Origin of the sequence: Streptomyces sp. NBC_00386 (assembly GCF_036063235.1) — a bacterium.
Taxonomy (GTDB): Bacteria; Actinomycetota; Actinomycetes; order Streptomycetales; family Streptomycetaceae; genus Streptomyces.
Genome location: NZ_CP107950.1, coordinates 459,630 through 516,404, shown reverse-complemented (window position 1 = coordinate 516,404; position 56,775 = coordinate 459,630). Strand labels below are relative to the sequence as shown.

Here is a 56,775-nt window from a genome sequence, read left to right as displayed (position 1 = left end):
CTGGTTGCCGCGACTGTCGCTAGTGGCGGTGAACGAGCGGGACGAGGCCGTCGGGCATGTGGTCTGCACCCGCGCACACGTCGGCACCGCCCCGGTCCTGGCACTCGGTCCGCTCAGCGTGCACCCCGACCACCAGCGCCGAGGCGTCGGTCTCGCACTCGTCCACACCGTGCTCGGCGCGGCGGACGCGCTCGGGGAACCACTCGTCGCGCTGCTCGGCAGTCCCGCCTACTACAGCCGCTACGGCTTCAGGATCAGCACGCGGTACGGCATCACGCCACCGGACCCCGGCTACGGCGAGCACTTCCAGGTACGCCCTCTCTCGGCGTACGAGCCGGCCCTGCGCGGCGCCTTCACCTACGCCGCTCCCTTCAACGATCTCTGACCCGCCCGCGGGCGCAGCGCGCCCGGGGTCCTGGGTCAGGGCGCCGGCGACACGCCCGCCGGCCGCACCGACTCGGTCAGGACCCCGACCCGCCTGGTCCTGCGGGAAAGCCTGAGCGGCGAGGCAGGGCACTCCGCCGGACAGACCGCCGTCGAGAACCGCGGCAGCATGACACCTGTCATACGAAAGGGCGGACACCGGGCACTGGGGGAACGCCACGCCCCGGTCCTACCTTCTTTCCATGACGAAAACGGGTGGGACCGACCAGCGGAAGACCGACGTCAAGGTGAGCCTGATCGGCGGTCACCGACTTGAGGGCGAGACGCTGCACGAGCGCACGCTCACCGTGTCGCTCGTCGGAGGGGCCGACGTCGACCTCACCGGCATCGAGATTCCCGACGGCGCCGAACTGCGCATCACCAAACTCAGCCTGATCGGCGGCGTCAGCCTCAGGGTCCGCCCCGACGTCGTGGTGAAGGTGCACGGCATCCGCCTCGGCGGGGTCAAGGACGACGGCCCGAGCGAACCGGGCGGCCCGACGGTCCGCGTCGACGCCTGGGGCCTGCTCGGCGGAGTCACCGTCACCCGCGGGTGAGGCCGCCCCCACGCTCAGGCGCCCTGCCGCACCGGGGTCAGTCGCACAGGGCCGCCACCACCAGGCTGTCGAAGACCAGGGTGCCGTCCTGGGAGGCGGTCACCCGGATCGCCGTGTCCTCGGCCGCGTCCTGCTGAGGCAGTGGAGTCGCGGCGATGTGACACGCGAGGTCCAGTTCCACGGGGCGGTGGAAGGCGCTGCGCACCTCGATGGGCAGAACACGGTACGGGGCGCACACGGCCTGGGCGGCCTGGCGGGCGGCCTCAAGCAGCAGCATGGCGGGGACGTGGTCGACGGGATGGTCGAAGAGTGCCGGGTGGCTGGGGTCGACCCGCAACTGCCAGGTGTGACCGCCCCGGCCGGAGCGCGCGGCCGGGACGCCGAGCACCACGTCCCGTACGTCGAGGCGCCCCACGACGGGCGGCGGCAGAGCCTCGGGCAGCGGCGGCAGACCCGTCGGCGGACCGAGGCGGTCCCCGCGCAGCCCGGCGTACGCGGCGGGCGACAGGACGTCGAGGCTGATGCGGCCGGCACCGACGAACGCGTCGTCGTCGCGCAGCAGTTCGGCCTCCATGGTCATGACGGTCGTGGCACCCGCCCCCGCTTCACGTTCGGTCTCGGTTCCCACAGCGTGGACCGGTCCGCCATGACCTGCCCGGCTTCGCGGACCGACGGCGAACCCGGCAGCCTTACGGCGCAGATGGGCGCGCTCCTCGCGCGGCAGCCCACCGGCCCGTACGCGTACCGGCAGATGACGACTCGGGGGTTATGCGCATACGACGCAGGGCGCCCTGGACTTTCTCAAGGACAAGCGGCTGGTCGCCGCCAAGGACACGGTGACCGCGGTCTCCGGAAGGACCGAGAACGGTGACGTCTACCTCCTGGCCCTGCGCATCAACGGTGTCTGCCACCACCTGCGAACGGACTCCTCGTCCGCCGCGTCAGGCTTGATACCCCTGTGGGCCGCTCCGGCCGATCGGCAGAAGGCGTGTGACGTGAGCGAGCCCGTGGCAGCCACCTTGTACGGGATCGACCCGGCGAAGGCGGGGTGACAACGTCGATAGTCTCGTCACCATGATGCGTGTCTGGATCCTGCCGACGCTGCTGGTGCTCTGCGGCTCGGTCGTCGCGACCGGGCTGATCCTCAAGGGGAACCCCGGTACAGCCGCAGCACTCCTGCCGGCGTTCCTGGCGCTCGCGGCCGTGAACTCGCCCCTGATCTTCCCGACGTCGATCGGTGCGCGGGAGGCACAACGCCGCAGCGTGGTCGACGGCCGACCGGTCGTCTTCTGGCGTCCGGGCTGCACGTACTGCATACGACTGCGCATCCGACTGGGCCGCAGGGCCCGCCGGCTGCACTGGGTGAACATCTGGCAGGACCCGGCGGGCGCCGCGGCGGTCCGGGCGGCCAACGACGGCAACGAGACCGTGCCGACCGTCGTCGTGGCGGGCCGGCCACACACCAACCCCGATCCCCGATGGGTGCGCGAACAGCTCTCTCCTTCCGCGTGATTCAGACGCTCGAGATGTCAGCTTGTAGGGCCCAACCCCGTTGGTGAGGGCGGAGCCCGGGCCGGTGGCTTGATCGGTCGGCGCGTCTTGACCGCTGTCGAGCCTGCTGGAGGTTGGCCGGCATGACTGAGCTCGGATCCATGTCCCGGCCACCTGCCCCGATCAGGACCGAGAGGCTCGTGCTCCGCGCGTCCGAGTCCCGGGACCGTGCGGCGTTCATCGAGTTGAACGCCTCGCCAGAGGTGGGCACCTACATCGGTGGCCCTCGACCGCGTGATGAGCTGGAGCGCGCGTTGCCTGAGGTGCCCGGGCGGCACCCCGGCTTTTTCGTGGTTGAGCTCGACGGAGCGATGATCGGCACCATCGAGTTCAACCGGCGCGACGCGGAGCATCGGAGTCAGGTCCGTCCGAATGCCGGGGAGGCCGATCTCGGTTACCTCTTCTTGCCGGAGGCCTGGGGATGCGGGTACGCCGCCGAGGCGTGCGTGGCGGCGCTCGGCCGGTTCGCCGACGCGCTTCCCGGAGGGCCGGTGGTGCTCTGCACCCGGACTGCCAACGACCGCTCTATGCGCCTCGCGGCGAAGCTGGGGTTCGCCGAGGTGCAACGGTTTGAGGAGTGGGGCGCCGAGCAGTGGTTCGGCGTGTGGTCCTCGGTCACGCCGTCCGATTGAGCTCGTGCTCGACAGCGCGGATGCGCAACTCGACAGCATTGCCCGGACGGAGCCCCGTGGATCCGCTCTCCCCACGGCACAGTGACCAATGTGGCGACTTGGACTGCTCTCCGGTGGCGGATCCGGGAAGCCGGTGAAGGCCGGTAAGGCCGTCCGGCGGCATCACCGCAACGTGACCCGCTCGCCGATCGACCGCTCGCGGGCGGACGCGAGAACCAGGGCCGTGGCCGCGGCGTCCTGCACCGCCGTGCCGACCGACTTGTAGAGGGTGATCTGGTCCGGCGACGTGCGCCCCGGTTTGGTGCCGGCGATGAGTTCGCCCAGCTCGGCGTGTACGTGCTCGGCTGTGATGAGGCCGTCGCGGATCGGCGTGAGCAGGTCGTTGCTGCCCGCGGGGTAGGGGGCGAGCACGGCCTGGCGCGATTCGACGCACACCAGCGCCTCGGCGACCGTGGCGTCGTCGACCTCGCGTCCGGCCGGGTTGAATCCGACGGAGGTGATGTGCACGCCGGGTGTCAGCCAGGGGCGGCGGATCACGGGTTCGACGGCGTGCGTCGTCGCCGCGGCGATGTCCGCTCCGTCGAGCGCCTCGGCGTAGCCGGCCACGGCCCGGACCTCGGCCTCCAGTACGGCGGAGAGTTCCTCGGCCAGAGCGGCGGCCTTCACCGGGTCCCGGCCGGCCACCCGGATCTCCTGGATCGGGCGGACCCGGCAGATCGCACGGGCGTGGGACCTGGCCTGCACACCGGTGCCCAGTACGGCCAGCACCGTCGCGTCCTCGCGGGCCAGCAGCCGCGCCGACAGTGCGGAGCAGGCGCCGGTTCGCGCCGCGGTGATGGCCGTACCGTCCAGCAGTGCGACAGGCTCGCCGGTGTCCGGATCGAACGCCACGATCAGCGCCTGATGTGTCGGCAGCCGTACCCCGTCGTTGTGCGGGAAGAGGGACACCAGCTTGGTCATGAGCACCCCGGCCGAGGGCAGGAAGCCCGGCATGGCCGCCAGGAATCCATCGCGTTCGGGCACCAGGGCGGCGACGCGGTCGGGTACCGAGGCGCGGCCCGCACTGAAGTCCGCCATCGCCGTAGCCAGGGCATCGATCAGCGTGTCCACGCGGAGCAGTGACTCGACCTGCGAGCGGCCCAGAACAAGCATGCGCTTCAGCCTCCTGATGCCGGTCATCCGGCCGACGACCGCACCGCCCAAGCGTCGACCTCAGCCCCGCCGCCGCCCCGCTACGACACGCGGTCCTTCCTGAGCACGGACCTCCGCGATACGCGTACACGTCGCCCACCCGCGGGTGCGATACGGGGGCAGCGGCCCGGCAAGCACCGCTCCCGCACGGCCATCCACGCACGCACCGGCCCTTCACACACGGATGCCCCCTGGCCCCCGTCGCCCCGCCGCTCACCGAGCCCGGTCACACGGTCGACTCGCTCCCTTCCCGACCTGCGCGTACGCGAGGTGCGCGACGACACCGACCGCGGCACCGGCGACACTCCGCCGCGCTCCTCCCCGACCGCCACCGGTCGTCAGGCCGCCGGTCCCCGCCCCCCACGGACCAGCCGCCAGGCCTCGGTGAACAACGTGGGGAGCGTGTCCGGCAGCAGATCGAAGGCCCACACCGCATCCCCGGAGACGCTCAGCTCCGCACCGATCAGCGGCGCTTTCCAGGTCTCCATCGGTGGCAGAGGCTTCTTGGTGTGCGCCCACGGCAGTCCCGCGACGTAGAGCGGTTCTTCGGGGGGTGGCGCGGCCTCGCCGCCTGGCAGAACGGCTTCGAAGCAGAGAGTCTCGCGCGCCGCCGGCAGATGCAGGCTCAAAGAGACGCCCCGGTCGTGGTGGACGGTGAACGAGGTCGTCCCGGCGAGCCGGCCCAGGCGGAAGCGGTACGCGGGATCGGCGACGGTGTCGGCGCCCAGGTCTCCAGGGCCTTGAGCAGCGCTTCGCGACGCTCCGGCCTGGTCGAGGGGGCCGCCGTGCGCAGGGCGAGCCCACCTGGCGACCTATGAGTTCCGTCCAGCTTCCCACCGCGGGCAGAGGGACCTCCCTCTCACCAGGACCGGGCGCCCAACTGTCTTCGATGTAGCGCCCGATGGCGTCGAAGGAGCCCGAGTTCCAGGTGCCCCAGGCCCCGACGAAGCCCTGCAGGGCCCCGGTTGTGGTGAAGTCCCATGCGCGGGCGGGCGGGGGCGGAGCCGTGCCGAGGAATCAGGCGTGCTGAGGGTCGCAGTGGGCATTGCCCACTGCGACGCCGACTGCCGCAACTGGGGCTGGGGCTGGGGCTGGGGTTCGGCTGAGGCTGTCGAGGCTTGAAGCCCCCGGATTCACCCGCTTGGCTCGTGGAGGCGGACCCACGCCGTCCACTGCCCAGGGCAGGGGGCACGCATCGGTCGGTGCGGCCGGGCCGCCTTGACCGCACCAGGCAGTCGGTGGCCAAGTCATGACCGGACCGAGGCAAGGAAGTCGCGGACCGCGTCCGCGAAGCCGGCCAGATCGTTGGCGTACAAGAAGTGGTCCGTGGCCAGTTCGACGAGACGGGTGCCGGGCCGCCGGGCGGTCATCCGTGCTGCCTGCTCGGCCGACAGCACGCCGCCTGCGGTGCCGCGTATCAGCAGCGCCGGGCAGGCGGAGCCGGTCCAGTCCGCCCAGTGGTCGCCGTGGACCTGGTCCTCGGATGCGTAGATGTCCTCGGGGTGGAAGTGCAGGCCCCAGGTTCCGTCCGGCCGCTCGCGAACGGCGGATGCGAGGAAGGGGGCGAACGGGCCCAGCCGCGTCACGAACGCCTCCCGGCTGGGGCAGGTGTCCTGCGGAAGGTTCAGCACGAACGCCAGCGGGTTGCTGCCGTCCAGGCCGAGCTCCGCACAGCCCTCTCCGTTGACCAGCGAGGTCACACGCTCGGGACGGCGGGCGGCGAACTGGTAGGCGTTGATCGCGCCGAGCGAGTGGCCGAGGAGGGCCGCGCGACGCAGCCCCAGGTGGTCCATGAGGGCTTCCAGGTCGGTGAGGTAGCCCTCGCGGCTGTAGTCGGCCGCCCGATCGGAGTCGCCGTGTCCGCGCTGGTCGGGTGCTATGACCCGCCAGTCCGGGGCGAGTCGGGCGGCGAGACCGGCGTACGACATGCCCTCGGACATGTGTCCGTGCAGGGCGAGCAGCGGGCGGCCCGGTCCGCCGAAGTCCACATAGGACAGGGTGCGGCCGTCGATGGTGAGCGCGGAACGCTCGGCGTTGTCGGTGTTCATGGGTTCACCGTAGACGAATCTATACGCTCGTACAATACGTGCGTGTAATACGCTTGTATGGGAACTCGGAACCGTGCGACCCCCGCCCTGTTCACGGTCGACGCCGAGGTTCCGCCACCGTTGGGGCCGGGGTCCCGCCACCCTCATGTGCCGGATGGAGTACTCCCGGTCGCCGGGGCCGAGCCGCGGGTGAGTGTGGCTGTGGCCGCGACGGTCTGTGGAAGGCTGGAACTCCGTGCTGGCGACCGCCGCGCGGCGCGCTGAGTCAGCCTTGGTTGACATCCTCCCCCTCTTGAAAGAGGGGGATTCCGACCCGTACGGGTTGGGGTTCACGGGTGTTCGAATGGCTGGTGGCCGTTGTCACCCCTCCGGCACCGGCTGTTCGCCGGGGGCGGGGGATCCCGCCCTGTCCTGCCGCGACGTTGACTGCTGCGTTCTCATCGGCGTTGCAGGTGAAGCCGCAGAAGGAGCAGGCGAACTCGGCTTGGCTCTTGCGCGAGTTCTTGTCGATCCATCCGCAGGCGCTGCAGCGCAGACTGGTGTAGGGGGCGGGGACGTCTTCGACCCGGCCCGGGGCCTTGTGCCCGGTGCGCTGTCGGAGCAGGCCCCAGCCCTGGGCCAGGATGACCCGGTTCAGCCCGGCCTTCTGCCTGACCTGCCTGCCGGGCTGTTCGGTGGTTCCCCTGGCCGAGCGGGTCATGTTCTTGATGTTCAGCTTCTCGAACCGCACCAGGCCATAGGTGCGGGCCAACATCGTCGAGGTCTTCTCGCACCAGTCCTTGCGCCGGTCGGCCTCACGGGCCTTGAGCCTGGCCACCTTGGCGTACTCGGCGGCCTTGCGCTCACTGCCCTTCGGAGCGCGTGCGGCGCGCCGCTGGTGTTTACGGACCTGCGCTCGTTCCTTCACGGTGAGCTGCGGGCAGTTCAACTTCCGCCCGTCCGAGAGGGCGGCCGTGATGTTCACGCCCCGGTCGATACCGATGACCCCGCCCGTACTGGGCGCTTCGACCGGTGCGGGGATGACCGCGAAGGCGATGTGCCACCGGCCGTTGCGGTAGGTAATGCGGAACGTCTTCGCCTTCGGCAGTTCAGAGCCCTTGCCGTTGCGGCTGAGCCGGAAGCGGACCCAGCCGCAGCCGGGCACCTTGACCCGAGCCCACCGGCGGTTCAGTTTCTGCACCACCACCGAGCGGGCCATGACCTGCCTGCCTGTCTTCGCGTTCAGCTTCGGTGAACCGTCCGCCTCGAACTCCGGGACCCGGTCGGTCCCGATGACACGAAAGCCCTCATGCCGGTACTTCTTGCGCCAGGTCGGCTCACCGAACCCGGACGTAAAGCGGGCGTTCTTCGCCGTGGCGAAGTCCTTCAGCGCCTGCTGCTGAACGTCCGCGTTCCCGGCCGCCAGCCACTCATTGTCGCGCCGGGCCTCGGTGAGCTGACGGCACTGCTCGGCAAAACCGGGCGCCGACCTACGCCACCTGCGCCAGTGCGCATGCTGCTCGACCGCCAGGTTCCACACGTACCGGGCATGCGCACAGTGCAGCAACATCTGCCGCTCCTGCGCGCACGTGGGGTACATACGGAACTTCACCATGCCGCCACAGTAATAGCGTAATAACGCGATAACAGCGGAATGTTCAAATGCACGCCTTGCATCCCCGAAGAACTCCACGCCCGGCTCACCGCTCAGCTCAACCGGTCGCCGACCGGCGGCCCCTCGACGCCGAGATCCTGCACCCGCTCGAGATCGCTCTCGACACCGTCAAGGCGACGACGAATCGCCCTGACGGCGATTCCTCTGCCCCTGCCCTGCTCCGCAGGGGCTCGCATTCACCCCCGGCCTGAAGGCCGGGGCACCCTGCAAGGAAACGAGGTGGACCCGGTCCCATGCCTGTGTGACCTCCGTGCCGTGATTCGCCGTCGCCGTGGACCGGGCAGCACAGATCGCCACTGGAGTTGGACTGAAAAGGGCCGGTAAGGTGGCGCTCTTCGGGCCGCTCGGCTCCCGGAGTCCTAGAGGCGACTGCCATGAATCTCCGCCCCATGACTGCTCGTTCCGGTGCCGCGATACACAAGATGTGGCAGCTTCCGGCTGCCGACGCCGTGCGCGGGTATCGAGTCCTTTGGTGGAGCGTCGGGCCTGCCGGGGAGCTCGCGGTCCTGTTGGTCCACCGGCGACTCCTTCATCGCGCCCGCTACCCCATGGGGTGGATCGGGTGGGGGCCGGAAGTCCCGTTCACCGGTGAGTTGGTCACCGTCACGGGGCAGGAGGAGCGGCGCATCCTGGTGAAGGACATCCGGATTCGGCCCAGCCACTTGGCCCTGCTCCCGGATTCCCGATTCCTGCTGGTGAGCGGCCGCACCTTCCGGAACGAGACCGAAGGCTCCTGGACGTCCAACGCTGTGGTGTTCTCCCCATCGGGCACATCTGAAGCCGAGTTCTGCGTCGGCGACGACATCCCCGCCCTCGTCACGGACGTCCACGGAGCCATCTGGGCGGCGTACGGAGACGAAGGCATCTACGGCGGCCACCCCGAATCGGGTGCGGGCCTCGCGGGCTGGAACACTGAGGGCCAGGCGATCTGGGCTCCCGAAGGAAGGCTCCCCGACCACCCGCTGGAGGGCTGTACCGCCGCGACCGAGGGCGAACAGATATGGCTCGTTTGGTACCCCGGCAGCAGCAGAGGCGGCACTTACCTGACACGGATCACTCCGTCCACCGGCGTCGTGGCCAGCTACCTCAGCCCCGTCCGGCGTCCGGACGGATTCGCGGTCCGCGGCAACCGGGCAGTGCTCACCCGTCGAGACCACAACAAGCGGTCCGTGGAGCTCACACGTGCCGAGCTCGACGGCACTACCTGGGCAGTAACCAGCCGCTGTCGGCTTCGAGTGCCCGGTCGAGTCGTCATGCGTTGCGGCCAAGGCCGCGACGGCTCCCTCTGGCTCCGCACAGGCAACACCTGGCTGCGCATCGAAGCATGAACACCCGACAACATCTCAGCCGGTTCAACTTCGATGGCAGACGGACCCGGTTCGACGTCACAGAACACCGGAGGTTGGAGAACAAGGCTGGTCGAAGACGCCGAAGCCCACCGGCTGAGCCGGCCTACGAGGACGGCTCGGGGTCGTCGTCGCCAAACTCCTGTTGCCATCGCAGGAGTTCGAGGTCTCGCCATGTCACCCGGCCTCGACCTGGTCCGGGGGCAGCCCGGTCTCCTCGGTCAAATCCTCCCCGCTGATCCGGCCCTCGTAACTCCTGCAGAGCCCTGGCGATCTTCCCGGCCCAGAGTTCGGCATCGACAACGGCCGATGCTTGCACTGTTCGACCAGCTCGGCCGGATGTCCTTCGTGCACCCGACGGCCATCCGCTTGTCTCGAACTTCGCGTCGACCGCGTGGACGGCATGTGGCAGGGCGCCCCTGGCTTGCGCTTTGCCGCTGCCGCTAGTCAATGCCATCCGGAAGATCAGCGGCTGCGGTGTCAGCCACCAGTTCGCAAAGCTGGATGAAGCACTCGCTCAGAGAAAGACGCCCGTTGACGCGAACGAAGTACGACCGTTCCGAGCATCTGAACACCTCCCGCCGGACCACCTTGGTGATACCGCGGTCATAGGTGTTCACCTCTTCTCGAAGCGCGGCCATCGCCTCGTCAGCACTGCCGTCCAATTCGGCAAGAGTGCGATAGCTGGATGCTTCCGCATCAAGCAGTGAGGCAAGCACTATCCATCGAGCCATGTCTGGGCCGTCCCCTCGGTCTACTGGTCAGGAGCTGGGATGATCTTGACACTCCTGCAGCGATAAGCGGGACGGTTTGCCCATCACTCTTTGCCTATCACTCAGAGCCTGCGACATGCACCCGGACTGCCCCCTCGGCCTCGACTCACCAACGAAGCCAAGGATTGAGAAACCACTACTCAACTTGTTCTTCATGGTCCGACCTGGTCACGTTTGGCGATGGTCTCGGGCCGCCTGACTGTTTTGCCCACGTCGTAGCGGATGGCAGGGCGCTGGTTCTTCGAACCGGGCGGGCGTCCGGGGCCGGTCCGGTTGGTTTTCGGTGCACGCGTCGGGCAGGGCAAGTTCGGGCGGAGGTTCCTGAACCCCCGGCGGACTCGGGCGGGGGTGAGCCGGCCGGGCTCGGCCTCTCCCAAGGCCGACGGAGGTCCGTGGCCAGCGGGCGGGCGAGGCGGAGCCGGGTGTAGGAGGCGACGACCAGCCAGGTCCATCGGTCCGCCGTCTCGGGCGTGCGAAGTCTCGGGCGGGTCCAGCCCAGAGTCTGCTTGATCATCCGGAAGGCGTGACTCCAGATCGAATCTGCGCAAGAACGACTGCCGGTGCAAGTCGACGTCCTGGTTCCGACAGGCCGGTGGTAGACGTCCCTGGCCGGACGGGGAGCGGCTCGTGGCCGCCGGACAGGCGGTCGACTTCCAGGCGGATCAAGGTGCCTTCGATGACGGGGAGTTCGCCGGTGTGGTCGATCCAGGTGGAGCGGGTGGTCAGACAAGGATGGACGCGGTCCCAGGCCATCGAGTGCGCGGTGCCGTAGCGGGTCGGTGACCTGCACGGTCGCGGCATCGGGGCCGCCCCAGGTGTCAGGCTTGGCGAAGCGGACCCTTCGCCGTGTTTCGGCGGCCGTCCGCCCTGAGGTGGTGAGGTCCACGCTACCGGGACGGGCTTGCGCATCACGCGGTCCGTGCGCATTCGCCCGAGGACCTCCACCGGCAAAAGCATGAGGCGTTCGCGAATGCCGCGGCCGGAACAGCGCCAGGCAGCAGACTCCCCCTCACGGCCGTCGAACTGGTCAAGCACCTCTTTGGCCAGAGCGCATGATCGGGCGGAGGCCTCCCACGCATCCGCTGAACAGTGCAACCAGAGATCAAGTTCGAGTGCCGTTCGGACGCTGGTAAGCAGGTCAGGCGGCAACCAGCGAGGCGTGGATCCGGCTGACGGCACGCAGGGTCTCGTCTCGGTTCTTCGCTCGCTTGATCCATGCCGGAAGGCGGGCCACCAAGGTCATTTTCTGTCCGGTGTCGTACCAGGGAGCTCGTTCTCGCAGCGACGCTTGAACGAAACGACGGATCAGGTCGAGATGTTCGAGGTTGTACGCCCACAACCACCCATGCCGGGTCTCAACCTGGAACCACAACGGCATACCGAAGTACGGATCCGTCGCGGGTTGAGCTGTGCCACGGGAGAGCGTGACAAGACGGCCGCTCCACATCCGTGACAGTCCGCAGCCGCGGCAGACCAGACGCCGCGGCTTGAACAGCATCCGACCTCCGGGATTGGAGTCTTCGGGCGCTGGAACGACACGAGCGGCTTTCGCACAACCGGGGCATCGCACAATGATCGAGCCGATGAAGTCGTACTCGGTACTGCGCGGATCCCGAAACCGACTGGAGAGCAAGGCCATGCGCCGAGTATGCAGCTGCCCCGCAGATCGGCGCATCCCGATTCGACCACTCGCGCTCAGGCCCACCGCCCACCCTGCCAGGGCCGGACGGAGGTTATAGACCAAGCTCGGCCAGGATTGCCCGTCCCCGGCCAATCCCAGTCTGTGGCGGCAGGGCAGGCCGTGTTTCGGCCAAGGCGACCGAACTCCTGATGCATCTCGCAGAGCCCGACCCGGACTTCGCCATCGTCACCCCCTGCCCCGGGTCTCCGCCGCCGAGAACGTGCTGCGGTCGACCTGTTGATCTGATCGACCGTGTCCTTTGGCGTAGGCGCCGGCGGAAGGGCCGTACGTGTGAGGACGATCATCCGGACACGCCGCTTGCCAGCAGCATCACACCGCCCGGGAGCCGTCATCGTGGCGGCGCGACACTCGGTTCGCCCGACGCCTCGCCGTCACACCGGCTGGCCGCGGTCGATGAAGCCGGCGCCTCAACCGTGCTGTCGGCGCACCATCTCGGTGATCCAGACGGGCGCGAACGGGGAGGTGCAGCCCGGGGGAGTGGGGTAGTCCTTGAGGACTTCCAGGCGCTCACCGATGTCGATGGCACGGGCGCGGTGCTCGGTGTGCTCGATCCCGATCTGGGCCAGGCAGTGGTTCATCGCCCACTGCAGGCGGTCGGGGGCGTCCTTCATGTCCGCCTCGATGGTGTCGAGCAACCCCGGGAGGTCCAGGCCCTCGGGGTTCTTCGCCACGCGTTCGGTGGTCAGCGCCCAGCCGGCACCGGCCACCACCGGATCCGGATCGGCGGACCAGTCCAGCCGCAGCTCCTCGGCGTGCGGGCTCTTCTTCACCACGTAGTTCACGAGCCAGTCGTGTACCTTGGGTGTGCGCGCCTGGCGCAGCATGGTGTCCAGCTCCGCACGCCCGAAGGCCTTCGGGCGGCAGATCAGGATCGCCAGCAGTCTTGCCGCGCTGTCATCCGTCTCCCAGAGCCGGCAGGCGAGTTCCTGCTGTGTCTTCAGCCGCTTCGCGAGCGCACGCAGCTTGCCGAGGTTCACACCGTGATCGTCACCGTGCTTCTCGTTCACCGCGCGCGCCTTGGGGTCCTCGAGCCCGGCCAGCTCGGCCATCACCTCGGCCACCGTCGCCTCGGCCACGCTCGGCCTCCCGTCCATCACCTGAGGGTTCAGCCGACGAGTACGCCGACAACCTGGATCGTACGAGATCAGCTCGGTGTGCCGCCGGAAGGTGCTGGATCGGGGTCGCGGGCTCGTCACCGGCGTTCGGGCCCGTGACGAGCGGCGGCCGGCGGCCCGCGGAATCGTCGGGCCCCCGGCGGTGACGAGCTTCCGCCGGGACGCGGGGCGGCGGGACGGGGACCTGTCAGGCGTCCTTGATCGCGGAGATCTCGAACTCCAGCTGGATCTTCTCGCTCACCAGGACACCGCCGGTCTCCAGCGCGGCGTTCCAGATGACGCCGTAGTCCTTGCGGTTGATGGTGACCGAGCCTTCCAGGCCGACGCGAACGTTGCCGAACGGGTCGGTGGCGGTGCCCTCGTAGCTGAAGGGGATGGTCACCGGCTTGGTGACGCCCTTGATGGTGAGATCTCCGGTGACGTCGAAAGTGCTGTCGCCGCTGCGGTGTACGGCCGTGGAGACGAACGTGATCTGCGGGTACTCGTCCATGTTGAGGAAGTCGTTGCTGCGCAGGTGCTTGTCGCGATCGGCGTTGCGGGTGTCCACGCTGTTGGCCTGGATGGTCACCGTGCCGCTCGACTTCGACGGGTCGGCGCCGTCGAAGGACGCGCTGCCCTCGAACTCGCTGAACGCGCCGCGGACCTTGGTGACCATCGCGTGCCGGGCGACGAAGCCGATCCGGCTGTGCGAGGCGTCGATGGTGTAGTGCCCGGTCAGGGGGGACAGGTCGGTGGGGAACGCGGTCATCGCGGGGGCTCCTCGGGTCGGCGCGCCGTGAAAGAAGATACGTGCAGTGAAGGGAGATAACGGACATGCGCAACCTATCGGTCATGCTGCGCAAGTGCCCGCCGCCACGGCGTGGCGCGGCTGTCCGGCCGTAGACACCAGCGGGGCTCGCCGCCTCCGCCGGCAACTACCCTCACCTGCGTGACGACCGACTGGACAGTGGAAGCCCGGCGCATTGCTCGGGGGAGGCGCTTCGACGAGTTCGGCAGTCCATCCGCGAGACAGGCCGCCTCCCCGCTGCCGCTGCCGCTGTCCGAAGCGGAGATCCGCGAAGCGGAGGCGGAACTGGGCATCGCGTTCCCGGACCAGTACCGCGAGTATCTGCTCCGGCAGAGCTCCGACGGCACGGTCAACCGCCTGTGCCGATCCTCGGCAGGATGGGGCTGGCAAGGGGACTCGAGCACCAACTACGGCTTGCTCACCACCGACTTCCCTCACCCCGACTCCTACCGCCAAGACGAGGACGAGCTGGACGCGCGCGAGCCGCTGGCGCAGGACTTCCCGGACCAGAACGCCTACCAAGCGGCGTGGGAACAGTGGGACGCCGAGTACGAGGTGTTCCAGGAGCGCAAGACGTCCGGTGCCGTATTCATCCAGGACAACGGCTGTGGCTTCTCGACCCTGCTCGTCGTCACCGGTCCGCACCGGGGCTCACTGTGGTTCGACGGCCGGGCCACCTGCGACCTGATCCTTCCTCTGACCCTGGACGGCCGGCCCGTCTCGTTCACGGACTGGCTCGCTCGACGGTCCATGGACCTGGTCTGCTGGTGAGCGCGACCGGGCCGATGCCACGAACGAGACGAACCAGCCGACGTCACTCAAGGTTTGCGGATGGCAGCCGTGTCACCGGACCCGACACCAAGCGCGCCGCTCACGGCACTCGCGCGGACTCCCCGCGTCGTCGGCCTCGGTGATCGACCGACCGGATGAAGTTCTCCCCCAAGCTGTCGGCGCGGCGCCGAGCAGGGGAAACGTGCGCGGTCCGTGTTCCTACGATGCCGCAGGAGCGTCCCGGCGAGCAGGGTCCGGGCGAGTCGGGGCCGTGCGATGCGGGTTCCTCGACTCGGCTTCTTCGACTCCAGAAATGGCGGAACGCATGAGACCGATGATCTGTGGCCGGCTTCGGACCTGGGCCGGTGCCGGTGCGACACTCGCGCTTCTGGCGGGGGCGGCAGCCGCCGGCACCCCGGCGGCGGCGCACGACGACGACCTCGGGCCCGCCATCGAGGCGATCATGCACAAGCCCGGTTACGAGCACGCGCAGTGGGGCGTGCTGGAGACGGACCCGGAGACCGGCCGGGTGATCCACTCCCAGTTCCCGAACCAGTTCTTCGTCCCCGGCTCGACGGTCAAGCTGGTCACCATCTCGACCGCCTGGCACACCCTCGGCCCGAACCACCGCTTCACCACCCCCGTGATGGCGACCGGCACCCGCACCGGGTCGACGCTGCACGGGAACCTGGCACTGGTCGCCCAGGGCGACCTGACCATGGGCGGGCGCACCAAGCCCGACGGGTCGGTCGACTACACCGACATCGACCACACCGAGGCCGCAATCCCCGGCGCGACCCTCACCCCGGAGAACCCGCTCGCCGGCATCAACAAGATCGCCCGGCAGATCCGCGACGCCGGCATCACCAGGGTCGACGGCAACGTCATCATCGACCCCCGTCTTTTCACTCCTCCCGCGTTGAGCCCGCAGCCCACCCCGCTGATCCTCAACGACAACCTGATCGACCTGCTGACGACCCCGACCAGGCCGGGGCAGCCGGCAAAGCTGTTCTGGCGCCCGCAGGTCTCGCCGTACCACGTCACCTCCACGGTCCGGACGGTCTCCAGCGGGGGGACCACCTCCGTCAACGTGACCGCCTCGCCCGACGGCACTCAGATCCACCTCTCCGGCACCATCGCCGCCGGTTCACAGCCGCTGCTGCGGGTCTCCAACATCCAGGACCCCAACGCCTTCGGTCGCACCGCGCTGATCGAGGCCCTGGCCCGTGTCGGCGTCACCGTCACCGCGCCGCCCACCGGCCCCAACCCGCAGAAGGAGCTGCCCGCCTCCTACCGCAACACCCCCCGCGTCGCCGCGTACGTCTCCCCGCCCTACAGCCAGTACGCCAAGCTGATCCTCAAGGTCAGCCACAACCTCGGCGCCAACCTGGCCCTGTGCAACATGGCCGTCGCACGCGGCAGCAAGAACTGCTTCGACGCGTTCCCGATCGAGCACGACTTCCTCACCAACGTCGCGCAGATCGACCCGAAACAGTTCCAGCTCGCCGACGGGCGTGGCGGCGTGCCGGCCGAGCGGGTCACCCCGAACGGCCTCGTCGAGCTCCTCACCTACTGGCTGCACACCCCCGACGCCGAGGCCTTCCGGAGTCTGCTCCCGATCCTCGGCGTCGACGGCTCGAACGGCATCTCCTGCACCACCGACTGCCCGGCCAAGGGCAAGGTCTTCGCCAAGCCCGGCACGATCATCGGTGACGACGAGCTGAACCAGGAGCTCGCGGCCACGGCGCAGAACGAGGCGGGCTATCTGCAGACCGACGACGGCCGCCTGCTGACCTTCTTCGTCGGCGTCAACGGCGCCGCCACCCCGGACCTCCAGAGCTTCATCGGCATCTTCAACGACGTGAACCAGATCACCGCGCTCCTCCAGGAGCAGGCTTCGGCGGACGAAGCGCACCACTAGCCCACCGCCGAAACCGCCGCACGACCGCCGAGCGCACAGGGGTCCGTCCGAAAAGGAGGCGACCCCTGTGCGCTCGGTACTCTGGCACCAACCGGGTCGCCGTCACTGACACCATGAACTGCCTTATGGGAAATCCTTGCTGGTGACATTGACAGGGATACGTCAAGCCGGTTCACTGCCCCGAAAGAAGGTACGGACCAGGCTCGACCGCCGCGCACTCGGCTCGTCACAGCGCCGTCGGTCCCGGCCGTGCCCGCCGCCCCGGCATCCTCCATCGTGAAATCGAGGCGAGTTCCGGTGTCCTTGCGCAGCGCCGACATCGTTGTCGGACCACGGTTCCTCAGTTTCCTGTCGGCGGTCGTGCTCGCGTGTGCGGCTGTTCTCCCGGCCGCGACGCCCGCGGCCGCCGCCACCCAGGTGTGCGTACTGGCCTGCGACACGCTGGACCCCTCGCTGGCGCGACAGGAGGGCTTTCCGATACCGGCGAAGGCACTCAACGGCCGTCGCCTCGAACTGCACGTCTCCGACGCGGACGACATGGCGTGGGCCAGCATCGACGGAGGAGTGACGGGCGACTCGGTGTGGCTCGACCGTTCCTGGGACGGCGGTGCCACCTGGGACGGGCTGCTCGGCAAGGCAGCCATCCCGGGCACCTGGACCGGCACCAGGACGCTGATGTACAACATCACCGATCCCCGCAACCACCGACGCGGGCTGGTCCGGGCCTGCGGCGACGCCGCCGCAGTCGGCTGCACCGACTGGGCCTACCCCACCGTCTGCGACACACTCTGCGACCGCACCGACGCCGGCCGGGCGTCCGGCGACGACCAGCCGGTGCCGTCCGCCACGCTCTACGGCCGTACGATCCGGCTGCACGTCGACCAGAAGAACTCCATGGCCTGGGCGAGCATCGAATCCGGCGCCGGCGGTGACGAAGTCTGGCTGGACCGTTCCTGGGACGGCGGCTCGACCTGGCCGGACGGCTCCTCCCTCGGCCGCACCGCCGTCCCGCAGGGAGCCACCGGCACCCGTACGACGATGCACGCGACCCGCGATCCGCGCGGCCTCCTCTACGGTGGTGCGGTCCGCGCGTGCGGCCGTGAGGCCGGCCACCAGGAGGGCAGCTGCACCGTGTGGGCCAGGCCCGTGCCGACCCGGACACGCGCCGCGGCGGACGCGCTCATGTCGTCGTACGACCCCTACAACGGCTGGTGGCCCAGCAGTTGGTGGAACTCCGCCGCCACACTCACCTCGCTCGTCGACTTCGCCAGGACGACCGGCACGCACGACTACGACTGGGTCGTCGCGCGCACCTACGACCGGAACAAGGGCACCTTCGCCGCCGGTGTGCGCGGTTCGGACGCGATCGAGGGCCACTTCATCAGCCGTTCCATCGACGACTCGGGCTGGTGGGCCATCGCCTGGATCGACGCGTACGACTACACCGGCGACTCCCGCTATCTCGACGAGGCCGTCACCATCTCCGGCTACGTCCAGCAGTACTGGGACCCGGGGACCTGCGGAGGCGGCGTGTGGTGGGATCGGGAGCGCACCTACAAGAACGCGGTCACGAACGGCCAGTACCTCTGGCTGACCACCGCGCTGCACCAGCGCATCCCGGGCGACACGGTATGGCTCCAGCGAGCCAGAACCGCCGCCGCCTGGTTCAGGACGAGCGGGATGATCAACTCCTCCGGCCTGGTGAACGACGGGCTGACCTCTGCCTGCGCCAACAATGGCGGCACCGTGTGGAGTTACAACCAAGGGCTGGCCATCGGCGGTTTCACCGAGCTGTGGAAGTCGACCGGGGACGGTTCACTGCTGGCCACCGCGCGGACCCTCGCCGACGCCGCCGTCAGCAGCCCGGCGCTGACCCGCGACGGCGTGCTCACCGAGTCCTGCGACGTCGGCTCGGCGTCCTGTGACGACAACCAGAAGCAGTTCAAGGGCATCTTCGTGCGGAACCTCGCCGACCTCGCGAAGGCGACCGGTTCCAGTACTTACCAGGGCTATCTCCAGAAGCAGGCGGACACGTTGTGGGCCCGGGACCGCAGTTCCCTCAACGCCCTCGGTGAACGCTGGGCCGGCGCCCTCCCCAACCAGACCGACTGGCGCACTCAGGCCGGCGCCCTCGGAGCGCTCACGGCGTGGGCAGGACCGTAGGGCGACAGCAACGGCGAGCCAAGACAGGCAAGTCGAGGGTTACGCATGGCCCGGCGGTGCCACCGTTGGCGGAGCTCGAGGCCGTGTGGGTCAGGACCGGTGGACGGGAGCCGCAGCGATCCAGCGGTGATAGGCGTCCACGTCGACGTTGCTCCCGCACACGATGGTGACCACATGCCGGCCGGCGAACCGGTCACGGTCTTCGAGGATCGCCGCGATGCCGAGCGCGGCCGACGGTTCGACGACGAGGCCCGCGTGGTCGAGGAGCATCCGCATACCGGCGATGATCGATTCCTCCTGGACCAGAACGGCGTCGTCGGCGACCAGGAGGAGGTCGTCCAGGACGGCCGGGATGGGATACCGGCCGGCGACGCCGTCGGCGATCGTGCTGGTCGAGTCGGTGGTGACGACGCGCCGCCCGCGCCACGAGTGTGTCATCGCCGGTGCGCCCAGCGGCTGGACGCAGATCACCTCGACCTCGGGCGCCATGGCCTTCAGTACATGACCCACACCGGTGGCCAGCGCCCCGCCGCCGAGAGCGATCAGGACGGTGTCGAACGACGGCACGGTGTCCACCAGTTCCAGGCCGATGGTCGCCGCGCCCTCGCAGGTCTCGATGTCCAGGCTGTCTTCGACCAGCCGGATTCCCTCGCGGCGCGCGATGGCTGCCGCCCGCTCACGAGCCATCTCGTGATCGCCGTCGACCAGTTCCAACCCGGCGCCCAGCGCGCGGATGCGGTCAAGCTTGGCCACCGTCGCAAAGCGTGACGCCACGACCGTCACCTCGAGCCCCCGACCGCGACCGGACCACGCGAGGGCCTGGCCGAGATTTCCAGCGCTGGCACACACCACGTCGCGCGAGCCGTCCTCGGCGAGCAGGCTCGCGACCACCTCGGTGCCGCGGGCCTTGAAGCTGCGTACCGGGTTCGCCGTTTCGAGCTTGATGCTCACGGCGCATCCGAGGCCGGGCTCCAGCGCCTCGCAGCGGTACAGCGGAGTGTCGAGGAAAACCGGGTCGATGACCCGGCGGGCCGCCCGGATACGGGCAATGTCGAGGCGCGTCTTCTGCACGACGCGGAAGCGTAGCGCGAGCGACAGTTCATATCCTGCGGTTCAACGGGGCGGTTCAGGCTGCCTGAGCTTCGGGGGCACTCGACGGAACCAGGAACAGTCAGGACCTTTGACATCCTCCCCCTCTTTAAAGAGGGGGATTCCGACCCGTATGGGTTGGGGTTCACGGGTGTTCGAATGGCCGGTGGCCGTTGTCACCCCTCCGGCACCGGCTGTTCGCCGGGGGCGGGGGATCCCGCCCTGTCCTGCCGCGACGTTGGTTGCTGCGTTGGTGTCGGCGTTGCAGGTGAAGCCGCAGGAGGAGCAGACGAACTCGGCTTGGCTCTTGCGCGAGTTCTTGTCGATCCAACCGCAGGCGGAGCAACGCAGGGAGGTGTAGGGGGCGGGGACGTCTTCGACCCGGCCCGGGGCCTTGTGCCCGGTGCGCTGTCGGAGCAGGCCCCAGCCCTGGGCCAGGATCGCCCGGTTCAGTCCGGCCTTCTGCCTGACCTGCTTGCCGGGCTGTTCGGTGGTTCCCCTGGCCGAGCGGGTCATGTTCTTGATGTTCAGCTTCTCGAACCGCACCAGGCCATAGGTACGGGCCAGCATCGTCGAGGTCTTCTCGCACCAGTCCTTGCGCCGGTCGGCCTCACGCGCTTTGAGCCTGGCCACCTTGGCGTACTCGGCGGCCTTGCGCTCACTGCCCTTCGGGGCGCGAGCGGCACGCCGCTGGTGTTTACGGACCTGCGCGCGTTCCTTCACGGTGAGCTGCGGACAGTTCAACTTCCGCCCATCCGAGAGGGCCGCCGTGATGTTCACGCCCCGGTCGATACCGATGACCCCTCCGGTGCCGGGCGCTTCGACCGGTGCGGGAATGGCTGCGAAGGCGATGTGCCACCGGCCGTTGCGGTAGGTAATGCGGAACGTCTTCGCCTTCGGCAGTTCAGAGCCCTTGCCGTTGCGGCTGAGGCGGAAGCGGACCCAGCCGCAGCCGGGCACCTTGACCCGAGCCCACCGGCGGTTCAGTTTCTGTACGACGACGGAGCGGGCCATGACCTGCTTACCGGTCTTCGCGTTCAGCTTCGGTGAACCGTCCGCCTCGAACTCCGGGACGCGATCGGTGCCGATGACACGAAAGCCCTCGTGCCGGTACTTCTTGCGCCAGGTCGGCTCACCGAACCCGGACGTGAAGCGGGCGTTCTTGGCTTTGGCGAAGTCCTTCAGTGCCTGTTGCTGCACATCGGCATTGCCTGCGGCCAGCCATGCGTTGTCACGCCGGGCCTCGGTGAGCTGGCGACACTGCTCGGCAAAACCGGGCGCCGACCTACGCCACCTGCGCCAATGCGCGTGCTGCTCGACGGCAAGGTTCCAGACGTACCGGGCATGCGCGCAGTGGCCGAGCATGACGCCCGCCTGCTCGCTCGTCGGGTACATCCGAAACCGTGCCATGACCGTGAACCTAGCCAACACGTTCCCCGACCGCCCACACCATCGACCGACATCACCCGTGCGAGTGACCACCCCGGCCACCGACCCGCCCGACCACCGATTGCCAGCCACCGTCAAGCGATCACCGTCGACTTCGAGTTGCCGCACCTGCTCGAGATCCGTCTCGCCCGAGACACCGAATCGCCCTGCCGGCGATTCGGCTTCCCCCCGACCCGCTCCGCGGGAGCGGGCATTCACACCGGCCCTGAAGGACCGGGCGCCCTGCCCGAAAGCAAGGTGGAAACCATCGTCACGGACCCGCTGCGAGCGCATCCGTGGGAGTGCGTCACCGTCGGTGGTGGTCTGCGGCACTCGGACGATCAGGTCGAACTCCTTGAGCAAGTGGTCAACCTGGTTCGGCGGCACGCACCCGATGCGGTCATCGCGTTCAACAGCGGCCCAGCCACCATCTATGAGGCCGCTGCGCGGTGGATCGAGTGACGCCGACACCTACGCGGCTTGAACGTCATCTCGTCCTTGCCGGTCTGGGTGTGTCGCTGGCTGACGTGTCAGAACGCACCAGTTCGCATCATCGGGATCCCCCACGGTCAGACCCACCAGCAAGCGCCCTCTGTATCGGTAAAGGTCGAATGCGGTGTCTTGCTTCCCTATGGTCACGTCAAGTTGCTGCGTAGCACCGGATTCGTCGATCTCCCAGGTGCCGTCCCCGCCGACCTTCTGTGTGACCTTGCCGTCGAGTTCCATCTCGGTGGGGATTCCGGTTGCGGACGCCGATCCGGCCGCGCTCAAGGTCAAGGTGGTGTGGCACTTCTGGGCGCGCCAGGTGCCTATGAGCTGAGACTCGTGCACGTTCTTCGCGTGCGGATAGCCGCCCCACCCCACGCACCCGGAGACCGACAGGGCCAACGGGGCCGAAACGAGCGCCCACTTCCAAGCTCTGCTGTTCATCCCCGGCCCCTTCGTACTGGTGGCCCCATGGTGTGCCTCTGGTGATCAAGGGCGGCGTGCGGTCTGCGCCGCGACGCGGGCGGCAGTGCGGTTGTAGCGCCGGGGGTTTCCGCGCTTCACCGCATGGTCCCTGAACACAAACGCTGTGACCCCGGCGATCCAATATCTGTGGCGGCGACGTGAGAAATCGGTTCCAGGTGCGATGAGGATTTCTTGATCGGCAGGCGGAGTGAAATAGCCGACAGCGCGCAATCTACCGTTCCGTGCTACTGTCGAGATCAGTTGCAGTTGTGGTTCCCAAAAACTTGTGAGCATCCACCCTGTTCTTGCAGGGTGGTGTTCTTCTGTGTATCCGGTCATTTCCGGCGGGTTAATCATCGCGGCGACGCGGAGTCCGCACAGTGCGGATCCCGAGCACCGTCCCGAAGGAGAATTGACATGGCTACTGGCACCGTGAAGTGGTTCAACGCGGAAAAGGGCTTCGGCTTCATCGAGCAGGACGGCGGCGGCGCCGACGTCTTCGCCCACTACTCGAACATCGCCAGCTCCGGCTTCCGTGAGCTCCAGGAAGGCCAGAAGGTCTCCTTCGACATCGCGCAGGGCCAGAAGGGCCCGACGGCGGAGAACATCGTTTCCGCCTGACACCGGCACGCACGGCGAAGCTGGGGCCCGCACCTTGGGGTGCGGGCCCCAGCTCGCCGCGTTTCCGTCGCACGGTCGCGAGCGTCCCGGCAGTCAGCGGTGAGTTCGCCCCGCCGCCGCGCCTGTGAGGTCCCAGGGTCGCCACTCGAGCCCTCGCCGACCTCCCGTCGCCGCGCTTGATCCCGGTCCGCGTCCCACTCGCTTCCGATTCGCGCCCGGTCCGTTCCCGCCGCAGGCCCACCTCGGGCCCGCTGTCGACCTCATTCCAGGTCCGCGCACGAACGCTATTTCGCGTCACTCCGTATTTCTTCAGTTTTTCGGGACATCGCTGCCGATCCGGCAGGACATCCCGTGAGAATTCTTCACCGGTCCTACGATTCGGTGCCGAATTTCGGTCGGCTCGTTCTCGCGATTCTCTGCGCCGCTCATCGGCTGCGGGAATTCCTTGATACGCGCCAGGTCAAGGAAGGTTCCGCATGAACCGCACACGTACGAACGATCGTTTCGCCCGCACTCGCACCGAGGGCGGCGGCTCCAGAAGGGGCGGCAGCCGCTTCGGGGCCACTTCCGCCGGCGGCCGTTCCGGCTCCTCCGGCAGGACGAAGAGCTACGGACGTCAACCGGCCGCACCCCGGGGCGAGTTCGCGTTGCCGGAGACGATCACCCCCGCCCTGCCGGCCGTGCAGGAGTTCGCCGATCTCGCCCTGCCGGCGCCGCTGCTCGCGGCGCTCGGCCACGAAGGCGTGTCCGTCCCCTTCCCGATCCAGGGGGCGACCCTGCCGAACTCCCTCGCGGGCCGTGACGTACTCGGCCGGGGCCGCACCGGTTCCGGAAAGACCCTCGCCTTCGGCCTCGCGCTGCTGGCCCGTACCGCCGGACAGCGCGCCGAGCCCCGCCAGCCGCTGGCCCTGGTCCTCGTACCCACCCGCGAACTGGCCCAGCAGGTCACCGACGCGCTCACCCCGTACGCCCGCTCCGTGCGGCTGCGGATGGCCACCGTGGTCGGCGGGATGTCGATCGGCCGGCAGGCCGGTGCCCTGCGCGGCGGAGCGGAAGTCGTCGTCGCGACTCCGGGCAGGCTCAAGGACCTCATCGAGCGGGGCGACTGCCGGCTGAACCAGGTCGCCATCACCGTTCTCGACGAGGCCGACCAGATGGCCGACATGGGCTTCATGCCGCAGGTCACCGCACTGCTCGACCAGGTGCGTCCGGAGGGGCAGCGGATGCTCTTCTCCGCCACCTTGGACCGCAACGTCGACCTGCTGGTCCGCCGCTACCTGACCGACCCGGTGGTCCACTCGGTCGACCCGTCCGCGGGCGCGGTCACGACGATGGAGCACCACGTCCTCCACGTGCACGCGGCGGACAAGAGCCGCACGACCACCGAGATCGCGGCACGCGACGGCCGGGTGATCATGTTCCTGGACACCAAGCACGCGGTGGACCGGCTGACCGAGCACCTGCTGAACAGCGGCGTCCGCGCCGCGTCCCTGCACGGCGGCAAGTCCCAGCCGCAGCGCACCCGGACCCTGGCCCAGTTCAAGACCGGGCACGTGACGGTTCTGGTGGCGACCAACGTCGCGGCGCGCGGCATCCACGTCGACCAACTGGACCTCGTGGTCAACGTCGACCCGCCGACCGATCCCAAGGACTATCTTCACCGCGGCGGCCGTACGGCCCGTGCCGGTGAGTCCGGAAGCGTCGTGACCCTGGTGATGCCGAACCAGCGCCGCGAGATGACCCGGCTGATGGCCGCCGCGGGCATTACGCCGCAGACCAGCCAGGTGCGTTCGGGAGAGGCGGAGCTGAGCCGCATCACAGGCGCCCAGGCGCCCTCGGGCGTGCCGGTCGTCATCCGCGCGCCGGTCACGGAGCGCCCGCGCCGTGCCGCTTCCGCCTCCTCCCGGGGCAGGCGTGGCCGCTCCGGCCAGGGCCGGTCCACCGGTACCGCCGCCCCTCGCACCCCCCAGGCCTAGAGTGGAAGCCGCGGCGCCCGGACCACCGTCCGGGCGCCGCGGCGACCTCCGGCACACCGGTCCCCGGTCGCCCGTCATGGGCGACCGGAACCGACGAACGAAGCCCTGCGCCGACGAATGACGCCGACGGCTCGTTCTGAGAACGATGCCGTCGGCCGGTCGCCGCATGTCCCGCCGTACTCACCCAGCAGGAGTCACCTTTGCCGCTCGTCCGGATGCAGCTGTGTTCCGAGGGATCCATCCCCGCCGTCATCGTCCCCAGTGGTGTGATCCCCGCTGGTGTTGTCCCCGCAGATGTCCTCCCCACCGGCGTCGCGGAACACGCGGACGCCTCCGGACCGCGGGTACGGGCCGACATGACCGTCGAGGTGGCCCTGTCCGTCATGGCGGGCGCCCGTGTCGGGTATCTCCTCGTCATTGACGCGGACGACCAGTGCACGGACTCGGTCACCGAGGCCCAGCTCGCCGCCGTCCGCGACGGGGCCGCGTACTCCGACCGGCTCCGCGTACGCGATGTCATCCGCCTCCGCCGCAACCCGGACGCGCTCGCCCCGGTCTGATTCTCGACCTGGCCCCTCGAACGTTCCGCCCGTTCCCGGCGTCCACTCACGCTCGACCCCACCCGGCCCGTTCTCCCGCTACCTGTGAGGCACCATGCGCTGCGTCATCGCCCGCTTCCCGTTCGACCTCTCCAAGAGTGGAGTGCTGGCCTCGATGAAGGGGATCAAGCCCGAGCCGATCACGGGCGAGTCCGTGATCATCGGTCGCTGCCACTACCCCGTCAAGCAGGTGGGCGAGGTCATCACCCGTCAGGACCGCCGCGATTTCACGAGCGGGGAAGTGACCCGGGCCATGACCCGCCTCGGTTTCACCTGCCGCACTCCGCAGGTGGCCACGCCCCCGAGCGCTCTCAGCCCGCTCCAGAACGCCTCCGCGCTGCTCGGTGGCGAGCACCTCCCCGCTCAGGCTTGAGGGACCGTCACGAGCCCGGCCCGGGCAAGTAGCCCGGCCAACCTGTCAACCGGGCGGCTGCAGGCGGGCGTTACCTTGTCACGGCCATCCCTCCCGTCGGGTGGTTCGACCACCTGTTAGCGTGCGCGGATGGAAGATCTGGGACCCGTGGCGTGGCCGCCTGAGCCGATCACGACCGAGAGGCTCGTGCTTCGTGAGGCCGAGCCCCGGGACCGTACGGCGTTCGTCGAGTTGCTCGCCTCGCCCGAGGTACACACCTACCTCGGCGGCCCCCGGCCGCGTGACGAGCTCGAGCGCGAGATGTCCGGGGTGCCCGAGCGGTGGCCCGGGAGTTTCGTCGTTGATCTCGACGGGGCGATGATCGGTCAGATCCTGCTCAGGAGAAATGAAGCGGACCGTCGCCCGGCTGCCGCGGGGAAGGCTGATCTCGGCTACATGTTCCTGCCGCGGGCGTGGGGATCCGGGTACGCGGCCGAGGCGTGCGCGGCGGCACTCGACTGGCTCACCGGCGTGCTTCCCGGCGAGCCGGTGGTGCTCACCACCCAGACCGCCAACGTCCGCTCGATGCGTCTCGCGGCGAAGCTGGGGTTCGTCGAGGTGGAGCGGTTCGAGGCCTGGGGCGCCGAGCAGTGGCTCGGCATGCGGTCCCCGGCCACGCGGTCCGGTTGAGTTAGCGACGCAACTGCGGGTGAGCGCACGCCCATTCATGTGCGAGCGGCCCGCGACCGCGACTTGCCCGCGTGCCTGCCGGGCGTCATCTCTGGCTTCGGAGCATGCGTCGAGCCGGGTGCCCCGATCGGTGTTTCCGACCGGCCGGGACACCCGGCGGGTTGAGCGGCGGAGCGATGTGGCAGCAGAACCGTGGATCAGTCGTGGGTCAGCCCTGGATCAGGCGAAGATCAGCCCTGGATCAGCCGCGTGGCAGGACCAGTGACTGCACGTCCGGCAGGCCCCGCCAGTCGTTCGACGCGACCGTGGCATGCGCCTTGGCCAGCAGCGCGACGCGTGCCGACGCGTCGGACGCCGACGGGCTGACGTCGTCGATCGCCGGCGACACGTTCTGCGAGTCCGTCATGAACAGCAGGTAGTGGTTGGTGTCGTACCAACTCGTGTCGATGCCGTTGTTGATGTAGCCGGCCGCGTCGCCGTCGAATGCCACGAACCAGGGCCGCAGCGTCGTGTCGGAGTAACGGCTGCGCGGGTCGCCCGACGCGGAGTTGTGGACCGAGGGGAAGATGTTCGCCTGTGCGGTGGTGCCCGCGGTGTGCAGGTTGCGCAGGTAGGTCGCGTATTCCTTGTCCGTCCACAGGGTGTCGGTCGGGTTGTTCTCCTCGACCGTGCCGGGGATGATCTCCAGCAGCACCTTGCCCGCCAACTGCGCCCGGGTGGGCCAGTTTCCGGCCTTGGCGGCTTCGTCCAGGGTGGCGTACTGGCCGCCGCCGGGCTTGTTCAGCAGGTCGTTCGGCTTGTAGACCAGGCCGCCCAGGTGTGCGGTGATCGACTGGTCCAGTTTGGCCGGGCTCATTCCGAGGTTGGCCTGGAAGCCGGCTTTCATCTCCAGCTTGATGATCAGCGGCCCATGGCCGGGGTGCGCGCCGAGCCACACCCGGACGTCGTCCAGGCAGGTCTCCAGGTTCTTGTTGGCGCTGCCGGTGTACAGGTCGGCGGCCGAGGAGGCGTTGACGCAGTTGTTGCCGTTGCTGGTCAGACTGCTGTGACTGACCTTCCACTCCTGGGTGAAGAAGTCGTCCCAGACGTCCAGTTCGATCATCGAGGTGCCGGTGTCGAGCCCCTGGGCGAGGTAGGTGAACGCGCTGGGGTCGTAGGTGTTGTGGATTCCGGACGTGGTGGTGCCGGACACCTGTAAGGAGTTCGTGTCCCCGGCGAAGGCGGTGGCGCCTCCGGCGGCGCCGGACGCCAGGAACAGACTCAGCACGCCGATCAGCGCTGTACGCGGCGCGGCGAGCGGACGCAAGGAAAATCTACGGCGGTTCATCGAACCGGTCACGGCTCCTTCATCGTGAGGGTGACTCTCCGTCCGGACGGTGACGGCTGTGCATGAATCGACGGAGACATGACACGTAACGCGATCGAGAATCCTGCTGTCAGCTACGATTCCGGCCGATCTTTTCCAGACGTCGGATGCCGGTGCAGGTCGTGGGCGCGACCGAGTTCCACGGCTACGTCCCGGATCACCAGGAGTGCCTGAAGCCGGCCGGCGTCCTGCCGTCGGCTTCGGCGTCCCTGCGGCAAGCGATGGACGGGACACGGGAATGATCCCGGCTTGATGTATTCCGATATAGGAATATGATGGTTGCCATGGCACGAGCAGCGACGACGTCGGACGCGTTCAACGCGATCGCCGAGCCGCAGCGCCGGGACATCCTGGCGCTGCTGCGGGCGGGTGAGCGGCCGGTGACCGAGTTGGCCCAGGAGTTGGGGATGAGTCAGCCGGGGGCGTCCAAGCACCTGCGGGTGCTCCGGGAGGTGGGGCTGGTGCGGGTCCGCGGGGTGGGCAAGCAGCGCCTCTACGGCCTGGACGCCCGCGGGCTGCGGCCGGTCCACGAGTGGGTCGGCGGATTCGAGCGGTTCTGGAACGAGAGTTTCGACCGGCTGGACACCTACGTGCAGGACCTCAAGCAGACACGGCAGGAGGACTGACCGATGGCAGAGGCAAGGCAGGAGACACGGGCGGTGCCGGAGACGGCCGACCGGGAGATCGTGATCTCCCGGGTCATCGACGCCCCGCGGGAGCTGGTGTTCGAGGCGTTCACCGAGGTCCGGCACCTGTCGCGGTGGTGGGGGCCGGAGGGGTTCACCACCACCACGCGATCCTTCGAGTTCCGCGAGGGCGGCGAGTGGGAGTTCGTGCTGCACGGGCCGGACGGGACCGACTACTCCGAGTGGATCCGCTGGCTGCGGATCGCCCCGCCGGAGCGGATCGCGCTGCTGCACGGTGAGTTCCGCGACGACCCGGACGCCTTCGAGTCGGTCCTGACCTTCGCGCCGGACGGCGCGGCGGCCCGGATCGTGATGCGCACGGTGTTCCCCACCAAGGAACTGCGCGACGAGGCGGTCGAGAAGTACCACGCGATCGAGGGCGGCCGGCAGACCCTGAGCAACCTGGCGGCCTACGTCACCGACCTCGCGCGGAAGGGGGCGGAGGGCTGATGGCCGGGAAGGTGTTCTTCAGCGTGTCGATGTCGCTGGACGGCTTCATCGCGCCCGTGCCCGTGCCCGTCGAGGACGAGCTCTTCGCGCCCGGCAAGCAGAGCGACCCGGACGTGCAGCGCTGGATGGCGCAGTGGACGGAACTGCAGCAGTGGGTCTTCCCGCTGCGGTTCTTCCGGGAGAACCTGAAGTTCGGCGAGGGCGGCGAGGAGGGACGCGACAACGACATCGCGCAGGAGACGTTCGAGCGCACCGGCGCGAGCGTCATGGGCAAGCGCATGTTCGACCTCGGCGAGCCGTCATGGCCGGAGGAGGCGCCCTTCCACACCCCGGTCTTCGTCGTGACGCACACCAAGCGTGACCCGTGGGAGCGGCCCGGAGGCACCAAGTTCCACTTCGTCAACGACGGTATCGAGCACGCCCTCGAACAGGCCCGCGAGGCCGCCGGCGACCGCGACGTCCGCATCGCCGGCGGCGGCGCGACGATCCTGGAGCACCTGAACGCCGGCCTGGTGGACGAGTTCTCGATCGCGCTGTCACCGGTGCTCTTCGGCACCGGCACCCGTCTGTTCGACGGCGTGGACGCGTCTAGGGTCGCGCTGGAGCCGGTCCGTTCGGAGCCGTCGTCGCGAGTGACACACCTGACCTACGCCGTGCACCCACGGTAGTTGCGCCACCAGTCACCCTGGCGACCCGAGCACCCACGGCGCACACACTTGAATCAGTCGGCCGTCACGGTCGACTGCGTACAGCCGCATCCCTCGGCTGGGCGGACTCCAGGCCTGTGAGCGGACCGATCCGGGAGTAGTCGAACGAAGCGGTGGCCTTGGTCGCTACTCAGTGGCGATGTCAGTGGTGCGGCATACGATCCGGGGATGCGAGCTTCAGGAACGTTCACAGTCGCCGACTTCACCCCGGCACCGGTACCGAGTCCCGCAATCGAGACGGCGCTCCCTGTCGGTGTCGCCACGATGGAGAAGCGTTACGAAGGCGAGGTCGCCGGGCGCTCCGCCACGTTGTTCACCGCCGCGTTCGATCAGTCCAGCGGGGTGGGGACGTATGTCGCCATGGAGTCCTTCGAGGGGACGCTCCATGGGCAGGCCGGCGCCTTCAATTTTGCGCACTCCGCGACGACCCTGGGCGAAGGGCGAGAAGGCGAGTTCTTCGTCATCGTGCCGACCAGTGGAACGGGTGCGTTGGCCGGGATCACCGGGACCGGCGGCGTCGCTGTCGACGAGGACGGCACCCACCGGATCTGGTTCGACTACGAGCTCGGCCGCTAGGGCGTGTCCGCAAAGTCGCGCCGTCCGCCCGCCGGGCAGGCGCGACTTTGCGGACACGCCCTAGGCCGACACGTCATGAACGGAGCCGGCGTCGGATCGAGGCGACGGCGACGGTGCCGTGGAAGACGTAGACGCATTGCTACGCCGAGCTCGGCACCCGGACGGCGGGCCCGGCGGCCGGGCCGAACGCCTAACGAGAGCGCTATGTCCGCTGGTGCAACCACCCCACCAGCGCCCCCAGTTCGGCGGACAGCCGCCCGGGCAGTGGGTCACGAATCGATCGTGTCCGGCTCCTCGGTGGTGTCCGCAAGCAGTCGGGCCATCAAGGCCTGACCTTCCTGCCCCATCAGATCATCGGGGCCGTAGGAGCGCTTCGGCCAGTACGCCCGCCCGTCGATCCACGGGACGCCCATCGGCAATCCGTCCGTCCGGCCACGGAGTTCGAGCTCGCCGACGGGCTCCACAGGCAGGTCGGCCGGGAGCTTGCCCGCCCCCAGGAACCGACGCCACGTTTGAGGCAGAGGCCTGAGTTCCAGCACCGCATCGGGTCGGACGTCGTCGCCCCCGGCGGCCGGGAACAGCACCAGCAGGGCGATCCCACCCCAGGGCGGGTCGTACACCAGGGCATACCGCTTGGGCACGGGGCCGGGCGCGCAGGCCGCACGGGCCAAGGTCCTGGCCGTCGCCCCACCGGCTCCACGGAGTTGGTAGGCCCCGAAAAGCGCCATGCCGACCGATACCGCGAGCGGGAACCAGGCATCGGGCAGTATCGACGGGCCGCCCAGCCGGCAGATCGCCAGCAGAAGAAGCGTGAAGACCAGCGCCGTGGCCAGGGTGGACAGACCTGAGATGGTCCGCAGCGTCCGTACCCGCCACCACCGGACCTTGCGGATGTCCGCCTCGCGGCGGCTGCGTGCCGTGGGCCTGGTCAGCGCCGCCTGGCGCCGCGCCTCGGCCATCAGCATCGCGTACGTGGGTGCGCCTGATCTCGGCGTCGGGCTTGTTCCATCGTCGTGCGACATCGGGCCCCTCTTCTCCGCGGGCATCACTCCGCGCCCCAAATAGCTGTAACGGGCACCGACTTTAGGCCCTCAAAGGTTTCGCAGGCGCACCGGGCCTGGCTCGGAGGACGAGCGCCTCACGCTCTGCGGCGCGCAGTTCGCGAAGTGCCGCGCGGAAGGGCGGGCTGTAGCCGGGAGCTGTGCGGTGGGCCGTCCACTGCGTCCTACGCGTCGGCGTTGGTGGTGAGAGAGCGCGCGATGTCAGCGTCGAAATCGCTGAACTCGCCCGCGACGTAGGCTTTGGACCATGTGGAGAGAGACGGCGGCGCAGACCTTCCCCGGTGTGGGCCTGCGGGAGGCGGTTCAGGAGTCCGGCCTTGCCGTTGCGCAGGAGCGGCTCGGGCGGCCCCTGCCGGCCGAACTGCGGGCGCTGCTCCTCGAAAGCGACGGGGTGATCGGACACACCGACACGGACACCGTCTGGCCCCTGGACCGGATCGTCGAGCAGAACCTTCTCTTCTGGTCGGACGAAACGCTCGCCCGGCTGTACATGTCCTTCGACGCTTTCCTCTTCTTCGGGGACAACGGAGGCGGCGACCAATTCGCCTTCGTGCAAAGGCCCGAGCGTCCCGACATCTTCGTCTGGGAGCACGAGAGCGACAGTCGCCGCTGGGTCGCCGGCGGTCTGCGGGACTACCTCGGCCGCGCGCTGCGCACCGGCGGAGACGACTGGTACCGGTCCTGACGTCCGTCTGACGGGGGTGAGGGGAACCGTTGGGGGTCGTTACCAGCGGCGGAATCGCCCTAAGCGGTCGCCTTGTAGCCGGAGAGTGAGGGCCATCGGACTGTCAGAACCACGGACTCTTCCTCCGCGAACCAGGAGTGGTCGACGCCCCGGCCCCACAAGACGTAGTCCCCTTGCTGGGCCAAGAGAACGCTGCGTCCGGGCAGTTCCACCCGGAAGCGTCCGCTGATGAGGACCAGCAGGGCGGTGCGCTCTTCGCCCGTCACCCACTGGGCCCGCTCATCGCCCTGCGGGTGGACGCCCCATTTGATCTCCACGGCTTCGCTGTGCCGCGGGTCGGAGGCGTCCTTGAAGTGTCCCAACAGCCAGCCCCGGTCCAGTGCCGCGTCCTTGCCCGCGTTGCCCACATACACGCTGTCGTTCATGGCTCGGAAGGTAGCAGCCGACTACGTCAGCCCTCACAGGGGCGACTACAGCCACACATGGCCGGGGGCGGGTCAGGCGAGGGGCTGTCAAACGAGCGGTGTAACTGGGACAGTCGGGATTACTGACGGGCCGTTGAGAGACGGCTGTCGAAGGTGATGCCGAAGGTACACGAAGGCACCAGCCGCGCCGCCTGTCTTCACCTCGGGCGCCGCCTCGACCTCGCCGTGTTCTCACTGCTCCGCCCCCGAATGGGAAGAGCTCAGCAGCCCTCGCGCTTGGGATGCATGACAAGACAGGGAGCGGATCGGCCAGCCAGTTTCAGCCGGCAGGGGCTCCTGACCGTCGTCGGGCTAGATCCAAATTCAGGTCCGGGCCGGTCGGCCATGGTTGCCCGTGTGGTCGTCTCGGTCGAGCGGATCCAGATCCTCCTGGTCCCGACCACAGCGCCGGCCGCCGGCCTGGTCGGCGGTGACATCTCGCCCCGTCGGCGCCGGCAGGTCGACGACGCCCTCGCCGCACCCGTCTTCGAGTTCCACGACGTGGACCGCCCCACCGCGCCGGCGGTCTCGGAACTGGCGACCATGGCCGGCGTCGACCTCGTCACCGCCCACGCCGCCCCGGCTGGCCGGTGCTCACCGCCCACCCGGCCGAACCGCACAAGGTCCACCCCGGGATCGAGACCGTCGAACTCCCCTGAGGTCGGCTTCATCCGAACTCGACGGTCAGTCGGTCGCCTTGGCGGCCTGGACTATCAGGTTCTCGACGCGGCCGGGGTGGGAGAGCATGACCAGGTGGGACGCGCCGTCGACCACGACGGTGTGAGCGCCGGCCCGCCGGGCCATGAACTTCTCGGTCGCGGCCGGGATCGCCTGGTCGGCCCCGGCGACGAGGTACCAGGACGGGATCGTCTTCCAGGCCGGCACGCCGCTCGGCGCCTGGAGGGCGGCCAGGTCCACCGGGCGCTGCTGGGCGGCCAGCAGCTCGGCGTCGGATCCTCGCAAGTCGGCCGCCATGACGGTGCGGAACTTCGCCGGGTCGACGTATCCGTCCGCGCCGCCGCCGCCGGCGACCGCGTAGGGCCGGACGACGAGCGCCTCGCCGAGCTGGCTTCCGGGGTTGAGACCGACCAGCGCCAGACCGCTCTCGCCCTGGTCGGGAGCGAAGGCCGCGATGTACACCAGGGCCTTGACGTTGGCGTGCCCCACCGCGGCGTTGGTGATCACCTCACCGCCGTACGAGTGGCCGACCAGGATCACCGGCCCGGGGACGGAGTCGAGGAGGCTGCCGACATAGGCCGCGTCGGAGTCCAGGCTGCGCAGCGGGTTGGCCGCGGCGATGACCGGATAGCCGTCGTGCCGTAGCCGGGCGACGACCCCGCTCCAGCCGGAGGAGTCGGCGAAGGCGCCGTGGACCAGGACGACGGTGGGCTTGGGGGTGTGCCGGGCCTGCGCGGCCACCGCCGACGGAGCCGGTGCCGAGGAGGCCGGGGAGACGGCTGGCACGGTCAGGACGGCGACGGCCAGGGCGGCCGGGATGGCCACGCGCCGGTGGAACCAGCGGTTTCCGTGCGGCGGGACTGACGGGGTTCCGGGCATGGCGGAGTCCTTCTCTCGGTAGGGCCGCTGGCAGGTCTGCGGCAGTGCGCGGCGTACGGGATCGCACGTCGCAGGGGGGTGGTCAGGCGGTCGGCGGCGGGCCTGCGACGCTCACGCGGAAGGACTCCGCGGAGGCGAGGATGTTCCCGATGTCGAAGGCGGGGGCCACGTCGTCGAGGCGGGTGGCGGGAGTGCCGTTCGCGCTGAACCACCCCTCGACCCGTGACGGTGTGAAGGCCACGGCGAGACGTGCGGTCTCCGAGCGGACCAGGTAGCTGTGGGGCACCCCGCGCGGACCGAACGCGATCTGGCCGGGTTCGAGTTCGTGCCGCTGGTCGCCGACGAAGAACGAGACCTCTCCGTCGAGGACGATCCAGACCTCGTCCTCGTCCGCGTGGATGTGGCGCGGGGGCGCGTGGCCGACCGTGTCGAAGAACTCCATGACGCTGAGGGCTCCGCCGGTCCTGCTGCCGGGGACCAGGATCCGGGCCCGGCCGCCGAGGAACCAGAAGGGTTCGCTGCCGGCTCCGGCGAAGGTGTTGTCGGGAAAGGGCGCGATCACGACGTGCGCCCGAGGAAGGAGAGCAGGAGTGCGGTCGTCTTCACGGGGCGCTCCTCATAGATCCAGTGGCCGGAGTCGGGGACGACGACACCGGTGACCTTCTTCGCGTACCGGCGGACCTGGTCGGGTACGGCCTCGCCGAGGCTGCCCGAGGCGCCGATCGCCAGGACCGGCATGGTCAGCTTCGTCCGCCGGTTGACGGCGTTGTCCTCGACGTCCTGAGGGAAGGTCCGGAACCACTTGAAGCTCGCCGACAGATGGGCCGGGTCCTTCAGGGCCTCGGCGAACACGGCTATGTCGTCGTCGGTGACGGAGCCCTTGCGGACTTCGAGGCTGTCGACGAATCCGCCCACCCACTCCTCTTCGCGACCGGCCACGACCGTTTCGGGAAGGCCGTTGGCGAGGGAGAAGAAGCCGAAGTTCCAGGCGGCCGGGCCGGCGGCGGTCAGGGACGGGAACTTGTAGAGGCTCGCGTCCGGGATCGGGGCCTCGCTGAGGACGAGCTTCTTCACGTCGCGGGGGTGCGCGGCGGCGTAGGAGTAGGCGACCATCGAGCCGATGTCGTGGCCGACCAGCCGAATGTCGTCGGCGTGCCCGATTCCGCGGAGCGGTGTGTGGACGGCTGCGGCCATCGACTTCTTGTCGTAGCTGTCGGCCGGGGCGTCGCTCTTGCCGGCGCCGGGCAGGCTGGGCGCGATGACGGTGTAGTGCTGGGAGAGCTCCGGCAGGAGGGCGCGCCACTCGTACCACGTCTCCGGGTAGCCGTGGAGCAGGACGAGGGTCGGACCGTGGCCGCCGATCACGTAGTCGAGGCTGGCGGCCTTGTGTTCGGTGAACCCGGCCGGTACCAGGGGGGCGGCGGACGGGGTCGCGGTTGTCGCGGTCTTGGTGTGCGGGGTCGCGGCGGAGAGGGTGGCGGCGCTGAGGCCGAACGCCGCGGCGATCGCGAGCGGTGCCAGGACGCGTGGCCGAAAGAAGGCATGACGGTGCTTCACAGGTGCTCCAGTCAAGGGGAAGGCGTGGCTGTGGCGATGAGAGTGCTTGCGGCTGTGGCTGGGCCTGGGGTTACAGGGTGCTGACGAGACCGCCGTCGACGACGAAGTCGGACCCGGTGATGTTCGCGGCCCGGTCGCCGGCCAGGAACACGACGAGGTCGGCGACCTCGTCGGGGCGGGTGAACCGGCCGGTGGCGGCGTCGGCGGCGGCCCGCTCGGCCACGGCGCCGGCGGAGCCGCCGGTGGCGGCGGCGACCGTCGCGGCGACCCCGTCGCGCGCCAGCCACAGACCGGTGGTGACGGGGCCGGGGCTCACGGTGTTGACGCGGACGCCCCGCGGGCCCACCTGCTTGGACAGGGACTTGCAGAAGTTCGACAGTGCGGCTTTCGACGCGCTGTAGTCGATCACGAGCGGGTCGGGCAGGAACGCGTTGACGGAGCTGACCGTCACGATGCTCCCCGCTCCGCGCTCCAGCAGGTGGGGGAGCGCGGCCCGGGTGGTGCGTATGGGGGCCAGAAGGTTGACGGACAGCGTCGCGGCCCAGTCGTCGTCGGTCACCGCGAGGAAGCCGTCGGTGCGGGGCCGGACGGCACCCACGTTGTTCACCAGAATGTCCAGGCCGCCGTAGGCGAATGTCGCGGCGGCGACCAGCTCGGCCGGTCCTTCGGGCGCGGTCAGGTCCACCGCGACCGTGAGGACGTCGCCTTCGGCGGCCAGCGCCCGCAGCTCGGGGGTGATCTCCCGCGAACCGGTCACGACCCGGGCACCCTCACGTACGAGTGCCCCGGCCACGGCGAGTCCGATGCCGCGGCTCGCGCCGGTGACGACCGCGGTCCTGCCGGTCAGGTGCAGATCCATGCCAGGGCCCTTCGATGATGCCGGTGCTGTCGGTGGAGTGCGGTTCGGAGAAAGCGCCGTTCAACGGAGGCTTTGTTCAACGGAGTCGCCGTTCAACGGAAGCGCCGTTCAGAGGGAGTGCCGCCGCAGCCAGTCCAGTGCGGTGTCGGCGACCTCGCGCCAGCCGCCGTCGATCGTCAGCGAGTGTCCGCGGTCGGGGAAGTCGGTGATGTCGGTGACGGCGTCGGAGTGCCGGTACTGCTTGAGGGTGGCCCGGACGACGGCCTCCGGCACCGTGTGGTCCTTGCCGCCGGTCATCAGCAGCAGCGGTCCGCGCGAGCCGTTGCCGGTGTCGACCTTGGCCGGCGAGTGCGGGTTGAAGTTGGCGGCGGCGGCCTCGAACAGGGGCTTGCCCGGGGCGGGGATCGCCCATCGCTCGAACAGCTCAACCGACTCCTCCTCGGACACGGCGTTGCCGAACGCGAAGCGGAACTGGTCGGCCGTGAGGGAGACCGCGCGGTGCTTGTTGCCAGGGTTCTTGAACACAGGCAGCGTCGCGCGCAGCGCGGACAGCGGCAGCGGGAGCACTCCCTTGATCTGGGCGGCGTCGATCGCGACGGCGGCGGCCGCCAGGTTCTGCCCGAGGAGTTTCTGCGCGATCATGCCGCCGAACGAGTGCCCGATCACGATGGGCTGGGTCGGCAGCTCCCGGATGATCGCCGCGTAGTGGTTCACCACCTCGTCGATTCCGTGGTCGGCGATGCTCTCGGGGTTGGCACGGGCCTCCTCGACGGTGCCGGGGTCGCCGGGCCAGCCCGGTGCGACCGGGGCGTAACCCTCCCGCTGGAACAGGTCGAGCCAGGGGGCCCACGAGCTGGCGTGCAGCCACAGGCCGTGGATGAAGATGACGGGGACGGGGGTCGGTGACGTCATGACGACCTCTCGGTTCGGTCGGTGCGGTGGGTACAGCGATGTGATCGATACGGCGGTGCGGCCGGTACGGCCAGGTGTCCGGCGCCGGGCCAGCACACCACGGGGGCGAAGGCGTTCGTACCGGGGAAAGACCCCAGTGCGTCCGTGCCGGAATCGTGGGTGGACTCCGGAGCGGGGCTGGGGTGACGCGCCTGCTCGCGCGTCCGTTCCCACCCCACCCCCGTCCCCCGGGAGCTCCGATTACGGACGGGTGCCGAAGGGACCCAGGAGCCCGGCGTCGATCCGCAGCGATTCGAGCATGGTGGCCGCGTTGTCGAGGGTGAAGACGTCGGCCGCGGCGAGGACGCCGGTGTACTTGGCGATCACCGGACCGGCCGCCTGCTGAGCGACGGCGTCCAGGTAGGTCTTGAAGATCGCCCAGGAGTTCCCGGACGGGCCGTACTTCTGGAAGAACGGCGTCGGGTCCAGGGACATCGCGGCCTTCACGCTGTCGGTGAGGTCGGCGATGTACCGCTTCTGCACGTCGCCGTCGGCGCGCACCCCGAGCCGGCCGAGGTGTCCGCCGACCAGGGTCGTCCAGGGGTAGCTCATCGCCGTGTCCTGGGCCTTCACCCAGGCGGGGATGTCCTGCGAGACGGCCAGGTTCTTGAACGGCACCCAGCCGGGATAGAGGACGTCCACCACCATCAGCGTCGCGTGGTCGGGCGCGTAGACGAAGATGTTGTCCGGGGAGTGGTTGGGGCCGTGGTAGGCGAGCTCCAGGCGTTCCCCGCCGACGCGCAGGTCGAAGTGGTCGTCGAAGGTCACGGTCGGGAGCGGCCGGTTGGGGTCGGCCTCCAGCCGGAGCAGCCGGCGGGTCTCGCTGTGCGCGATGCGCACGACGTGCTTGCCGAAGAGGTGGGCGGAGCCGATGTGGTCGGCATGGGTGTGGGTGTAGACCAGGTGGGTGACCTTCGGCGGCCGGCCGTTGGCCCGGGTGACCTCGGCGATGGCGCGCAGCAGGTTGTTCCCGATGGTCGGCGGCGCGTCGACGAGCACCACCCCTTCGCGGGTGCTCAGGAACATCGCCTGGTAGTAGGCGTCGGTCACCCAGTACAGGTTGCCCTTGATGCGGCCGACGAAGTAGCCCTGCTCGTTGAGCGCGGGGCCGGTCGCGGCGGTGGGGACCGGGGCGAAGTCGGGAAGATCCGTCGAAGCGGTGGCGGTGGCGGCGTGTGCCGTGCCCGACAGCGCCTCGCCGACGAGGACGGCCGCGGTGGGGACCGCCAGCGCGGCCGTCGCGGTCCTGAGGAACGACCGGCGGTTCGCGGTCGTGGTGGGGCGGGGTTCCGGTGTCATGGGTCGAGGCCTTCCAGGGGGCCGGCGGAGTCGTCGTCGGCGGCGGGTGCGGCCATAGCAGGACACCACCCGCGTTTCCTGGTTCGTATCGGGGAGAACCCCCAGTCCCGGCGCGTGCCCGGACCTCGACCGGACTGGGGATGCCGTCCGCCAGTGACGGACGACAGGCTCATTTCTCGCTGGTCAGCAAGGAGTTGAGCTGTCGCCGGGAGGTGATGTCGAGTTTCCGGAAGATCTTGTTGAGGTGGTACTCGACGGTCGACTGCGTGATGAAGAGCCGGGTCGCGATCTCCGTGTTGGTGGTTCCGTGCGCGGCGAGGATGGCGATGCGCCGTTCCTGCGGAGTGAGGTCGTGCTCGGTGAGGTCGTGCGGGGAGCGGCCGGCGCGCTTGCGGGGGTGCGCGCCGGTGGCGAGGAGCTCGGTCCGGGCCCGCTCGGCGAAGGCGGCCGCCCCCATGTCGGTGAACATCCGGTACGCGTGCCCCAGTTGGGTCCGGGCGTCGGTGCGGCGTTTGCGCCGGCGGAGCCATTCACCGTAGACGAGGTGGGTGCGGGCCAGTTCGGTGCGTACCTGGGTGCGGTCGAAGAGGTTCAAGGCCTGGGCGAAGTGGGGTTCGGCCCGGTCGTGGTCGGCCGAGACCAGGGCCCGGCAGCGTTCCAGGAGTCCCAGGGCCCAGGGCGTGCCGGCCAGCAGGGCGCGTTCTTCGAGGCGGGTGAGGGCCTGTCGGGCCGTGGGCCGGTCGCCGCAGCGGGTGGAGGCCTCGATGAGATCGGGCAGGGCGCGGGGGGCGCCTCCGGCGTTGTCGGCGTCGAAGGTGACGCGCGCGTGGGCGGCGGCCTGGACGTAGTTCCCCAGGCTGAGTTCGAGGACGGTCAGGCTGTTCCGGGCCCAGTCGGCCAGACCGCCGTGCGCGTGCCGGCTGGCCAGGTCGCGTACGAGGAGGTCCGCGGCCGTGCGAGCCGCCGATTCCTGGCCGCTCCAGGCCAGAAGCTCCACACGGTAGGCCAGGCCGGGTGAGGGCTGGCCGATGACGGCGGCGAGGTCCTGCGCCTCGTCCAGGCACGCGGTGGCGGTGGCGAACCGGCCGGCTCGGAGCTCCCAGGTGGACCGGACCACCAGGGTGGAGCGCAGTGCTCCCAACGCGCCGATGGCGCGCTCGTGTGCCTCCACGAGCTGGGCTGCCTCCGCGCCGCCGGTCTCGTCCCAGACCTCCTCGGCGGCGTAGAGGGCCAGGGTCGCCGCGCGTAGGCCGTGCCCGACCACGTCGGTGTCCCGTTCCAGGGCGGCGAGTGCGGCCTGGAGGAGAGGCAGGGCGGCCTGGTAGTCGCCGTGCATCCGCAGGGCGAAGCCTTCGAGAAGGAGGTCGGCGCTGCTGGGGAGGGCGGACGGCTCAGGTGTCGGGGGCACGACCGCCGTGGTGACGGCCGGCGGGGCGGCAACTGGCGGGGCGGCGGCTCGCGGGGCGGCGAACGGTGAGGCCACGGTCAGCGTGGTCAGGGCCGAGGCCTCGGCCGACGGGGCGAAGACCGCTGGTGCCAGGGCCGCCGGCGTTGGAGCCGCCGGTACCAGGGCACGCGGGGTCACGGTCGGCGCGAACAGGGCGGGCGATGCCAGGGTTGGCGGGGTCGCGGCCGGCAGGTTCGTGGCCACGGCCGGTGGGGTCGGGACCACGACCGGCGCGGACCCGGCCGGCGCGGGCAGCGCCGGCGGGCCCGGGGCCAGCGGGCTCAGGGCGGGTGAGGTCAGGATCGTCACGCCGAGTTCCTGGCGGGTCGCCGCGTCGTGTTCACCGCACAGCACGGCCAGGAGTCCTTCCAGCAGGATGGACCGGGCCAGAGCGCGGTCCGTGTCCGCGACCACGCCGGCCGCGGCCAGCAGCGGCGATCCCAGGCCCGCGAGCCGTCCGAAGTAGATGTCGGTGGTGGCCTGGGTGAGCAGGGCACGGGCCCGCAGGACGGTGTCGCCGCCGGCCAGGAGCGGCTGGGCCTGCGCGAGGAGGGACTGGGCCGTAGCGGGATCGCCCATCACGAGATGGGCCCGGGCGGCCTCGACGAGCCGCACCGCCCGGTTGGCCTGGGAGAGCTGTGCCGCTCGGGCCAGGAGGGCGGCCCGTTCGGCATAGCCGCCGCGCCCGCGGGCCAGTTCCGCCGCCGCGACCAGTTCGTCGGCCACCTCGTCGTCGAGCCCGACGGTCGCCTCGGCGCGGTGCCAGGCCCGCCGCTCGGGGTTGCGCAGCGCATCGCTGACGGCGGCGAGCGCGGCGTGGACACGCCTGCGCTCACCGGCCGGGGCGCTGCGGTAGACGGCCGAGCGGATCAGCGGGTGCCGGAACTCCAGCAGCCGCCTGCCGGTGAGCACGCCCGCGGATACCGCCGCGTCCGCGGCCTGCGCGAAGACGCCCAGTTCCGCCGCCGCCCGCCACAGCAGCAGCGCGTCCTCGGGCGGCGCGGCCGACAGCAGTACCAGGAAGGTCCGGGTCTCCGGAGGCAGGCCCTTCACCAGACGTCCGAAGTGGTTCTCCAGCCGGGCTCCCACCGGCAGCGGTTCGAGCAGCGGGGCCGTCCCGGCCAGGTGCGCGGGGCTCAGCGCCTGGGCGCTCTCCATCAGTGCCAGGGGGTTGCCGCCGGCGTCGGCCACGATGCGCGCGGCCACCGCCGCGTCCACCCGCCCCTCCACGCTGTGCCCGAGCAGCTCGTGCGCCTGGGCGCCGGCCAGTCCGCCGACCGTCAGAGTCTCCAGCCCCTCGAACGCGCCTGGTCCGCCCGGTTCCTCGCGGCCCGCGACCACCAGGCCCAGAGCCTCCGCGCCCAGCCGCCGGGCCACGAACGCCAGCGCGTCGCGGGACTCGCGGTCCAGCCACTGCACGTCGTCGACCAGGCACAGCAGCGGCCGTGCCGAGGCGGCGTCGGCCAGCAGCGTCAGGGCGGCCATACCCACCAGGTAGCGATCGGCCCGGGGCGCGGCCAGCATCCCGAACGCGGAGGCCAGTGCCTCGTGCTGGGGGGCCGGCAGCGACTCCAGACCGTCCAGGAAGGGCCGCAGCAGACGGTGCAGGCCCGCGAATCCGAGCCGCGCCTCGGACTCCGTCCCGGCGGTGCGTACGACCCGCAGGTCGTTCGAGGTCTCAGCGAGGTGGTCCAGCAGCGTGGTCTTGCCGATACCGGCCTCGCCGACGACGACGAGCGCCGCGCTCATACCGTCACGCACGCCCGCGACCAGGTCGGACAGGGCCCGCAGTTCCTCGTGTCGACCGGTGAGCGGAACCCGGCGGGTGCGGGCTCCGGCCCGGGAGCGTCCAGTCATGCCCTCAGGAGATCACCCCGGAGGCCCCGGGCCCCTGGGGGTCGACCCTAGTGTGACCGCCGACGTGCCGCTGCCGCTGCGATGCCGTCAGGGCTGCGGGGTCCGGAGCGCCTGTGCGAGGTGGCGGCGTGAGGTGATGCCGAGCTTGGCGTAGATGTTCGACAAGTGGTACTCGACGGTCTTCTGGGTGACGTAGAGCTCCGTCGCGGCCTCCTGGTTCGTCTTTCCGCCGGCGATGAGGTGGGCGACCGACAACTCCCGCTCGGTCAGCGCGAGTACGTGCTGCCGGGCGTGGGCGGGAGCGGTGAGTCCCATGGCGGCGAGATCCGTCTCGCAGCGCTGCAGGAACGGTTCTGCCCGCAGGGCGTCGAATCGGTCGTGGGCCGACTTGAACCACCGTGCGGCCTCCCGCCGGGAGCCGGTCCTGGTCGCCACCAGGAGCCTGCCGTAACCGTGTTCCAGCATCGCGCGGAACAGCGGGGCGTCCTCGCCGGCGTCACCGACCCCGTCGGTCTCGACGGGGCTTCCGGCGGCGTCGGGCCCATCGGTGCCGTCCGTCTTCCCGCCCAGAGCCTGGGCGTAGATCGCCAGCGCCTCACGCGGCCGCCCCTGGGCTTCGGCGAGTTGGCCGCTGAGCCGGGCTCCCACGACCCGCAGATATCCACTGCCGTCGTAACCGCGCCAGAAGTCGTCGAGGGCCCAGGCGGCGGCCGCCAGCCGTCCCGTCCCGGTGAGCGCTTCGACCAGCAGGGACTGCTGCCACAACCACAGGGGCTTGAACCGCAGGCGTACCCGATCGCCCTCGTCCCCGTCCTCGGCTCCGGTTCCGGTCACCGGCTCGACCAGCGGAGCCAACGACCTCACCATGGCGGCGTGGTCACCCCGGGCCTGCGCCAGCACCGCCCCCGCCAGTCCGGCGTACACGCGTTCCGCCGGTGGATCTCCCAGCATCCGGTTGATCCGCTCCAGGGCCTCGACGGACTCCTGGGCCGCCTCCCAGTGCCCGCGCCCCGCCTGTACGCACACGGCCGCGAACCACGTGGCCGCGTCGCCGAGGACGTGGTCGTGGGCCGCGGCGATCGCGAGCGCCCGGTCCGCCGCGCTCTCACTGGCATTCCAGTCACCCGCGAGGTACTCCACCACCGCCAGCAGAGACGACGACAGATGGCTGAGCTTGGACCCCGCGCCCAGCCGGTCGCGGTGTGCCACGGTGACCAGATCGGCCCGCGCCGCGGCCAGCCGGCCCAGGAACAGGTGCATGACACCACGGGTGGCCAGCGTCGCGAGCTGGTCGTTCGGCGCATCGGCGGCCTCGACGGGAAGGTGCGCCAGGTCCAGCAGCGCCGCACCGGGCCCCTGGTCCCACATCCGGCCCGTGGCCAGCACCGCGCGGATGAAATCGGACGTGCCCGCGTCGAGGTCACCGATCGCCAGCGTCTTGCCCGCGATGTCGGCCGTCCGCGCGCCCCGGCACTGCCGGATCGTGATGACGGTCAGAAACGTACCGGCCAGGAGCGCCACCCAGCTCGCGTCCGGATCGGCGAGCGCCTCCTGCCAGGCCTCGGACAACCGAGTCTCGGCCACGGCCAGCCGGCCCGCCAGGAGGTCCATGACCCCCAGCACACAACTGCGCAGCGTTCCCTCCGCGCACTCCTCCACCTGCGCCCTCAACCGCACGGCGGCCCACGGCTGCAAGGTCAGCAGCCACTGCGCACAGGCCGTGAGCAGACGCCGCTCCCGTTCCAGGCGGTCGCCGGACAACGACGACGCCCACAGCAACCGGGTGGCGGCCAGGGCGTTGCGGCCGGCGAGGGCCTCGGCGTTCGCCGAACGCTCCAGGTCGGCCGCCAGAACAGGGTCATCGGACGTGGCCGCGGCCACACGATGAGCCCAGGCCGCCCCCGAACCCACCACCTCGGCCGCGGCGGTGTGCAGCGCGCGCCGTCGCTCGGGACCGATCCCCGCGTAGACCGCGTCCCGCTGCAACCCGTGCACCAAGGCCACCGGCCCCACGGAATCCGCCGGCCACCACCGCACCAGACCCGCCGCCAGCGCCGGTTCGAGCGCCCGCACCGCGTCGTCCACCCCGGCCACCCGCGCCACACCCACCAGGGGGAACTTGCCGTCCAGTACCGCCAGCGCCTCCACCAGGGCCACCGAATCGGCGGGAAGGCGCCCCAGTGCGGCCCCGATCCCCGCCCGCAGCGACTGGTGGACCGGCCACCGCCGTGCCGACTCGTCGCCCAGCACCTGAAGCGGTACCTCCGCCAGGACCGTGCGGACGTAGAGGGGATGGCCCTTCGTGTAGCCGTGCAGCCGTGTCACCAGCTCCGGTGTCACACGCACCGCCAACAGGCGCCGGGCCAACTGGTCGACCTCGTCCTGTCCGAGTCCGCCGACCTCGACCCGCGCCGCCCGGTCGACGGACCGCACCAGCCGTTCCAGCGCCTGCCCGCTCTGCTCGCTGTCCGTACGGGTCGCCATCAGCACCAGCACCCGGTCGGCCCAGAGCCGGCGCACCACGAATCCCAGCACCTGCGAGGACAGCGGATCGGCCCAGTGCGCGTCGTCGACGACGACCGCGACCCCGCCCCCGGACTCCTGCAGCGCGCCCAGCAGCAGCAACAACTGCCCGCCCAGGGCGTGGGGCGACACCCCCGCCGTGTCCGGCCGCGCCAGCAGCGGGAACCGGGCCGCCAGATCCCTGTCCACCCGCCTCGCCAACTGGCTCAGCACACCACCGGGCAGATCGGTCTCCGAGGGATCGCCCACCGCCCACAGCACCGTGAAGTCCTCCAGCGAGGAGACCACCCGGCGTATCAGAGCGCTCTTGCCGATCCCCGCCTCACCCTCGACGACCGCCAGCCATGCCTCACCGCCGCGCACCTTGTCCACACACGCCGCGAGCCGCTCGGACTCGGACCGCCGCCCGACGAAGACCTCACGTTCATCGTTCGCGCTCGCGTCGGACGCGCTGCCGGCCACGCTCATGTCTTGGTCTCCCGGAGAGGACGGATCGGGGCATGCGCCGCAGGTGCGAGCGAGATCATCTTATCGTCGACGCCATTGCCGGGGCGGGGAGTTGAGGAGTGATCCCACCGGTCGGACGCGTGCTCGTCCGGAGCTGACACCGTGTCCTGCATGGTCAGCTTGAGGAAGCGCTTGTAGCAGCAGATGGCGGCGGCGAGACCAAGGAAGGCCGGGGGTAGTTGCGGGGGTGGTGCTCGTAACGAGGGGACAGGCGGCGGTATCCGGTGAGCCAGGAGATCGTGCGCTCGATGACCCACCGTCGGCGGCCCAGGCGTTCGCTTGAGTCGATTCCCTTGCGTGCGATGCGGACGCCAATGTGCCGGCTGTGTAGCCATTTCCTCAGGTCAGGGAGGTCGTAGGCCTTGTCGGCGTGGAGTCGCTCGGGCTTGGAATACTCGCTGTGGGATCCGTGTCCTACGTGGAGATGGGCGACCATCGGCTTCAGCCCGAGGCTGTCGTGAGTGTTCCCTGCGGAGAGGCCGACGCGTAGAGGCAGTCCGTTCACGTCGGACAGGACACGCATCTTGGAACCGGGCTTGCCCCGGTACACGGGAGACGGACCTGCAAGTTCGCCTTCTTTTTTTGCGGGCGTCGGCGGCGTGCTGGTGAGCACGGTTGATCGTGGGGTCGACGGCGACGGTTCATTCCACCCGGCCCACGGCGTCGTCGCGGACCTGGACGTGCTCCAGCGGTTTCGCTCAGGTGCCGTCCGCCTCCCAGCGGGCGAACCGCTCGTAGACGGTCTGCCACGGCCCATAGCGCTCGGGCAGGTTGCGTCACGGAGCTCCGGTCCGCAGTCTCCGCGGCGCCCCGTTGACCACCTGTCGGTGATCACGCCACGGACGGCCACGCCTGTCCATCTGCGGCAGCAGGGGCGCTATCCGCTCCCATGCCGTGTCCGTCAACTCGCCTCGACCTGCCACAAGATCAGTCATCCGCGTGATCGTTGTCGGACTCGCATGCGGGGTCCGTCACGAACCGGCTCAGGCGATACCCCGACGGGTACTTCAGGCGGCCGCACAGCGTGTCGATCCGGATCATCGACGCGTCGACTCCCTCGTCTTGCAGGTGGCGCACGTGGACGCGCAGCTCCGCACGGTCTCCGCTCTCGAAGACCACTTCCCATCGTCCCGCGCCCGGCGCCGTGCGAGCGGCAAGCCGCTGCCTCTCCGCCTCTTGTCGCCGCTTTCTCTTCCCCTGCCCTGGCACCGGCTCAGAATCCCTGGTCGGAGCCAGAGGAGCAAGGCAATTGAAGCCGGCACAACCCGGCGGAGTGATCATTTGCCGGACACGGTCCAGCGTTGCGCCAGTGGTTCGTCGTCAGATCTGGCGGTCCCACTTCAGTGCTGCCCGCCGGGTCTGCTCCTCAGAGTCTGAGTGGACCGCACGTCAGCCGGTAGGCCTCCTGGACCCAGGGCTCCTTGGTGTGGGGGTTCACGCCGCAGGCCAGGGATGCACCTACTCCGCCGAACCAGGTGCTCACGCTGCCGTAGACGTCACCGGCTTCCACACCTGGGCCCGGGAGGCCAGCGGCATCACCGTGGAGGTGGTGCAGCGCCGCGATGGCGGGTTCCGCTCAACCTGGGCTCGGGTGGGAGAGCCGCCTCCGGCAGTGCCCACCTTCGCGGTGGTGCCGCGGCGCTGGGTGGTAGAGCGGACGTTTGCCTGGCTGGGACGGTGCCGCCGCCTGTCGAAGGACTACGAGTACCTGCGTGTGTGTTCGGAGAACGCCATCTACCTCTCCATGGCCGTGCTCCTCGTGCGCCGCCTCGCAAGACCAGCCCACTGACAGGCTTTTCAGACGCCCTCTAGCCGACACCCGCTGCACCGGCCCCGGTGAGGGCGACAAGGACGATGACGCGTTTGCCGACCGGTGTCGTCTCTACAGTGAGGGACTGGGCGAGCGCGGTGACGATCTCCAGCCCGTGCCGGCCGATGCGTTCGGGGTCCGGAGCCTCGGCGGCCGGCAGCGCGGGGTTGCTGTCCCACAGTTCGACCTGCAGCACGCTGTCGGCGACCCGCAGGCGCAGGAGAGCAGGACCCGGCGCGTACTTGCGGGCGTTGGTGACCAGTTCACTCACGATCAGCTGGACGATCTCCACCGTGGCCGTCACCACCGGGACGCCCTGCGTGTGCCTGACCTTGTCCAGGAACTCCGTGGCGAGATGGCGGGCCTGGGCGATGCGTGAGCCGTCGCTGTTGAGCGCCAGCGAGGCCTCCATCAGCGAGGGACCGCTCAGTTCCCCGCCACTTTCGTCAGCTGATTGATCCATCTTTGCCCGCTTCCCTGTCCCCGCCAGGTACCCCACCCGGCACCGCTCACGCACCGACCAGGACGTTACCCACGCACTGACCGGGACGCGTTACCTGTGGCACAGCCACACGGACGCGGCACCCGTAGGATGCCGTTCTTGACAGCCCTTCAGCCCGAAGCGATGACCTGGTACGACGAGGAATACAGAAGGGCACGTGGCAGATATTCACGACACCGCCGGGCAGCCCGCCCGACTGTCCATCACCCAGACCGTCACCGCAGGCATCCGTGTCCTGTCCCTGACCGGTGAAGTCGACGCCGACAACGTCGACACGCTGCGCCAGGCCCTGCGCATGGAGGAAGACAGCGGGCCGTTGACCGTGCTCGACCTCGGGGCGGTCACCTTCATGGACTCCAGCGCCATCAGCGTCCTGGCCGGCGCCCACCGAGACGCCGACGCGGCGGGCGGCTGGATCCGGATGGCGGCCCTGACCCAACCGGTCCAACGGGTCGTCGAAATCGTCGGCCTCGACACGGTTATCGCCTGTTACCCCACCCTCGCCCAGGCCCTCAAGCCCTGACCGGCTGACACCGGGGTCGGGGCGGCCTGGTACCTCGGGGGGAGGATGTACCGGGCCGCCACACCCCCAACCTGCCCTTGAACGCCGGCTGCCGCCACGCCGCACGGGGGAGCAGCCCCCAGGACAAGAGACCGGTCGCGCCAGGCGTTCCGGGACCGGGTACAGCCGAGAAGCCTGAGCCGGCCAGCTCCGGTACGACGGAGTCGCTGCCCCACTGCTCAGCTTGTACCAGCGGGCGAGGTTCCGGCGGCCGCTGACAGACGACGTGGCGGTCGTCATGGGTTCCGGGCTGATGCGCGTGTGTTCAGTCGGTGGTGAGCATGCCTGTGCGGAGTTTGGTGATGGTGCGGTTGAGGAGGCGGGAGACGTGCATCTGGGAGACGCCGAGGTGTTCGCCGATCTGGGCCTGGGTGAGTTCGTCGACGAAGCGCATGTGGATGATGCGCCGTTCGCGGTCGTCGAGTTCGGCGATGAGAGGGGCGAGGGCGTTGAAGTCCTCGACGAGTTGGAGGGCCTGGTCGTCGGTGCCGATGAAGTCGGCCAGTGCGGCTTCGCCGTCGGTGCCGGAGCTGATGGTGGCGTCGAGGGAGGAGGAGGTGTAGCCGTTGGAGGCGAGGCGTGCTTCGTTGACTTCGTCCTCGGTGAGGACCATCAGCTGGGCGAGTTCCTTGACGGTGGGGGTGCGGCCGAGTCGGCCGCGGAGCTCCTCGGTGGCCTTGGCGAGCGCCACGCGTGCCTCCTGTAGACGGCGTGGGACGTGGACGGCCCACGTGGTGTCGCGGAAGAAGCGCTTGATCTCGCCGACGATGTAGGGAACAGCGAAGGAGGTGAACTCGACTTCGCGGGTGAGCTCGAACCGGTCGATGGCCTTGATCAGGCCGATCGTGCCGACCTGGACGATGTCCTCCATCTCGTCCTGGCCGCGGCTGCGGAATCGCGCGGCTGCGAAGCGGACCAGGGTGAGATTCATTTCGATGAGGGTGTTGCGTGCGTACTGGTACTCCGGCGTGCCCTCTTCCAGAACGGCGAGCCGGTCGAAGAACAGTCTCGACAACGTGCGGGCGTCCTTGGGAGCGACCCGTGACGGGTCTGCGATCTCCGGCAGCATCACCGTCTGCTCGGTGGTCACCTCGGTCACGGTCATGTCGGGCCCCTCCCACATGGTCCAGCCCCCGTGCAGCCGACTGCTGGAGCCGACAACACAGCGCCTACCCGCGGCCGGGGGACGTACACCGGGCCATGCCGGCGAATTGGTCTGCGTTGTGTGCAGCCTTCCCGCGAGCTACCGACGAAATGGCGTGACCCGCGACCCTGCGTGGCTCCAACTCGCCTGCAGCATCATCTGCTTGGGACGGCTTCGAACCTCATTCCGAAACCGTCAGTGGGCGGGCTCTTCGGTGACGTGGGAGTCGGTGAGTGTGAGTGCGCCGCCGGCCGCGATCAGGCCGACGACGACCGCCAGCACGGCGTAGGTGATCCGCTCGCCGTGGAAGAACGATGCCACCAGAGCGTCGCTCCAGGCGCCTGCGGGCAGCCGGGTGGTGACCAGTGCGGCGATGAGGGTGCCGACCACGGCGGTGCCGATGCTGCTTCCGACCTCCTGGGCGGTGTCGTTGAGCGCCGTGCCGATCGACGTGCGGTTGCCCGGCATCGCGTCGACGAGCGCGATGGCGCAGATCGTCATGACGGTGCGCAGTCCGACGGTCATCACGACCATGCAGACCGCGATGGCGCCGTAGCCGCGGTCGACGCCCCAGGCGAGGCCGGCCAGTGAGCCGGCCAGGCAGGCCGCGCCGACCAGGCAGGCGATGCGGTGGCCGAACCTTCCCGCGAGCCACTCGGACAGGGGGGTCGCGACGATCATGGTCACGATGATCGGCAGGTTCGCCAGGCCGGCCCGTACGGGGCTCCACCCGTAGGCGTACTGGAAGTGGAGGATCAGCCCGAACATCACGGCGGCCATCGCGATGGCCGTGCCGATCTGCGCGATGGCGGCGCCGCGGACGGTGCCGTCGGAGAAGAGGCGGAGGTCCAGCATCGGCGATGCGCTGCGGCGCTCGTGCCACACGAACGCGATCCCCGCGGTGATGGCACCGAGGACCGACGCGAGTGTGGTCGTGGAGAGCCAGCCGTGCTCGACGCCGCTGGTCAGCGAGTAGCAGGCGAGGCCGATGGCGGTGACGCTCAGACCGGCGCCCGGCAGATCGAGCTTGTCGTGGGTCAGGTCCTGCGGCCGGTCGGCCGGGACGCCGAGGCGGACGCCGATGGCCGCGATCAACGCGATCGGGGCGTTGACGACCAGGAGCCACTGCCACTGGAAGTGGGCCAGGGCGGTGCCGCCCAGCAGCGGGCCGAGGACGAAGCCGGACATGCCGACGACGATCATCAGGGTCATCGCGCGCATCCGGAGCGCCTTGTCGTCGAACAGCCGGAAGACCAGCGAGTTGGTGATGGGGGCCATCGCCGCCGCGGCGATGCCGAGGCCGGCCCGCAAGGTGATGAGCTGCCCCGCGGTGGTGACCGCGACGACGGCCAGGCTCAGCAGGCCGAACACCGCCAGGCCGGCCAGCAGCACACGTCGGCGCCCGAGCCGGTCGGCCATCGATCCCGCTGTCAGCAGCAGGCCGCCGAACGTCAGCGAGTACCCGCCGGTGACCCACTGCAGCGCGGTCGTGCTGCTGTCGAGGTCCCGTCCGATCGTGGGCAGCGCGATCGAGAGCAGTGTGTTGTCGACCATCTCGACGAAGAAGGCCAGGCAGAGCGCGGCCAGGGGAATCCACGCCGCGCGCAGGGACGGATAGGTGCGCGATGCGGCGGGCGCTATGGCGGTCGTGGTCATGGCGGGCCTCCTCTCGGAACGCCGTCGGCTATAGAACGACGTTCGACAATGGAACAGTGTTCGACAATAGAACAAGGTTCGATAGTTGCGCAAGCTGTGATTGGATGGGCGCCATGACAGGCCCGCGACCACGACCCGCCGATCGCCCTTCCCGAGGACGTCAACGGGCCTCGCACTCCATCGAGGCCGTTCTCACAGCGGCCGTGGCCCTGCTCGACGAGGCGGGCGAGCCGGCGCTGACCCTCCGCGCCCTCGCGGCCCGGCTCGGCACCGGCGTCGGCAGCATCTACTGGTACGTCTCGGGCAAGGACGACCTGCTCGACCGCGCCATCGACCACGTGCTCGGCGGGGTGCTGACCGCCGTCGAAGGGCAGACCGGCAGCGACGACCCGATCGATGACCTGCGCGTGATGGCTGTCACTCTGTTCGACGCGATCGTGGACCGGCCGTGGCTGGGTGCGCACTTCATGCGCCGCACCGACGTCCAGGGCAACTCGTTGCGGCTTTTCGAGAAGCTGGGACAGCAGACTCTTCGACTCGACCTCACGCCGCTGCAGCGGTTCCACGCCGTGTCGGCGATCGTGGGCGTCGTGGTCGGCAACGCAGCCGACATGGGGCAGGAGCCGCCCCAGGAGGTGCTCGACGGCTTCGTGGACCGCGACGAGTTCCTCGGTCGCTACACCGAGACGTGGCGTGCGCTCGACGCCGAGGAGTTCCCGTTCGTGCACGACATCGTCGACGAGTTCGACGCGCACGACGACAAGGAGCAGTTCCTCGCCGGGCTGGACCTGACGCTGGCGGGCCTCCGCCTCCAGGCCGGAGCCTGACGCCCGAGGCAACCGTTCCTGTCCTGCCCCAAGCGGACCCCCGGCGAACTCCGGTGCTGATCCCGTGGTGCCCCAGCCGGGCGCGAAGTCATCGAGGATCGGCAACGGACTCCCTGCCATCCGCCTACTGGCCGAGGCCGTCGCCGGGGTCTGCGCCTGTCGCTTCGATTGCCGCGGTTCCGTCCTCTGCGACCGGGCAGGGTGTGGTCGCCGGACCCCGCGTGCCGACGACGCCGAAGCGGCGTCAGCCCCTCGTCGTGGCGGACGGCGCCGGCGTCAGCAGACCTCGCGCCCGGACGGCGGGGAGAGACAGCGTGCGATAGCCCACGCTCTCGAACAGGACCGTGATCCTGTTCCCCTCTTCGCTCATCACCTCGCCCTCACCCCAGGTGCTGTGCCTCACCCGCGTCCCGGGCGGGAAGACGCCGTCGGCCGCCACAGGTTCCAGCGGGTCGGGACCCGTACCGGAGAGGATGTCTCCGGTCCGGAGGGGGGTCTGCTTCAACTCCTGCGCACGGGTGCACATGTCGCAGCCCGCGCAGTCGCCTTCCGGCAGACTCTCACCGAAGTACCCGAGCATGTGGCGCCGGCGACAGCCGTTCGTCTCCGCGTACGCCCGCATCATCTCCACCCGGGAACGTTCGAGGTCGACACGGGCGGAGGCGATCCGCATCGCCTCGCGGACGCAGGTGTCCCGCCGTGCCCCGGGCACGGCCCGAACACCGCTGCGCCCGGCTGTCATCAGGGCACCGGCCTCCTCCAGCAGGTGCAGCATCGACGTCAGTGGCGTCTGGGACAGCCCGGTGCGCTCGCGCAGACCGGTCGCCGTGACCGGCCTCCGGGCCTCGCGCACCGCGTCGAACAGGCCGCCCAGCACCTCCGGGTCGGGCGGAGCGCCCGTTCGGAACCGCTGCACGCCGAGGTCCTCGGGCCGGTACGCGAGGATCGCCGTCGACGGTCGCCCGTCGCGGCCCGCCCGGCCGATCTCCTGGTAGTAGGTGTCGAGGGAACCCGGCACCGAGGCGTGCAGCACGAAGCGGATGTCCGGCTTGTCGATGCCCATCCCGAACGCGGAGGTGGCGACGACCACGTCGAGTCCGCCGTCCCGGAAGCGGTCGTGCGTCCGGGAGCGCTCCGCCGCCGACAGCCCCGCGTGGTAGGCGGCGCTGTCGAATCCGAGCGCCGACAGCTCCCGCGCGTACTGTTCGGCCTCCCGCCGCGTTCCCGCGTAGACGATGCCCGGTTTGGCCTCGGCCGCCGCCCGTTCCACCACCCACCGGCGCTTGGCCGCGTTCTCCCGGTGCCGTACGACCTCCAGCGTGATGTTGCGGCGGTCGAACCCCGCGACCACCTCGTGCACCTCGCGCATACCGAGCCGCTCCACGATGTCCGCCCGCACGGGGGCCGCCGCGCTGGCAGTGAGGGCCAGGAGCGCAGGACGGCCGATGCGTTCACGCACATGGCGCAGGGAGAGGTAGTCGGGCCGGAAGTCATATCCCCACGAAGACACGCAGTGTGCCTCGTCGACCACCATCAGCGCGGGAGCGGCCGCGGCGATCTGCTCCACCACCTCGTCCTTGGCGAGCTGCTCGGGCGAGACGAACAGGAAGTCCAGTCGGCCCTCGCGTACGCGCTCCCACACGGCTTCGTTGTCCCGTGCACGCTGCGCGGAGTTGACGGCCGAGGCGCCGGACCCCTCGATACGCGCGAGATGGGCGACCTGGTCCCGCTGGAGCGCTATCAGGGGCGAGACCACGACGGTCGGCCCGTCCAGCAGTACGCCCGGCACCTGGTACACGGCGGACTTCCCCGCACCCGTCGGCATCACCACGATGGTGTCGCGCCCCTCCATCACCGCTGTCATGGCCGCGAGTTGGGACGGACGCAGGCGCTCCCAGCCGAACACCTCACGGGCACAGCGCCGCAGGCGTCTTTTGAGTGACCTGGTCCTGAAGTATCCGACCTTGACGCGCATGGCACTCCTGACGCCGTTCTCCACCGGGGTTCGGCGCCCGGGTACCCCCGACGGGACGAAAAAGCGGGCCGCTCGCGGAGAGTTGTCGTTCCGTGTCCTCGGCCCGCGACGGTACGGCGCTCTGCGGCGGCGCGGCCGGCTTCCGCGGGGCGGGGTTTGCGGCGCCCACCGGTCCGCCTCGTCTGCCTGACCAGCTCGCTCAGCCCGGTCCGTCAGCACCGACGGGCCGGCCACGCGAGCGGCCGCGGCACGTCGAGCAGCGCACGAACTCCCACTCCGCATCCGGCAGTCCTGGAGACGCCGGCCTCCGGCCTGCCCGGCTCGCGGGACAGTTCGGCGGGGAACTGCCTTGGATGACACGGGACTTGGCAACTGCCGGGACACGGATGTGCCGTTCGGGACGGAGTGGATCGGCGCGTACCAGCTGCTCCCGTCGCAGGATCCCGCACAGTGCGACGCGGACCAGTCTGCCCCGAACCCCTCACCCGCCAGGTCGACGGCCTGGGACATCTGCCATCCGGTGACACGGTCACGGCCGGGTGGTCGACCGCAACCATGGCCAGTTGTACGGCGTGTGATCCGGTGGGACGGCTTTCGTCTGTTCCCGACCGGAAGGCGAGGGGGTCCGATGACGCAGGAGCAGACCGGGGACACGACGTCGCGGACGAGACCGGGCACGAGGCGGCCCAGGACAATGCACGGCCATGCACTGCGCTGGGTGTTCCGCCTGGTCATGGCTGCCCTGATCCTGCTGCTCGCCATGCGCACCTACGAGGAGACGGGCGTCGCGCACGCACAGTCGAACGGAACGCTGCACACGGCCGGGGCCACCATTACGAAGCTGACGTCCCACACGACGAGTGGGAGAGACGGCGGAGGCCAGGACGGCGGCAGCGGCGACTGGACCGTCACCACCAAGTACACGATCGAACTGCGCATCGGCGACGAGACGAAGACGGTGAACGGCGTCCCGGACGATTCTGCGAACGGCCTCCAGGAGGGGCAGCGGGTCCGGGCGGGCCTGTGGCACGGGCGGGTCGTGGAGATCGACGGGCGTGACGTGTGGCTCGGCTGGTACCCCGAGGGATGGGACATGGCACTGTTCATGCTCTACCCGCTGATCACGGGTTATCTGATCGCCCTCGCCCTGGCCGCCGCGGCATACTTGGCCGGCCGCGACGGCGGGGTGCGGCTGGAGCGTCAGGAGCGGGCCCCATCCTGGGCGTTCGGGTTCCTCGTCGGGATGGCGGCGAGCTTCGTGCTCATGGGGTGCGCGGCTTTCGGGAACACCATCGCGTACTGGCCGCTTGCTCCCGTCGGAGCCGGAACCGCCACCGCGCTGGTGGGGCTGAGGCGAGCGCTCCGGCGAGCCCGGGCCGCACGCGTCGAGGACTCACCCAGCGGGAGCGCCCCGGCCCAGGCCTGATGGCCGGAGCTCGGCCGCCCAGGCGATCATTCTGGGCCGATCATGCAAAATCGGTCGGGAAGGAGACCTCCGTGCTCGGCGCCGGCGGCCCTCCATGTGCGATCGGCCGGGTCGGTCTGGGGCAGCCGGGCGGATCCACCGTGAACGGCCCCCCGACGCAGCCCCCGCCCTCGGCGGCTCCCTGCCCGCGTGGAGCCCGAGCACCCTGTACCTGCCCATTCACCGACAGGGCCCCGACGATGCGCACTTTCCCGGAGAGCCCGCACGGCACGGGGCTTGACGGGTGAGGTCCGATGCCGTGTCATCGTGAAAGGGACAACGACGGCGGGTGACACGATGGTGACAGAGGGGCACGACGGGCCTGGTGGCGAGCCCACACGCGACACTGCCGGCCCACAGCCCAGCGCTCCGAAACCTCCGCGCGAGCACGGCAATTGGGCTGCGGACAACGTACCTGTGATCATCCTGGCTCTCATCGTCCTGGTGCTGATGCTCGCGGGCGCGGTGTCCAACGACAACGTCACCTGCCCCGGCGGAGCCACGAGCTGCGGCGCTCCCTGAAACCACGCCACCGCATCTCAACATCGGGCGCCTGATGATCAGGTCGAGGGCGGACGCCGGTGGAAGCACGCTGAACGGAAAGGGGAGCGGCCCGCAGGTGAGGGTTGGGCCGTATCCACCTTCATGGCGTCTCCGGCCTGAGCGAGCAGCGAGGCGAGGCGGTCGTCCGGGTGAGGCGGCAGCCGGCCTCACGCCAGGGACGGGCGCCCCCTCCTACAGCGCATTGTCCCCAGGTCCTCGCGAAGACCGGCGGCACATGGGCAGGGGCTCGAAGCAGGGTCTGGGCCCCCAACTGGCACGCGCTGACAGACGATCTTCTCCGCAGGCCCCCGCCCACGAGCCGCGGCATCCTGAAGCCCCGCGCACACCAGCCCCGTGACCAGCGGCTACACGATGCACACCGCGTAGTTGTCGCATGCGGGGGCTAACCCCACCGCGCTCAGTGGCCTCAGCGTCAGCACCGACAGGGGTGCCAGCGGGATTCTGTGAGCAACCAGGTCCCCCAATGATTGGACCGGCACAACAGCACCCTCAGTCGCCGAAGGATCACTCATGTCCCGCACTCCCCGCAGGCGCCGGTCCAGGTACCGTGCTCTGTCGTCTCTCGCCTTGCTGACCTTGGCTGCCGGCGCCGTCACGGCCTGCAGCGACAACGACTCCGCCTCCAACCACTCGGCCTCGTCGTCCGCCACCTCGTCCGCCTCTCCGGGGGCCGGCAAGGTGGCCGAAGCGAAGCTGCACATGGTCGATAACGGCGGTCACCGTCTGGCCTTCTACGTCACGCAGGGAAGTGGCTCCACCATCGTCCTGGACTCGGGCGGCGGCGAGTACTCCTCGCAGTGGAAGGACATAGCCCCCAAGCTCCATACCGCCACCGGTGCCACCGTCATCACCTACGACCGGGCCGGCCTCGGCAAGAGCGACGTGGTGCCCGGCCCGTGGAAGGCCGAGAGTGCTGTCAGCGACCTCGAGGCCGGGCTCAAGCAGCTGGGTGTCACCAAGGACGTGACCCTGGTGTCCCACTCCCAGGCCGGCGAGATCGCGAACTACCTTGCCAAGGACAACCCGGGGATGCTCTCCGGTGCGGTCCTGGTCGACGCCAACCTTCCCCAGTTCTTCACGGACCAGGAAATCCCCCGTCTTGTGGCCGCGACCCAGCCGGAGGTCGACGCGGCGAAGAAGGACCCCGAGAAGCCGGAGAACCGCCAGCTCATCTCCACCGCGGAGGGCTTCGCCGCGGCGCACAAGGCATTCCACGAGGTGACGTGGCCGAACTCTGTGCCGGCAACGGTCCTGGTCTCGGAGAAGACCCCGTTCGAAGGGTCTCCCGAGGACGCCCAGCGCTGGCGCGACGCTGCCGCTTCGTTCGCCCAGGAGGCCCCCAACCGAACGCTTGTCACCGCCAAGGGCACCTCCCACG

The 56,775-nt window shown here is 69.7% G+C and carries 51 protein-coding genes and 4 pseudogenes (2 of these 55 running past the window's edge); 24 read left to right on the top strand and 31 right to left on the bottom strand.

The window, feature by feature from the left end; all coding sequences use genetic code 11:
- Positions 1–385, top strand: partial view of a GNAT family N-acetyltransferase gene (locus tag OG780_RS01925; RefSeq protein WP_328443973.1) — the 3' portion only. The gene continues 131 nt to the left of window position 1, outside the view; only the last 385 of its 516 coding nucleotides appear in the window; the start codon falls outside the window, past its left edge; its stop codon occupies positions 383–385.
- Between the two features lie 241 nt (positions 386–626).
- Entirely contained in the window at positions 627–980 is a 354-nt protein-coding gene (locus OG780_RS01920) for a hypothetical protein (RefSeq protein WP_328443971.1), read from the top strand.
- A gap of 37 nt (positions 981–1,017) precedes the next feature.
- On the opposite strand, the gene OG780_RS01915 is transcribed toward OG780_RS01920, so the two are convergent.
- A complete protein-coding gene (locus OG780_RS01915) occupies positions 1,018–1,608 on the bottom strand; it encodes an AfsA-related hotdog domain-containing protein (protein ID WP_328443969.1) in 591 nt (196 codons plus the stop codon).
- Positions 1,609–1,816: 208 nt separating this feature from the next.
- On the opposite strand from OG780_RS01915, the gene OG780_RS01910 reads away from it, so the two are divergent.
- From OG780_RS01910 to OG780_RS01900, 3 genes are all read left to right on the top strand, one after another.
- Positions 1,817–2,032, top strand: a complete 216-nt coding sequence (locus OG780_RS01910) for a hypothetical protein (RefSeq protein WP_328443967.1) — start codon at positions 1,817–1,819, stop codon at positions 2,030–2,032.
- Between the two features lie 22 nt (positions 2,033–2,054).
- Positions 2,055–2,492 carry a glutaredoxin domain-containing protein gene (locus tag OG780_RS01905; RefSeq protein WP_328443965.1) on the top strand — a complete coding sequence of 146 codons (438 nt, stop codon included), beginning with the start codon at positions 2,055–2,057 and terminating at the stop codon, positions 2,490–2,492.
- A 122-nt stretch (positions 2,493–2,614) separates the two neighbouring features.
- Positions 2,615–3,163, top strand: coding sequence for a GNAT family N-acetyltransferase (locus OG780_RS01900; RefSeq protein WP_328443963.1), 549 nt, complete (start codon positions 2,615–2,617; stop codon positions 3,161–3,163).
- A 162-nt stretch (positions 3,164–3,325) separates the two neighbouring features.
- Here OG780_RS01900 and OG780_RS01895 read toward each other — a convergent pair whose 3' ends face one another.
- From OG780_RS01895 to OG780_RS01880, 4 genes are all read right to left on the bottom strand, one after another.
- Entirely contained in the window at positions 3,326–4,315 is a 990-nt protein-coding gene (locus OG780_RS01895; RefSeq protein WP_328443961.1) for an ornithine cyclodeaminase family protein, read from the bottom strand.
- 377 nt (positions 4,316–4,692) lie between these two features.
- Complete coding sequence (locus OG780_RS01890; RefSeq protein WP_328443959.1) at positions 4,693–4,983, bottom strand: hypothetical protein; 291 nt, start codon at positions 4,981–4,983, stop codon at positions 4,693–4,695.
- Positions 4,984–5,601: 618 nt separating this feature from the next.
- A complete protein-coding gene (locus tag OG780_RS01885; protein WP_328443957.1) occupies positions 5,602–6,402 on the bottom strand; it encodes an alpha/beta fold hydrolase in 801 nt (266 codons plus the stop codon).
- 265 nt (positions 6,403–6,667) lie between these two features.
- Entirely contained in the window at positions 6,668–7,996 is a 1,329-nt protein-coding gene (locus tag OG780_RS01880; RefSeq protein ID WP_328443955.1) for an RNA-guided endonuclease InsQ/TnpB family protein, read from the bottom strand.
- Between the two features lie 449 nt (positions 7,997–8,445).
- On the opposite strand from OG780_RS01880, the gene OG780_RS01875 reads away from it, so the two are divergent.
- A complete protein-coding gene (locus OG780_RS01875; RefSeq protein WP_328443953.1) occupies positions 8,446–9,384 on the top strand; it encodes a hypothetical protein in 939 nt (312 codons plus the stop codon).
- A 461-nt stretch (positions 9,385–9,845) separates the two neighbouring features.
- On the opposite strand, the gene OG780_RS01870 is transcribed toward OG780_RS01875, so the two are convergent.
- From OG780_RS01870 to OG780_RS01850, 5 genes and pseudogenes are all read right to left on the bottom strand, one after another.
- Entirely contained in the window at positions 9,846–10,136 is a 291-nt protein-coding gene (locus OG780_RS01870) for a hypothetical protein (RefSeq protein WP_328443951.1), read from the bottom strand.
- Positions 10,137–10,327: 191 nt separating this feature from the next.
- Positions 10,328–11,126: pseudogene (locus OG780_RS01865) on the bottom strand (transposase); the annotation flags it as partial.
- A gap of 187 nt (positions 11,127–11,313) precedes the next feature.
- Positions 11,314–11,814, bottom strand: coding sequence for a hypothetical protein (locus OG780_RS01860; protein WP_328443949.1), 501 nt, complete (start codon positions 11,812–11,814; stop codon positions 11,314–11,316).
- A 470-nt stretch (positions 11,815–12,284) separates the two neighbouring features.
- Entirely contained in the window at positions 12,285–12,971 is a 687-nt protein-coding gene (locus OG780_RS01855) for a DNA alkylation repair protein (protein ID WP_328443947.1), read from the bottom strand.
- Positions 12,972–13,179: 208 nt separating this feature from the next.
- Positions 13,180–13,740: a YceI family protein gene (locus OG780_RS01850; RefSeq protein WP_328443945.1), complete on the bottom strand. Its 561-nt coding sequence runs from the start codon at positions 13,738–13,740 to the stop codon at positions 13,180–13,182.
- Between the two features lie 180 nt (positions 13,741–13,920).
- On the opposite strand from OG780_RS01850, the gene OG780_RS01845 reads away from it, so the two are divergent.
- From OG780_RS01845 to OG780_RS01835, 3 genes are all read left to right on the top strand, one after another.
- A complete protein-coding gene (locus tag OG780_RS01845) occupies positions 13,921–14,550 on the top strand; it encodes an SMI1/KNR4 family protein (protein WP_328443943.1) in 630 nt (209 codons plus the stop codon).
- A 325-nt stretch (positions 14,551–14,875) separates the two neighbouring features.
- Positions 14,876–16,471, top strand: a complete 1,596-nt coding sequence (gene dacB, locus OG780_RS01840) for a D-alanyl-D-alanine carboxypeptidase/D-alanyl-D-alanine endopeptidase (protein ID WP_328443941.1) — start codon at positions 14,876–14,878, stop codon at positions 16,469–16,471.
- Between the two features lie 297 nt (positions 16,472–16,768).
- Positions 16,769–18,634 carry a glycoside hydrolase family 76 protein gene (locus OG780_RS01835; protein WP_328443939.1) on the top strand — a complete coding sequence of 622 codons (1,866 nt, stop codon included), beginning with the start codon at positions 16,769–16,771 and terminating at the stop codon, positions 18,632–18,634.
- 90 nt (positions 18,635–18,724) lie between these two features.
- Here OG780_RS01835 and OG780_RS01830 read toward each other — a convergent pair whose 3' ends face one another.
- The 3 genes from OG780_RS01830 to OG780_RS01820 all read right to left on the bottom strand — a co-directional run bounded on the left by OG780_RS01830 (position 18,725) and on the right by OG780_RS01820 (position 22,081).
- Positions 18,725–19,705 (bottom strand): threonine ammonia-lyase, encoded by a 981-nt coding sequence (locus OG780_RS01830; RefSeq protein ID WP_328443937.1) that lies wholly within the window; start codon positions 19,703–19,705, stop codon positions 18,725–18,727.
- 42 nt (positions 19,706–19,747) lie between these two features.
- Complete coding sequence (locus OG780_RS01825; protein WP_328443935.1) at positions 19,748–21,514, bottom strand: RNA-guided endonuclease InsQ/TnpB family protein; 1,767 nt, start codon at positions 21,512–21,514, stop codon at positions 19,748–19,750.
- Between the two features lie 108 nt (positions 21,515–21,622).
- Entirely contained in the window at positions 21,623–22,081 is a 459-nt protein-coding gene (locus OG780_RS01820) for a hypothetical protein (protein ID WP_328443933.1), read from the bottom strand.
- Between the two features lie 438 nt (positions 22,082–22,519).
- On the opposite strand from OG780_RS01820, the gene OG780_RS01815 reads away from it, so the two are divergent.
- From OG780_RS01815 to OG780_RS01795, 5 genes are all read left to right on the top strand, one after another.
- Complete coding sequence (locus OG780_RS01815) at positions 22,520–22,723, top strand: cold-shock protein (RefSeq protein ID WP_103550103.1); 204 nt, start codon at positions 22,520–22,522, stop codon at positions 22,721–22,723.
- Between the two features lie 476 nt (positions 22,724–23,199).
- A complete protein-coding gene (locus OG780_RS01810) occupies positions 23,200–24,699 on the top strand; it encodes a DEAD/DEAH box helicase (protein WP_328443925.1) in 1,500 nt (499 codons plus the stop codon).
- A 200-nt stretch (positions 24,700–24,899) separates the two neighbouring features.
- On the top strand, positions 24,900–25,259 hold the full coding sequence (locus tag OG780_RS44510) for a CBS domain-containing protein (RefSeq protein WP_443062089.1): 360 nt from the start codon (positions 24,900–24,902) through the stop codon (positions 25,257–25,259).
- Positions 25,260–25,353: 94 nt separating this feature from the next.
- Positions 25,354–25,671, top strand: a complete 318-nt coding sequence (locus tag OG780_RS01800; RefSeq protein ID WP_328443922.1) for an SCO5918 family protein — start codon at positions 25,354–25,356, stop codon at positions 25,669–25,671.
- 129 nt (positions 25,672–25,800) lie between these two features.
- A complete protein-coding gene (locus tag OG780_RS01795) occupies positions 25,801–26,340 on the top strand; it encodes a GNAT family N-acetyltransferase (protein WP_328443920.1) in 540 nt (179 codons plus the stop codon).
- Between the two features lie 241 nt (positions 26,341–26,581).
- Here OG780_RS01795 and OG780_RS01790 read toward each other — a convergent pair whose 3' ends face one another.
- Positions 26,582–27,679: a phosphatidylinositol-specific phospholipase C domain-containing protein gene (locus tag OG780_RS01790; RefSeq protein WP_328443918.1), complete on the bottom strand. Its 1,098-nt coding sequence runs from the start codon at positions 27,677–27,679 to the stop codon at positions 26,582–26,584.
- A gap of 311 nt (positions 27,680–27,990) precedes the next feature.
- Between OG780_RS01790 and OG780_RS01785 the strand changes: the two genes are divergently transcribed.
- From OG780_RS01785 to OG780_RS01770, 4 genes are all read left to right on the top strand, one after another.
- Entirely contained in the window at positions 27,991–28,332 is a 342-nt protein-coding gene (locus OG780_RS01785; protein ID WP_326783178.1) for an ArsR/SmtB family transcription factor, read from the top strand.
- 3 nt (positions 28,333–28,335) lie between these two features.
- Entirely contained in the window at positions 28,336–28,842 is a 507-nt protein-coding gene (locus OG780_RS01780) for an SRPBCC family protein (protein ID WP_328443910.1), read from the top strand.
- Positions 28,842–29,510, top strand: coding sequence for a dihydrofolate reductase family protein (locus OG780_RS01775; protein WP_328443908.1), 669 nt, complete (start codon positions 28,842–28,844; stop codon positions 29,508–29,510). Before OG780_RS01780 ends, OG780_RS01775 begins: the two co-directional genes overlap by 1 nt.
- A gap of 207 nt (positions 29,511–29,717) precedes the next feature.
- Positions 29,718–30,125, top strand: a complete 408-nt coding sequence (locus tag OG780_RS01770; protein ID WP_328443907.1) for a DUF3224 domain-containing protein — start codon at positions 29,718–29,720, stop codon at positions 30,123–30,125.
- Positions 30,126–30,394: 269 nt separating this feature from the next.
- Here the strand turns inward: OG780_RS01770 and OG780_RS01765 are convergent, their stop codons facing one another.
- Positions 30,395–31,090, bottom strand: coding sequence for a hypothetical protein (locus OG780_RS01765; protein ID WP_328443906.1), 696 nt, complete (start codon positions 31,088–31,090; stop codon positions 30,395–30,397).
- A 343-nt stretch (positions 31,091–31,433) separates the two neighbouring features.
- Between OG780_RS01765 and OG780_RS01760 the strand changes: the two genes are divergently transcribed.
- Positions 31,434–31,871, top strand: coding sequence for an SMI1/KNR4 family protein (locus OG780_RS01760; RefSeq protein ID WP_328443905.1), 438 nt, complete (start codon positions 31,434–31,436; stop codon positions 31,869–31,871).
- Positions 31,872–31,930: 59 nt separating this feature from the next.
- Here OG780_RS01760 and OG780_RS01755 read toward each other — a convergent pair whose 3' ends face one another.
- The 12 genes and pseudogenes from OG780_RS01755 to OG780_RS01705 form a co-directional block, all read right to left on the bottom strand.
- Positions 31,931–32,296 carry a signal peptidase I gene (locus tag OG780_RS01755; protein ID WP_328443904.1) on the bottom strand — a complete coding sequence of 122 codons (366 nt, stop codon included), beginning with the start codon at positions 32,294–32,296 and terminating at the stop codon, positions 31,931–31,933.
- 723 nt (positions 32,297–33,019) lie between these two features.
- Complete coding sequence (locus OG780_RS01750) at positions 33,020–33,892, bottom strand: alpha/beta fold hydrolase (protein ID WP_328443903.1); 873 nt, start codon at positions 33,890–33,892, stop codon at positions 33,020–33,022.
- Positions 33,893–33,974: 82 nt separating this feature from the next.
- Positions 33,975–34,454, bottom strand: a complete 480-nt coding sequence (locus OG780_RS01745) for a cupin domain-containing protein (protein WP_328443902.1) — start codon at positions 34,452–34,454, stop codon at positions 33,975–33,977.
- The gene (locus OG780_RS01740) at positions 34,451–35,449 is read right to left on the bottom strand and encodes an alpha/beta fold hydrolase (RefSeq protein WP_328443900.1); all 999 of its coding nucleotides are present in this window, start codon (positions 35,447–35,449) and stop codon (positions 34,451–34,453) included. The genes OG780_RS01745 and OG780_RS01740 overlap by 4 nt, the downstream gene beginning before the upstream one ends.
- A gap of 70 nt (positions 35,450–35,519) precedes the next feature.
- On the bottom strand, positions 35,520–36,308 hold the full coding sequence (locus OG780_RS01735) for an SDR family NAD(P)-dependent oxidoreductase (protein ID WP_328443898.1): 789 nt from the start codon (positions 36,306–36,308) through the stop codon (positions 35,520–35,522).
- A 108-nt stretch (positions 36,309–36,416) separates the two neighbouring features.
- Entirely contained in the window at positions 36,417–37,220 is an 804-nt protein-coding gene (locus OG780_RS01730; RefSeq protein ID WP_328443896.1) for an alpha/beta hydrolase, read from the bottom strand.
- A 240-nt stretch (positions 37,221–37,460) separates the two neighbouring features.
- Complete coding sequence (locus OG780_RS01725) at positions 37,461–38,558, bottom strand: MBL fold metallo-hydrolase (RefSeq protein ID WP_328443894.1); 1,098 nt, start codon at positions 38,556–38,558, stop codon at positions 37,461–37,463.
- A 169-nt stretch (positions 38,559–38,727) separates the two neighbouring features.
- Positions 38,728–41,862, bottom strand: coding sequence for a helix-turn-helix transcriptional regulator (locus OG780_RS01720; RefSeq protein ID WP_328443892.1), 3,135 nt, complete (start codon positions 41,860–41,862; stop codon positions 38,728–38,730).
- An 87-nt stretch (positions 41,863–41,949) separates the two neighbouring features.
- Entirely contained in the window at positions 41,950–44,853 is a 2,904-nt protein-coding gene (locus OG780_RS01715) for a helix-turn-helix transcriptional regulator (RefSeq protein WP_328443890.1), read from the bottom strand.
- Positions 44,854–45,005: 152 nt separating this feature from the next.
- Positions 45,006–45,484 (bottom strand): annotated as a pseudogene (locus tag OG780_RS01710) (IS5 family transposase); the annotation flags it as partial.
- Positions 45,471–45,815: pseudogene (locus OG780_RS44505) on the bottom strand (transposase); the annotation flags it as partial. The pseudogenes OG780_RS44505 and OG780_RS01710, both read right to left, overlap by 14 nt.
- Before the next feature lie 4 nt (positions 45,816–45,819).
- Positions 45,820–46,011 (bottom strand): hypothetical protein, encoded by a 192-nt coding sequence (locus tag OG780_RS01705; RefSeq protein WP_328443889.1) that lies wholly within the window; start codon positions 46,009–46,011, stop codon positions 45,820–45,822.
- 502 nt (positions 46,012–46,513) lie between these two features.
- Here OG780_RS01705 and OG780_RS01700 point away from each other — a divergent pair.
- Positions 46,514–46,681: pseudogene (locus OG780_RS01700) on the top strand (transposase); the annotation flags it as partial.
- Between the two features lie 19 nt (positions 46,682–46,700).
- Here OG780_RS01700 and OG780_RS01695 read toward each other — a convergent pair.
- On the bottom strand, positions 46,701–47,165 hold the full coding sequence (locus OG780_RS01695; protein WP_328443887.1) for an ATP-binding protein: 465 nt from the start codon (positions 47,163–47,165) through the stop codon (positions 46,701–46,703).
- A 196-nt stretch (positions 47,166–47,361) separates the two neighbouring features.
- On the opposite strand from OG780_RS01695, the gene OG780_RS01690 reads away from it, so the two are divergent.
- Positions 47,362–47,727, top strand: coding sequence for an STAS domain-containing protein (locus tag OG780_RS01690; protein ID WP_328443885.1), 366 nt, complete (start codon positions 47,362–47,364; stop codon positions 47,725–47,727).
- 304 nt (positions 47,728–48,031) lie between these two features.
- Here OG780_RS01690 and OG780_RS01685 read toward each other — a convergent pair whose 3' ends face one another.
- Both OG780_RS01685 and OG780_RS01680 read right to left on the bottom strand, forming a co-directional pair.
- On the bottom strand, positions 48,032–48,871 hold the full coding sequence (locus OG780_RS01685; protein WP_328443883.1) for an RNA polymerase sigma factor SigF: 840 nt from the start codon (positions 48,869–48,871) through the stop codon (positions 48,032–48,034).
- Between the two features lie 234 nt (positions 48,872–49,105).
- The gene (locus OG780_RS01680; protein WP_328443881.1) at positions 49,106–50,566 is read right to left on the bottom strand and encodes an MFS transporter; all 1,461 of its coding nucleotides are present in this window, start codon (positions 50,564–50,566) and stop codon (positions 49,106–49,108) included.
- A 179-nt stretch (positions 50,567–50,745) separates the two neighbouring features.
- On the opposite strand from OG780_RS01680, the gene OG780_RS01675 reads away from it, so the two are divergent.
- Positions 50,746–51,393: a TetR/AcrR family transcriptional regulator gene (locus OG780_RS01675; protein ID WP_328457826.1), complete on the top strand. Its 648-nt coding sequence runs from the start codon at positions 50,746–50,748 to the stop codon at positions 51,391–51,393.
- 244 nt (positions 51,394–51,637) lie between these two features.
- Here OG780_RS01675 and OG780_RS01670 read toward each other — a convergent pair whose 3' ends face one another.
- Complete coding sequence (locus OG780_RS01670; RefSeq protein ID WP_328443879.1) at positions 51,638–53,368, bottom strand: RecQ family ATP-dependent DNA helicase; 1,731 nt, start codon at positions 53,366–53,368, stop codon at positions 51,638–51,640.
- A gap of 694 nt (positions 53,369–54,062) precedes the next feature.
- Here OG780_RS01670 and OG780_RS01665 point away from each other — a divergent pair.
- Together OG780_RS01665 and OG780_RS01660 are read left to right on the top strand one after the other, a co-directional pair.
- Positions 54,063–54,794 (top strand): hypothetical protein, encoded by a 732-nt coding sequence (locus tag OG780_RS01665; protein WP_328443877.1) that lies wholly within the window; start codon positions 54,063–54,065, stop codon positions 54,792–54,794.
- Between the two features lie 1,113 nt (positions 54,795–55,907).
- On the top strand, positions 55,908–56,775 hold the 5' portion of the coding sequence (locus tag OG780_RS01660) for an alpha/beta fold hydrolase (RefSeq protein ID WP_328443875.1). The gene runs 68 nt beyond the window's last position; 868 of the gene's 936 nt are visible here — the first part of the coding sequence; its start codon is at positions 55,908–55,910; its stop codon lies off the right edge, out of view.

What these genes read in the sequence shown, in the direction of transcription:
- OG780_RS01920 (WP_328443971.1), top strand. Translation starts at nt 627, where the DNA reads ATGACGAAAACGGGTGGGACCGACCAGCGGAAGACCGACGTCAAGGTG.
- OG780_RS01905 (WP_328443965.1), top strand. Translation starts at nt 2,055, where the DNA reads ATGATGCGTGTCTGGATCCTGCCGACGCTGCTGGTGCTCTGCGGCTCG.
- OG780_RS01900 (WP_328443963.1), top strand. Translation starts at nt 2,615, where the DNA reads ATGACTGAGCTCGGATCCATGTCCCGGCCACCTGCCCCGATCAGGACC.
- OG780_RS01895 (WP_328443961.1), bottom strand. Translation starts at nt 4,315, where the DNA reads ATGCTTGTTCTGGGCCGCTCGCAGGTCGAGTCACTGCTCCGCGTGGAC.
- OG780_RS01885 (WP_328443957.1), bottom strand. Translation starts at nt 6,402, where the DNA reads ATGAACACCGACAACGCCGAGCGTTCCGCGCTCACCATCGACGGCCGC.
- OG780_RS01880 (WP_328443955.1), bottom strand. Translation starts at nt 7,996, where the DNA reads ATGGTGAAGTTCCGTATGTACCCCACGTGCGCGCAGGAGCGGCAGATG.
- OG780_RS01875 (WP_328443953.1), top strand. Translation starts at nt 8,446, where the DNA reads ATGACTGCTCGTTCCGGTGCCGCGATACACAAGATGTGGCAGCTTCCG.
- OG780_RS01870 (WP_328443951.1), bottom strand. Translation starts at nt 10,136, where the DNA reads ATGGCTCGATGGATAGTGCTTGCCTCACTGCTTGATGCGGAAGCATCC.
- OG780_RS01860 (WP_328443949.1), bottom strand. Translation starts at nt 11,814, where the DNA reads ATGGCCTTGCTCTCCAGTCGGTTTCGGGATCCGCGCAGTACCGAGTAC.
- OG780_RS01855 (WP_328443947.1), bottom strand. Translation starts at nt 12,971, where the DNA reads ATGGACGGGAGGCCGAGCGTGGCCGAGGCGACGGTGGCCGAGGTGATG.
- OG780_RS01850 (WP_328443945.1), bottom strand. Translation starts at nt 13,740, where the DNA reads ATGACCGCGTTCCCCACCGACCTGTCCCCCCTGACCGGGCACTACACC.
- dacB (WP_328443941.1), top strand. Translation starts at nt 14,876, where the DNA reads ATGAGACCGATGATCTGTGGCCGGCTTCGGACCTGGGCCGGTGCCGGT.
- OG780_RS01820 (WP_328443933.1), bottom strand. Translation starts at nt 22,081, where the DNA reads ATGAACAGCAGAGCTTGGAAGTGGGCGCTCGTTTCGGCCCCGTTGGCC.
- OG780_RS01815 (WP_103550103.1), top strand. Translation starts at nt 22,520, where the DNA reads ATGGCTACTGGCACCGTGAAGTGGTTCAACGCGGAAAAGGGCTTCGGC.
- OG780_RS01810 (WP_328443925.1), top strand. Translation starts at nt 23,200, where the DNA reads ATGAACCGCACACGTACGAACGATCGTTTCGCCCGCACTCGCACCGAG.
- OG780_RS01800 (WP_328443922.1), top strand. Translation starts at nt 25,354, where the DNA reads ATGCGCTGCGTCATCGCCCGCTTCCCGTTCGACCTCTCCAAGAGTGGA.
- OG780_RS01795 (WP_328443920.1), top strand. Translation starts at nt 25,801, where the DNA reads ATGGAAGATCTGGGACCCGTGGCGTGGCCGCCTGAGCCGATCACGACC.
- OG780_RS01785 (WP_326783178.1), top strand. Translation starts at nt 27,991, where the DNA reads ATGGCACGAGCAGCGACGACGTCGGACGCGTTCAACGCGATCGCCGAG.
- OG780_RS01780 (WP_328443910.1), top strand. Translation starts at nt 28,336, where the DNA reads ATGGCAGAGGCAAGGCAGGAGACACGGGCGGTGCCGGAGACGGCCGAC.
- OG780_RS01775 (WP_328443908.1), top strand. Translation starts at nt 28,842, where the DNA reads ATGGCCGGGAAGGTGTTCTTCAGCGTGTCGATGTCGCTGGACGGCTTC.
- OG780_RS01770 (WP_328443907.1), top strand. Translation starts at nt 29,718, where the DNA reads ATGCGAGCTTCAGGAACGTTCACAGTCGCCGACTTCACCCCGGCACCG.
- OG780_RS01765 (WP_328443906.1), bottom strand. Translation starts at nt 31,090, where the DNA reads ATGCTGATGGCCGAGGCGCGGCGCCAGGCGGCGCTGACCAGGCCCACG.
- OG780_RS01760 (WP_328443905.1), top strand. Translation starts at nt 31,434, where the DNA reads ATGTGGAGAGAGACGGCGGCGCAGACCTTCCCCGGTGTGGGCCTGCGG.
- OG780_RS01755 (WP_328443904.1), bottom strand. Translation starts at nt 32,296, where the DNA reads ATGAACGACAGCGTGTATGTGGGCAACGCGGGCAAGGACGCGGCACTG.
- OG780_RS01750 (WP_328443903.1), bottom strand. Translation starts at nt 33,892, where the DNA reads ATGCCCGGAACCCCGTCAGTCCCGCCGCACGGAAACCGCTGGTTCCAC.
- OG780_RS01735 (WP_328443898.1), bottom strand. Translation starts at nt 36,308, where the DNA reads ATGGATCTGCACCTGACCGGCAGGACCGCGGTCGTCACCGGCGCGAGC.
- OG780_RS01730 (WP_328443896.1), bottom strand. Translation starts at nt 37,220, where the DNA reads ATGACGTCACCGACCCCCGTCCCCGTCATCTTCATCCACGGCCTGTGG.
- OG780_RS01725 (WP_328443894.1), bottom strand. Translation starts at nt 38,558, where the DNA reads ATGACACCGGAACCCCGCCCCACCACGACCGCGAACCGCCGGTCGTTC.
- OG780_RS01720 (WP_328443892.1), bottom strand. Translation starts at nt 41,862, where the DNA reads ATGACTGGACGCTCCCGGGCCGGAGCCCGCACCCGCCGGGTTCCGCTC.
- OG780_RS01715 (WP_328443890.1), bottom strand. Translation starts at nt 44,853, where the DNA reads ATGAGCGTGGCCGGCAGCGCGTCCGACGCGAGCGCGAACGATGAACGT.
- OG780_RS01695 (WP_328443887.1), bottom strand. Translation starts at nt 47,165, where the DNA reads ATGGATCAATCAGCTGACGAAAGTGGCGGGGAACTGAGCGGTCCCTCG.
- OG780_RS01685 (WP_328443883.1), bottom strand. Translation starts at nt 48,871, where the DNA reads ATGACCGTGACCGAGGTGACCACCGAGCAGACGGTGATGCTGCCGGAG.
- OG780_RS01680 (WP_328443881.1), bottom strand. Translation starts at nt 50,566, where the DNA reads ATGACCACGACCGCCATAGCGCCCGCCGCATCGCGCACCTATCCGTCC.
- OG780_RS01670 (WP_328443879.1), bottom strand. Translation starts at nt 53,368, where the DNA reads ATGCGCGTCAAGGTCGGATACTTCAGGACCAGGTCACTCAAAAGACGC.
- OG780_RS01665 (WP_328443877.1), top strand. Translation starts at nt 54,063, where the DNA reads ATGCACGGCCATGCACTGCGCTGGGTGTTCCGCCTGGTCATGGCTGCC.